Here is a 56,429-nt window from a genome sequence, read left to right as displayed (position 1 = left end):
ATTGCGACGGCGTCGTCGCGTGCACCGAGCCCGTGGCTCTTGTACAGCGCATGGGCCTTTTCGATGGCGCCGCGGTCAACCTCGACACCGAGCCCGGGTTGCTCGGGCACGGCGATCCTGCCGCCCTTGATCTGCAGCGGCGCCTTGGTCAGCGCCTGGCCGTCCTGCCAGATCCAGTGGGTGTCGATGGCGGTGACCTTGCCCGGCGCAGCGGCGGCCACGTGGGTGAACATCGCCAGCGAAATGTCGAAATGGTTGTTGGAGTGCGAACCCCAGGTCAGACCATTGTCGCGGCAGGTCTGGGCGACGCGCACCGAGCCCTGCATGGTCCAGAAATGGGGGTCGGCCAAGGGAATGTCGACCGCCCCGAGCCGCAGCGCATGGCTGAGCTGCCGCCAGTCGGTGGCGATCATGTTGGTCGCGGTCGGCAGGCCAGTGGCGCGGCGGAACTCGGCCATGATCTCGCGGCCGGAGAAGCCGGCCTCGGCGCCGCAGGGGTCCTCGGCATAGGCCAGGATGCCGTGCATGTCCTTGCACAGCCGGATCGCTTCATCGAGCGACCAGGCGCCGTTGGGGTCGAGCGTAACGCGCGCCTGCGGGAAGCGTTTTGCGATGGCGGTCACCGCCTCGATCTCGGCTTCGCCGCGGAGCACGCCGCCCTTCAACTTGAAGTCGGCGAAGCCATAGGCGTCGTGCGTCGCCTCGGCGAGCCGCACCACAGCTTCGGGCGTCATCGCCTCCTGATGTCGCAGCGTATACCAGCCGTCCTTCTCGCGCTCGCCGGTGGCGTAGGGCAGGTCGGTCTTCTTGCGGTCGCCGATGAAGAACAGATAGCCGAGCGCCTCGACGGAGGCGCGCTGCTGGCCTTCGCCGAGCAGGGCCGCCACCGGCAGGCCGAGATGCTGGCCGAGCAGGTCGAGCAGCGCGGATTCGACTGCGGTCACCGCATGGATCATGACGCGCAGATCGAAGGTCTGCTTGCCGCGGCCGCCGGCGTCACGATCGGCGAAGGCGGTACGCATCGTGGCGAGGATGGTGTTACAGGCGCCGATGCTCCTGCCCACGATCAGGCTCTTCGCATCCTCCAGCGTCTGCCGGATCTTCTCTCCGCCGGGCACCTCGCCGACGCCAGTGTGGCCGGCATTGTCGGTGAGGATGACGAGGTTGCGGGTGAAGAACGGCCCATGCGCGCCGCTGAGATTGAGCAGCATGCTGTCACGGCCGGCCACCGGAATGACCTCCATGCCGGTGACGATCGGCGCGCCGGAGATTCCGGTGCTGGTGGCTGCGTGACTCATGTGCTCCTCCCGGTCTTCTTCCTATCTCCGTCATTCCGGGGCAGCCCGTCAGGGCTGAACCCGGAATCCAGAGATTGGCTTGCGTCTCTTCTTATCCATCAACTCGGAGATTCCGGGTTCAAGGCCTTGCGGCCTTGCCCCGGAATGACAGCAAGATCACTCCGCCGCCTGCTGTGCCGAGACGGCGCCCGGCAGCGCCTTCACCAGCGCCGTCAGCTCCGCCATCTCCTCCGCGGTCAGATCGGTCAGCGGCAGGCGGACAGGGCCGGAATCGCGGCCGATCACCTTCATGCCGGCCTTGATGATCGAGACCGCGTAGCCCTTCTTGCGGTTGCGTATCGCGATCAGCGGCAAAATGAAATCCTTCAATCCGGCCTGGATGGTGGCGTGGTCGCGCTTGCGCACTGCGGCATAGAAGTTCGTCGCGAACTCCGGCACGAAGTTGAACACGGCCGAGGAGTAGGTCGTCACGCCCATGTCGAGATAGGGCAGGGCGAAGGTCTCGGCGGTCGGCAGGCCGCCGATATAGGTCAGGCGGTCGCCCATCCTGGTGTAGACACGGGTCATCAGCTCGATGTCGCCGATGCCGTCCTTGTAGCCGACCAGGTTCGGGCAGCGCTCGCACAGCCGTGCCAGGGTGTCCGGCTGCAGGATGGCGTTGTCGCGGTTGTAGACGATGACGCCGATCTTGACCGATTTGCAGACCGCCTCGACATGGGCGGCGAGGCCGTCCTGCTCGGCATGCATCAGATAGGGCGGCAGCAGCAGGAGGCCGTCGGCGCCGGCCTTCTCGGCGCCAATCGCGATCTCGCGCGCGATCGCGGTGCCGTAGCCGGTGCCAGCGAGCACGGGCACGCGGCCCTTGGTCTCGTCGACCGCGACCTTGACCACCTCCGGCACCTCGGCGGCGGTCAGCGAGAAGAACTCGCCGGTGCCGCCGGCAGCGAACAGGCCCGCGACGTCATAGCCGCACAGCCAGTCCATGTTGGCGCGATAGGTGGCCTCGTCGAACGAATAGTCGGCCTTGAACGGCGTCACGGGGAAGGAGAGCAGGCCGCTGCCGATCTTCGCAGCCATTTCCGTCGGGGTCATCTTGCTCATCGCGCGGGTCCTTCACGAATGTCCTTGGGAACGGGCGCGGCCGGCGCCGGCGCGCATTCCCCCGGGCGATGTCGTAGGACCAAGTTCGATGCCGGTCCAAGCCAATGATGGTATCGATTGATGCAGATCAGATATCAATCTTCCGCGTGCTGCACGGCGAGATTGCCGGCCAGCTCGACCAGTGCCGGCAGCAGCGGATTGTCGTGATCGCGCCGCCAGACCAGGAACAGCTCGGCCGGCGTCGGGTTGCGCAGCTTCAGCGGCCGCAGCCGGACATCGGCGATCTTCAGGCTGGAGGCAGCTTCGGGCACGATCGCAAGCCCGAGGCCGGCGCGCACCATCGCCAGGATCGAGTGGATCTGGCTCAGGTGCTGCACGTAGCGGGGCAACACCTCTGCACGCATGAACTGCGACACCAGGAGATCGTGGAAATAGCGCGCCTCGGTCTGCGAATACATGATGAAGTTCTGGCCGTCGAAATCACGGATCGACACGGCCTCGGCGGAGGCGAGACGATGGCGGCGCGGCAGCGCGGCGCAGAGCGGCTCGGCGACGACGCGGCGGGTGGCGAATTCGGGGCGCGCGATCGGCGGCCGCAGCAGGCCGGCGTCGATCTGGCCGGAGGCCAGCGCCTCGATCTGGTCGCCGGAGACCATTTCCTTCAGCGACAGATCGGCTTCTGGAAGCTCGCTGCGGCAGGCGGCGACCAGATCGGGCAGGAAGCTGTAAGCCGCGGCCGCGGTGAAGCCGATCTTGAGCGAGCCGCTCTTGCCGCTGGCAATGCGCTGCGCCACCTGGGCGGCGCTCTCGGCCATCTTCAGGATGCGCCGTGCCTCGGGCAAAAAGCTGCGCCCGGCCGGCGTCAGCTTGACCGAGCGGCTGGTGCGCTCCAGCAGCACCGCATCGATGATGTGCTCCAGCACCTGGATCTGCCGCGACAGCGGCGGCTGCGTCATGTTGAGCCGGATCGCGGCGCGGCCGAAATGCAGCTCCTCGGCCACGGTGACGAAGCAGCGCAGCTGGTTGAGGTCGAACATCGATGCGTCCTCGGCATGGATACGGCGGATTGTGCGGGCTTGGTAGCATCGATTGGGTGCCGTGGGAATGTTGGCGGGATCATCGGCCGCGGCTTGGCAGACGCGCCCAGCTCGGCGGTTCGCATCAGGCGGGGCCACTGCCTGCCGCGGCCGTCATGCGCGGAGCGAAGCGATGATGCAATCCCGAGTCGCCGGCCGCCGTGGTGCCCGCGCACATGTTGACATCTGCAATGCAATACGCCCGCGGCGTGCGCCGCGCATCGCCGGCCATGCCGCGGCCGACGACCCCGGCTGCCACCTCGCCAATGCCGAGATCGGCCTGACCGTGCCGGCCAACCGCATCACGACCTCACTCTATCCTATCGCGGAAGTGAATCAGGAAGCTCCGCTGTCCCAAACGTCCGGAACGAGATCTCCTTCTCCGTTGTGGCCAGCTACTGAGCCGCACGTTGCGGGCGCGGCGCTGCGGCTGTCCATGGCGAGCGTCAGGTGCCTGCTCACTTGGCGGATGCAGCAGCGCGGGCATCCGCAATGGCCTGCTTGAAAGCCTGTGCATTGGGGACGCCGGGGATGCGGAAATGGCCGATGATGAAGGCCGGCGTGCCGCGGAAGCCGAGGCCCGTGGCCTGCTCGTGATTGCGCGCGAGCACGGCGTCGATGTCGGCGTGCTTGGCCGCGAGGTCGGCCTTGGCGCGGGCGAGGTCGATTCCGGCGCCGCTGAGCGCCGCATCGACCTTGGCCTCGGACAGCTTCTCATTGAGCGAGATCAGCGCCTCATGGGCCTCGGCGAACTTGTCCTGATATCTCGCCGCCAGGGTGAGGCGTGCCGCGTAGATCGAGGCGCCGCCGAAGATCGGCCAATCCTTGAAGACGAGACGGACGTGACCGTCGTCGCGAACCACCTTGGCGAGCTCCGGGCTGATCTTGCGGCAATACGGGCATTGATAGTCGAAATACTCGACGATCGTGATGTCGCCCTCGGCGTTTCCGACGGCAGGGATGGCGGGATCGTGCAGGATGCGCGCTTCGCTCAGAATGTCGGTGTCGTCGTCCTCGGCGCGGGCCTGGATCGGCAGGATGGCCGCAGTCAACAGCAGCAGCATGGCGATCGATGCGGCAAAGGTCTTCGTGGTCATGACTTGTCGTTCTCCTGATGAGGGATGGTCGATGCGGTGTCGATGGCGTCCAGCACGGTCTGCGGCGTCAGCAGTTCGGGGAGCAGGATGCCGTTGGGAGCTCCGGGGCCGAACACGACGTTGAACGGCAGGCCGTAGCGGCCAAAGGATCGGAGATAGGTCGCGATCGCGTCGCTGGGTGAGGTCCAGTCCGCCTTGACGGCAACGACACCCGACGCGAGTCGGCTGCGCACGGCCGCGCTGTCGAGCACGAGCTTCTCGTTGACCTTGCAGGTGACGCACCAGCTGGCGCCGATGTCGACGAAGACCGTGTGACCGGCCCGCACCTGCGCCGTGATCTCGGCGGGCACCAGCGGCTGCCAGGCGATTCCGGCCGGCCGGCTTGCGCCGTCCGGCTGCTTGACGGAGGTGGCGGCGATCAGCGCCAGTCCGATCGTGCCGGCGAGGCCGGCTCCGGCGATCGTTCGCCGCAACGGGAAACGGAGCGACGCCATGATCAGAGCGGGGACGAGCAGCGCAGCGGCGAGGACGGCCGCAGTCGAGGGGCCACTGATGTCGGCGAGCACGATCAGCAGCCATAGCGCGGTCGCCGCCATCGCGAGCGCTGCAAGCACGCGCAGCTTCAGCATCCAGCGGCCGGGCCGCGGGAAGAGTGCGGCAAGGCGTGGCGCCGCGGCCAGAGACAGATATGGCGCAGCCATGCCGAGCCCGAGCGTGGTGAACACCAGCAGGATTTGCGGTGCGGCCTGCGACAGCGCAAAAGCGACGGCGGTCCCGACGAACGGCGCGGAGCACGGCGTGGCCAGCAGCGTCATGACGAAGCCGTTGATGGCATGACCTGCCATCGTCCTGTGGCTCGCGGCGTTGCCAAGGCGGCCGGCGATCCACCACGGCAGGCTGATCTCGAACAGGCCGAGCAGGTTGGCACCGAATGCCGCGAGCACGATGATCATCGCGATGAGGAAAGCGGGCTGCTGAAACTGCAGGCCCCAGCCGACCTCGGCGCCCGCGGCCTTGAGTGCTGAGAGGACGGTGGCAAGTGTCACGAACGAGGCGACGATGCCGGCCGCCGTCGCCAGGAATGCCCGGCGCGGCGAGGGCGCGTGTGCGGGATCGTGATCGACCAGCGAAACGAGCTTCAGCGACAACACCGGAAACACGCAGGGCATGAAGTTGAGGATGAAGCCGCCGAGCAGGGCCGCGCCGAGCATGGCCCAGATCGATGCCGCCGAAGGACGCGGTGCCGGTGTGGCTGCTTTGGCCGCAGAAGCGCGAGCGGCTTGATCGGCATCCACCGGAAGCATGGCCTCGATCGATCGGTCGCCATCGACCAGGGTGACCCGCAGGCGTTGTCCCGGACCGGCCTGATCGAGGCCTTGCACCGGCACGGTGATCCGTACGCCGCCGTCCGACATCGGGCTCACCCGGGGACGGCCGCCGGACACGGCATCGTTCCCATCAAGGAAGACGTCGGGCGCGTGCAGTGGCGGCGTCGCATGCGCCTCGAGCTGCAGATGCGGTTGTGGTTGCCGATCGATGCGCAACGCCGTGATGGAGAGCCCGGGCGAACTCGCGCGGGGGACGCTCTGCCGCCATTCGTCGATCAGCGCCTGATCGTTCGGCCGGTGCGAGACGGCGGGGATGTCGGCCTCGAGATGGGCCTCCTGCTGGGTGCAGATGACCGAGCAGACGAACAGCACCGTTTTCAGCGTGAGATGTGCGGGCGCCGCTCCATCCTCGAGCCGCACGCGCAACGGAAACAGCACGTGCTCGGCGTAGCCGAACGTGTCGATATCCTGCTCGCTGAAGCGGCTCGGCGCCGGCCATTCGACGGTGACATCGGCGACGTTGCGTGAGCCGGTCCAGTCGAATTCGGGTGGCGCGCCGGCATCGCCGGGCGAGCGCCAATAGGTGTGCCAGCCTGCATCCAGCCTGACATCCAGTCCGGCCCATGCCGCGGCCGGGCCTCCGTCTGCTCGCGTGACGTCGCCGACCAGCAGGCGCGTGTCGACGTTCGCCTGCGGGCGCAACTCGCCCGCGACAGCGGTCGTCGCCGCAAGATGGAGCAGGCCGAGCAGCCATGCGAGCCGGCCAAGATGACGGATGGACATGATGATCTCCCGCGCGCTGATCGTGCATTGCGTGGCAGTTGCGCTGCGCGACCCGGCGCAAGGCGCGCCTGGCAATGGGCACCTTAAGCCGACCTGCACGACGCACGATCGATGGTGGATATTCGTCCGCTCAAGTCACGACGTTACGCGGCCCGTAAGCCGATGACGACGGAAGGATCAGGCGTGGCGACAGGGGGGACGGTAGGGCGAGGACGCGTCGCATTGCGTTGTCAGCGCCTCGTCATAGGGGCGCCAGGACAGCGTCCGGGAGGCGGCAACCGGCTGTGCCGCCGCACTGTCGCTCGCCGGGACGGCGGTCAGACCAGCCGCGGCAAACGGACACGTGTTGATCATGCCCGGGATGACGGCCTTCCTGCAGGGCTTGGGCGCGCTCGTGGTCGTTCGGGACCATTGGTGCGCACCGGCACCGGCGCCGGCGTCTGCCGTTGCAACCTCGAACGTTCCGAGCAGAGGCGCCAGACTCAAGACGAGCGCGATCAGCGCCGCTATCAGGCGGCGTGTCATCGCTGGCATCTCGAAATCAGCACGCCTCATCTTGGATCAACTTCTCCAGCTTGGACTGGTCGCGCAGACCGGCCGCTCCTGGCAACTGACATCTTCGTGACACCGCGAGCTCGCGGCCAAGCCGGCATCGCGTGAGCAAAGCGAGTGGTTCTCAAAGTACGTTGATCGGTACCTTCAGGAATGTCTTTCCCGTCGCGTCCGCGGGAGGCAGATGTCCGGCGCGGATGTTGACCTGAAGTGATGGAATGATCAGGCGCGGCATGCCGAGCGTCTTGTCGCGGGCCTCGCGGAGCGCGACGAACTCGTTCTCGGTCATCCCGTCTCGCGCGTGGATGTTGTGGAGCCGCTCCTCGCCGACGGTCGTTTCCCAGCGCACCGCGCGGCCGTCGGGGGCATAGTCATGACACATGAACAGCCGGGTCTCGCGCGGCAGCGTCTCAAGGATCTTCCGGATCGAGCGGTACAGCGTGCGCGCATCGCCGCCTGGAAAGTCGGCCCGCGCCGTTCCCCCGTCCGGCATGAACAGGGTGTCGCCGACGAAAGCAGCATCGCCCATCACATGTGTGGCACAGGCCGGCGTATGGCCCGGCGTGTGCATCACGAAGGCCGTCATCTGTCCCACCTGATAGGTGTCGCCATCCTTGAACAGCCGGTCGAACTGGCTGCCGTCGCGGCGAAATTCCGTGCCCTCGTTGAAGACCTTGCCGAAGGTCTCCTGCACGGTCAGGATATGCTCGCCGATGCCGATCTTGCCGCCGAGCTTGTCCTGGATGTAGGGCGCAGCGGAGAGATGGTCGGCATGGGCATGCGTTTCGATCAGCCACTCCGGCCTGAGGCCGTTGATCTTCACGTAGTCGATCAGCATGTCGGCGGAGCGGGTGCTGATGCGGCCGGCTGCGTAGTCGATGTCGAGGACGGGATCGACGATCGCGCAGGACGGCGATGACGGGTCCTTCACCACGTAGCTGATCGTGCTGGTGTCAGGATCGAAGAATCCGGCCACCTTCGGCTGCACGCCGAGATCGATTGGATAGGACATGGCTGCTGCTCCACGATTTGGCTCCGGGGCGGCATCGCCGCCCACGCCCCGTTTTGTCGTCCAGAACGGTCTAAGACGTCGGATTGGACTTCGTTCCGCAGGTATTGATGCCGAGCATCGCGTAGGGCGGGCACCAGCCGATCAGTGCGGTGCCCAGCGGGATCAGGCCCAGAAGGCCCCACAAGGTCTGCGGCCCTACGACCGTGAGACTGAGGATGGCGAGTCCGACGATGATCCTGAGCAGCCGGTCAATCTTGCCAATGTTCTGTGTCATGTCGCGCTCCCCGTTGGCTTGCGATGATGCGGACGATAGAGCGGGACATTGCGCGGGTATGTAACTAAGTCACCAAGAGACGCCGGTTCCTAGCCATGCTGGGCCAGCTGGACGAGCGCCGGTCTGTCGGTGATCTCGACGATTCCGCGAGCCATTCGCAACCAGCCGCGCCGCGCGAATTCATTGAGCTGCCGGCTGATGACCTCGCGCGCGCTGCCGAGCTCGTTGGCGAGCTCCTGATGCGTCGCAGCGATCTGCTGCTTCGCCCCGGCGAGATCCAGAAGCTTCTGCGCGAGCCGCACATCGATCCGCTCGAACGCGACTTCCTCGATGATGCGGAAGAGATTGGTGACACGGCGGCTGAATGCGGTGAAGACGAACTGGCGGAATTCGCGCGAGCTGGCGATCAGCCGGTCGAACAGCGCGCGCGGGATCGCCACGGCACGGATCCGGGTTTCCGCGATGCCCTCGGCCTGGTATTCCTCGTAACCCATCAGGCAGGCCGTGGTCAGCGCGCAGCTCTCGCCTGCCTGGACGCGGTAGAGCACGATCTCGCGGCCGGACTCGGACGTCTGCTGCACGCGGATGGTCCCGTCCAGCAGCAGCAGGAAGGAGTCCGGCGCCTGGCCGGGGCCGAAGATCCGGCTGCCTTCCGGAAGCTCGACAATGAGGCTGGCCTCGCGCAACTGCGCGGAGATCTCCTCCGGCAATTGCCGCAACGGCGGGAAAGCGAGCGTCCAGTCCTGCTTCGACGGCATTACGACATCCGGCTGCGCCACATCGGCGTCGTCCAGACTTGCCATAGGATCGCGCGTGGGTCGAGGGACGGGATCTGCCCCCGTCCCCAATCTTCGGACGAGAGAGCTCGCATGGACTCCGGCAGCGCGTTGCCTTGCCACCGATCGGCGTCTCACGCATGCGCGGCCGTTGCAGGTGGGCCAGACCAAAAGGTTGCCGCACCTGCCGGCAGAGCAAGGCCCGCATACTCTCGGACCGCGCCTTTCCTCGCTCTTTGCTCTTAGCTCTTGGTGCTTGCCGTCTTGTCGAGCGCCGCCCGCAAACCCTTGGCGAGCTTGATCGCATCATCGTTCGCCCAGAAGTGCATGAAGAAGAGGCGGGGGTGTTCGTCCAGCATGTGACTATGCAGCGCCGTGACCTCGATGCCGTGGGCACGGAGCGTCCGGATCACGGGGTTCACCTCCTCCCCGCTCAGCACGAAGTCACCGGTGACGGCGGCCTTGCCTGCGCCGGTCGGCTGGAAGTTGATGCCCGTCGCGACGCCCATCGCCGCGACGGGAGACAAGGATAGTCCACCCTCGACGATGGGATCGCGTCGCGGCACGCTGAACTGATAGACTCCGCCATTGGCCTGTCCTTTGACCGCCAGGATCTGATCGAGCTGTGCCGTGTCGAGATCGATGGCCGGTGGCGGCGTGGTCGGCGACGCCGCAACCGTCAACGGTGTCTTGCTGTCGGCGAGGGCGTCGCGGATGGCGGACGCGAGTTTGACCGGATCTCCGTGACCGACGACATGCATGTAGGACGTTGCTGGGCTCGCGCGGAGCAGATGGTTGTGCACGGCGCTGATTTCGAGCCCGCCGGCGATCATCTTCGCCATCACCGGGTTGATCTCTGATTCCAGCAGGACGAGATCGCCCATGATCATGGTGGCGCCATGCGCCGGCTTGAACGCGACCCAGCCGCCGAGCGCGAGCGCCGGCCTGATGGTTACGCCGTCCAGGGTCACCGCGAGATCGGTGCGCGGGAAGCCGTACCGGCGGACGTCTCCCGCCACGGACGGCTTCCGGCCCAATGTCTCGTCGACCTTCTGCCAATCAATGTCCTGTGCGCGCGCCGTCGAGACGATCGGTCCGGCGCCGTGTGCGAGGAGGCAGGCGCCGAGGCCCAACAGACTCCAGATCGTGCTTCTCATCGTTCGCTCCTTTTGGTCTGGCACTGCCCCATGTTCCGTCGCAGCGTGCTCTCAGATGACGCCTGCAACGCGCATCAGCATGCCCGCGATGCACGAGGCGGCGAGCACGACGAGCATTCCCAGGTTGAAGCGGAAAATGGCCGTGGCGGCCGCAACCGACAGGACAACGGCCGGCAGGTCGATGCTCATCGGCCGGGGCGCGTCGAATGACAGTCCGAATCCCTGGATCGGAAAGGTCTCGCGGAAGAGGGTGTGCAGCGCGAACCAGATCGAGAGATTGAGAATCACGCCGACGACGGCGGCGGTGATGGCCGAGAGCGCGCCGCCGAGCGCCTTGTTTCCCCGCAACGCCTCGATGTAGGGCGCGCCGACGAAGATCCAGAGAAAGCAGGGCGCGAACGTCACCCACGTCGCCAGCAGTCCGCCCAGCGTGCCTGCGAGCATGGGAGACAGCCCGCTCGCCCCGCGGAACGCGGCCATGAAGCCCACGAACTGGACGACCATGATCAGGGGACCGGGAGTCGTCTCCGCCATGCCGAGGCCGTCGAGCATCTCGCGCGGAGCAACCCAGTGATAGTACTCCGCGGCCTGTTGCGCGACGTAGGCGAGCACGGCGTAGGCGCCGCCGAACGTCACCATCGCCATCTTGCTGAAGAAGATAGCGATCTGACCGAAGACGTCGTTCGGCCCGAGCAGGATCAGCAGTGCGAAGACGGGGGCGAGCCAGATCGCGAGCCAGACGGCCGCCACGCGCAGCGCGCGCGAAGCGTTCGGACGGACGTGATCCGGCACGGCTTCGCCGAGCATGCTGTCGATCGCACCGGCGTTCTTGCCGCCGTGTTCGAGGGCTGCGAATTCCGGCCGGCCGAGGCGGGCAGCGACGAAGCCGATGACTCCGGCAGCAATGATGATGATCGGAAACGGCGCGCGGAAGAAGAAGATCGCGACGAAGGCTGCGGCCGCCAGTCCGATCATGATCCGATTGCGTAGCGCGCGCTTGCCGACGCGGACGACGGCCTGGATCACGATCGCCAGCACGGCCGCCTTGAGGCCGAAGAACAAGGCTTCGACGACGCCGACATTGCCATAGGCCGCATAGATGTAGCTGAGGCCCATGATGGCGAAAATGCCGGGCAGAATGAAAAGTGTGCCCGCAACGATGCCGCCGGTGGTCCGGTGCAGCAGCCAGCCGATATAGGTCGCAAGCTGCTGCGCCTCGGGTCCCGGCAGCAGCATGCAGTAGTTCAGGGCGTGCAGGAAGCGGCTCTCCGAGATCCAGTTCTTCTCCTCGACGAGGATGCGATGCATGACCGCGATCTGGCCGGCGGGGCCGCCGAAACTCAGACAGGCCACCCGGATCCACACGAGAAGCGCGTCGTTGAAGGAGATGCCATGGGCGTGCTCGGCCGCAACCGGCTTCCGCGATGCTACGAGGTCCGTCATGACTTCACCTTGCTGGACGGCCAGTTGTGCGCCTCCTTCGTGGCGTCGCGGCACCAGCGGTAGAAGGCATCATAGAGCAGCAGCCCCGCGCTCAACTGCTCCAGATCGTCGTCGTACATTCGCGACAGCCCGAGTGAAGCGGCAAGGAGGCCGGGAGCCTCGGGCGAGAGATCAAGTCGCGCCGTATCCGCGGCCCGCACCAGCGTGGCGAGTCGTTCCAATGGTGGTGTCCGCAGACCGAGCTCCTCGACCATGACGTCGAAGGTGCAAAGCTCGCCGCGGTGGCTCCAGAAGACATTCTCGATGTCGAAGGGAGTGGCTTGGAAACGCTCGGCGACGGCTTCGACTTCGGCCGGCGTCACGAACAGGAAGACCGCTGCAGGGTCGACGAAGCGACGGATCAGCCATGGACAGGCGATGCGGTCGATCTTGGGACGTGATCGCGTGACCCAGACGGTGCGGCCGCGGTCGTCCCTGCTCGGAATTCTGTCGGCCGGCACGGTCGGGAGTTGGGACTCCGTCCAGCCGACGTGGCCGCCCTCGAGGACCTCGGCTGCGACGTTGCTGCACCGGAGCCAGGCCGCGGTGCCTTCGCTCAGCTTCTTGCCTTTCTGGCAGATCACGACAACCGATTGGCCGGTGAAGCTCGGTGCCCATTGCTGCACGTCGAGATGGGAGCGCCTGACGGCGCCGGGGATGAGGCGTGGGTCGGCGGCGAAATCCTCGTCGACACGCACGTCGACGAGCCGTGGCGAGGTCGCCGTGCCGATCAGTCGAGACAATTTTTCGGGTGAGATCGAGGTGTATGATGATGACATGCTGCGCCCTTGGTGACCAGGACGCGATTCTTGGGCATGTCGCCTCGCGGGGAGATCGCACATCCCCGTGCGGCAGAATAAAGCGCTCGATTGTTCGGCTGTCAACCCATCCCTGTGCTGGAACGATCGGGGGACCGCCGCGGTCGCCATTGGGGTCGACCCGCCTCAGATCAGCAGGGGCAGCTGGGCTTCCACCGCGATGTCTTGCTGCTGCAAGGATGACAGCGAGACGCCGAGGAGCCGCACCGGCTTGGCCAGGGGCATCTCGCTCTGAAGCAGCGCGACGGACAAGCGTGCCAGATCCTCCCGGCTCGCGACCAGGTTGGCGACGGACCTGCTGCGTGTGATGATTTCGAAGTCCGCGAACTTGACCTTCAGCGTGACCGTCCGGCCCCTGTTGCCGCTGGCTTCGCAATGCTGCCAGACCTTGTCGATCAGCGGCTGCAGCTCCGCCAGCATCGGCTCGAAGTCGGTCAGGTCGGTCGAGAAGGTGTTTTCGGCGCCGACTGATTTGCGGATGCGATTGGCTCGGACCGGACGATTGTCGATGCCGCGCGAGATCCAATAGTAGTGGTGGCCGGCCTTGCCGAAGTGCTGCTGGAGGAAGGGCAGGGTCTGGTTGCGGATGTCGAGCCCGGTATGAATTCCGAGCGCGTTGAATTTCGCTGCGGTCGCCGGGCCGATGCCGTGAAACCTGCCGACCGGCAGCCCCTCCACAAAGGCCGGACCCATCTCCGGCGAAATGACGTATTGCCCATTGGGCTTGCGATGGTCCGAGGCCAGCTTGGCGAGGAACTTGTTGTAGGAGACTCCCGCGGAGGCATTGAGCCCGGTCTCGGCCTTGATCTTGGCCCGGATCTGCAAGGCGATGTCGCGTGCCAGCGGGATGCCTTGCAGGTTTTCGGTGACGTCCAGATAGGCCTCGTCCAGCGACAGAGGTTCGATGATCGGCGTGTGCTCGGCGAAGATGGCGCGGATCTGCTGGCTGATGGCCTTGTAGACCTCGAAGCGCGGCTTGACGAAGATCAGGTGCGGGCACTGGCGCTTTGCCGTCACCGACGGCATGGCCGAGCGCACGCCGAACGCCCGAGCCTCGTAGCTTGCGGCTGCCACCACGCCGCGCTCGCGCGATCCCCCGACGGCCACGGGCTTGCCGCGCAGCTCGGGATTGTCCCGCTGCTCGACCGACGCGTAGAATGCATCCATGTCGATGTGGATGATCTTGCGAATGGCCGTCGGCGCGCCATCCTGTTCCGGGCCGGAGCTTGGCATGGCCAAGCTCTATCAGAGCGCGGCGATGAAGTCTGCACAGCCAAGTGCTGGCTGCCAACAACGTCCCTTACAATGACGTTGCGACGTCTGTCTCTCCCTCAGCCTTCAATCGGCGACGACGGAAACACGCTCATGAGAAAAGGGATCGCCGACCGTGATCGAGACGAAGCAACGCAGTCGGGACCTGTCGTCAAAGCCGCTCACGACGTTGCGACCATGGGCCTGAAGCAGCTGTGATGTTCGATCTCACTTTCCTGGGGACCTCGGCGAGCGTTCCGTCGGCGGACCGCAATCATCCCGGCCTTCTCGTTCGAGCAGGCCGGCATCGCATTCTCGTCGATTGCGGCGAGGGGACCCAGCGTCAGCTGCTCCGCAGTAGGGCAGGCTTTCGCCGGCTCGATCGGATCCTGCTCACCCACGGCCATTTCGACCATGTCCTCGGCATTCCCGGGCTGTTTTCCACCCTGCGGCTGCGCAGGAGCGCTGACATCATGCGCGTCCACGGCGGCCCCGAGACGCTCGATGTGGTGGTCCGAATGCTCGCAGGGCTGTGGGGCGAGGGCCGCGCGCCGATCTCGCTTGAGCTCGTTCCGCTCAGGCGCGGGGAGGTTCTCGACGCCGGCGAGTTTATGATCAACTGCTTTCCCGTCCGGCACCGCGACACCGACAGCTTCGGCTTCGCATTTGTGAGTCGAGCGCGCCGCCATCTGAAGCCAGATCGTCTGGCAGCGCTCGCGGTGCCTGATGGGCGCGTGCGGAAGGCATTGGCGGAGGGCCGGCCGGTCACGCTGGAGGACGGCCGAACCATCGATCCCGAGGATGTTCTGGGGCCTCCGCAGGGGGCGAAGAAGCTCGTCATCGCCGGCGATGCGGAAACGACCGAGGGACTGCACGAGCACGTCCGCGACGCGGACATGCTCGTGATCGAGGCGACCTTCCTCCGGCGAGATTCGGCCATGGCTCGCGACTACGGCCACCTGACGGCCGCGGAGGCCGCCGGGCTGGCGGCGTCCAGCAACGTCAGGCAGCTCGTCCTGAACCACATTTCCGGCCGCTATCCCGACGAGGAGATCCTCGCCGAGGCGCGGGAGATCTTTCCTGACAGCCGTGTCGCGATCGATTTCGACCGGCTGGTGGTCTAGCGGCTCGCTCGGGCACGTCTGCTACGTCGCCCCCGAGCCGCTCTGCAAACGGCTCTGGGCGAACGTGATGTACCAGTCGAGGCAACCGGGATTGGCCATCGCATCGCGGTTGATGACCTTGTCGAGCGGCTGCCCGAGCAGGAGCTTCTTGATCGGGAGCTCCTGCTTCTTGCCGGACAGCGTGCGCGGAATCTCGGCAACCGCGAAGATGTCGTCAGGCACGAAGCGTCGCGACAGGCTGGCTTCCACTGCCATGTTGATCTTCCGCTTCATCGCCGCATCGAGCGCGACGCCGTCGCGCAGCACCACGAACAGCGGCATGTAGCTGTCTCGGCCGAGATATTCGAGATCGACGACCAGCGAATCCAGGATCTCCGGCAGCGCTTCGATGGCCGAGTACAATTCGCTCGTCCCCATGCGCAGCCCGTGGCGATTGATGGTCGCGTCGCTGCGGCCATAGATCACGCAGGAGCCGTCCGGATCGACCTTGAGCCAGTCGCCGTGCCGCCAGACCGGCCCGCCCTCGCGCGTCTCGAAGGCGTCGAAATAGCTCGCGAGATAGCGGACATTCCCCGCGTCGTTCCAGAACCGCAGCGGCATCGACGGCATCGGCGCGGTGCAGACGAGCTCTCCGACCTCGCCGATGACAGGCTTGCCCTGGTCGTTGAAGGCCTCGACCGCTGCTCCGAGCACGCGGCACTGCATCGTTCCGGGCACCTGCGGCAATTCGCGGTTGCCGCCGATGAAGGCGCCGGCGAAATCGGTGCCGCCCGAGATGTTGGCCCACCACATTTGCGCCTGCGCCCGGCTGCCATTGACCTGCGACAGCGCCGCGAACCGCTGATCGAACCAGGCCTGCGTGTCGGCGCTGAGCGGCGAGCCGGTGGACCCGAGGCAACGCAGACGGGATAGATCGCCCGCGTCGGTCAGGTTGATCTCCGCCTTGACGCAGTTCGCGAAGAACGCCGCGCCCGCACCGAAGAAGGTGGATTTCGAATTCGCCACGAATCGCCACAGCGTGGTCCAGTCCGGACGATCCTTCGGCCCGGCGGGGCTGCCGTCGAAGACGCAGCACGTGGTCCCGTTCAGGAGCGCGCCGACCTGGTTGTTCCACATGATCCAGCCGGTCGAGCTGTACCAGTGATAGCGCTCGCCGAACGAATTGGGCTGATAGGAGCAGCCGATGTCGTTGTGCAGCCCGAGCAGGGCCAGCGTGACGATGATGATGCCGCCGTGACCATGCACGATCGGCTTCGGCAGCCCGGTGGTGCCGCTCGAGTAGACGATCCAGAGCGGATGATCGAACGGAAGCCATTCCGGCTCGAAGGCATCGACGCCAGGGCTCGTTCTTGCCAGAACGTCCGAGAGACGAACCCCGCCGCTCACCGGCGCGCCGGCATCGTCACTGTGCAGGATGACGTGGCCGAGTGTCGGCAACGACCGGCGCAGCTCCTCGATGACACCGCGGCGATCGTGCCGGCGGCCGGCATAGGTGACCGCATCGCAGGCGATCAGCACCTTGGGTTCGATCTGCTTGAACCGGTCGATCACGGCGGGCGCGGCCATGTCGGGGGCGCAAACGCTCCAGATCGCGCCAATGCTCGCCGAAGCGAGAAACGCGATGATGGCTTCGGGTATATTGGGCAGATAGGCGGCGACCCGGTCGCCGGGCGCTATGCCTTGCTCGCGCAGATGCAGCGCCAGGGCGGCTGCCTTTCGCCGGAGCTCGGGCCAGGTCGTCTCCGTGAGCCTGCCGTCCTCGTGACTGCTGATGATCGCAGGCAGGGCCGCAGCATCGGCGGCTTCGACGTGACGAAAGACTTGCTGGGCGTAGTTGACCGAAGCGCCCGGAAACCAGACCGCTCCCGGCATCGTGCGCTTGCCCAGGACGGTCGAAAACGCGGTCGGCGACTGCAGGTCATAATAGTCCCAGATGCTGCGCCAGAATCCGTCGAGGTCGCGGATGGACCATTGCCGCATCTCCTCGAAGTTCTCGAAGTGGAGGCCGCGATTGTCCCTCAGCCATTGCCGATAGAGAGCCATTTGCGGGACGTAGGGAGCTATCATCATTCGTTCCGGCTTGTTTGCATGGTACGGCCAGGAGACGCCAAGAGGCGCTCATTTCGACTTCTGCTTCCGCCGCTTGTAGAGCGCGTTGAAGCCCCCGGCCATGAAGGTCACGAACCGCTCGCGGACGGCGGCGAAATCGTCGGACTTGCACAGGCCGCCGGACAGGCGGTCGATCCGGCCGGTCCGTGACAGGATCAGCGAGTAGGCGCCGGAGGTGAACTGGAAGCTCCAGAACAGGTCCTCAGGCGTGGCGTCGGGCAACGCCTTCTGCAGCAGCCCGATGAGACGCAGCACCATGGGATCGAGATAGGTGTCCATCATCTCCACGCCATAGCCCGGCGCGTTGGCGACCTGCGCGAAGATGCGGCCGAAGTGTCGCCAGTTGTCCTCTTCGTTGACGTAGACGTCGAACGCGCCGTCATAATAGGCACGCAGCGCGCCTTCAACGGTCGGACGATCTCCGACCTTGGCCTCGTAGGCATCCAGCCCGGCCGTGCGCACCGTGACAGCGTATTCCATGCGGCGCTCGAACACGGCATCGAACAACGCCCTCTTGCCCTCGAAGTAGTAATGGATCAGCGCGGGATGGATGCCCATCCTGTCGGCCACATCCTTGATCGTCACGCCGAAATAGCCGAGCTGCGCGAACAGCTCCTCGCTGGTGTCGAGGATCAGCTTCACCGTCGTCGCGCGCTGTTCCGCGCGCGTGCGGCGTCCCTCGGATTTCGGCTGTGCTGGCATGCTCTCCGTGGTCCCTGATCGGCGCAGACAGGAACGGCGCCGTTGGTGTTTGACGATGAGGGGGTGGGCGCGCCCGGTCAAGCAGGACTTCGGGCTTCCAACATTTTCATTTAGCGCTAAATGAATGAACTTGACCGGTGGCCGGCCGGACGGTAGGTCTCGGAGACCTGATGGAGAACGGTCGACGATCGGGCGGCGGGCAACGCGCTGCCAGTCTCGTCGTGCGCGGACATCATCAAAGACAATCGGCTGGCCATGGATCAGCCGCTCACGGGAGGACACATGACACGGATCAAGTCGACGGGGGCTGCCCTGCTGATGCTCGGCGTGGCCCTTTCCGCCCCGGCGTTCGCGCAGAAGAAATACGACGTCGGCGCCACCGACACCGAGATCAAGATCGGCCAGACCAACCCGCTCAGCGGGCCGGCTTCCGCTTTCGGAGCCATCGGCAAGGCGGAAGCGGCCTATATCCGCATGATCAACGAGCAGGGCGGCGTCAACGGGCGCAAGATCAACCTTATCCAGTATGACGACGCCTACAGCCCGCCGAAGACCGTCGAGCAGGTGCGCAAGCTGGTCGAAAGCGACGAGGTGCTGACCACGTTCCAGATCATCGGCACGCCGCCGAACGCCGCGGTCCAGAAATATCTGAACGGCAAGGGCGTTCCGCAGCTTCTAGCGGGAAGCGGAGCGTCCCGCTTCACCGATCCCAAGAACTTTCCGTGGACGATCTCCGCCAACCCGAACTACCAGTCGGAAGCGCACATCTACGCCAGATACATTCTGGAGAACCACCCGAACGCGAAGATCGGCATCCTGTATCAGAACGACGACCTCGGCAAAGACTACGTCAAGGGGCTGAAGGACGGGCTCGGCGCCAAGGCCGGCATGATCGTGAAAGAGATGTCCTACGAGCTGTCCGATCCGACGATCGATTCCCAGCTGGTGACGCTCAAGGCCTCAGGTGCCGATCTGTTCTACAACATGTCGACGCCGAAATTCGCGGCGCAATCGATCAGGAAGGCCGCCGAGCTTGGCTGGAAGCCCGTCCACATCCTGGAGGTCAACGCGACGGCGGTCGGTCAGGTGCTCGTGCCCGCAGGGCTCGAGAATGCCAAGGACATCATCTCGGTCGCCTACGGCAAGGACCCGCTCGATCCGCAATGGGCCGATGACGAGGGCATGAAGCGCTACAAGGCGTTCATGGCGAAATACGCGCCCGGCGAGGACGCCAACAGCGGCTTTGCGACCTATGGCTACTCGACGGCGGCCCTGCTCGTCCACATTCTCAGGCAATGCGGCGACGAGCTGACGCGCGCCAACATCATGAAGCAGGCGACCAACATCAAGGGCTTCGTTCCCGACCTCGGGCTGCCGGGAATGTCGGTGACGACAACCCCCGATGACTACCGCATCAGCAAGCAATTCCAGATGATGAAATTCGACGGTCAGCGCTGGATCATATCGGGTCCGATTCTGACCGACGACGTCAAGGCGGACTAATCCTCTCATCGGCCATGGCCTGACCGAGCGCCGCTTGCGCGCCAGGATACCCCGCTGTCTCTCCGTCACCCGCGCCGGCCGGCGCCGAAAACTGAACTCTGTCCGTCGGAGCGCCGCTCATGACCAGTGAAGCCGTCCGCCGCCGTCGGGGCTTCGATCCTGCGGCGCTTGCAGCGATCGGCCCGGCACTCGCCGAATTCGTCGATCGCGGCGAGCTCGCAGGCATCGTGTCTCTCACCTCGCGCGGCGGCGAGATCGTTCATGCCGAGACGATCGGCTGGCGCGACGTCGAAACCAACAGCCCCATGCGCCCGGATACGTTGTTCCGGATCGCGTCGATGACCAAGCCGATCGCCTCGGTGGCGGCGATGATGCTGGTCGAGGAAGGCAGGATCGCCTTGGCGGACCCGATTTCCCGCTGGATTCCAGAGCTCGCCGATCTGCGGGTCCTGCGTGACGCCGCCGGCCCGCTTGACGAGACCGTGCCCGCCCGGCGCGCGATCACCATCGAGGATCTGCTCACGCACCGCTCGGGCATCGCCTACGCGTTCTTCTCGGAAGGCCCGTTGAAGGTCGCCTATGAGCGCACGCTCGGTGATCCCGCGATGAACCGGTCGACGCCCGACGAATGGCTCGCGGCGCTCGGCACGCTGCCGCTGGCGTATCAGCCCGGCGACTGCTTCCACTACGGTCATTCGACCGACGTGCTCGGCTTCCTGATCGGCCGGGTCGCAGGCAGGCCGCTTCGGCAGGTGCTACAGGAGCGCATCTTCGCGCCGCTCGGCATGGTCGACAGCGATTTCTGGTTGCCGCACGCCAAGCGAGATCGTCTGGCGAGCCTGTACGGACATGACGAGACGGCGGGGCGGCTCGCGAAGGTCGAGCCGGTCATGTATGACGAGCCGCCGTCCTATACGCCGGGCGGCGGCGGGCTGATCTCGTCCGCGCCCGATTATCATCGGTTCGCGCGCATGCTGCTCGGAGGCGGCGAGCTGGACGGCGTCAGGCTGTTGCGGCCCGAAACCGTCAACCTGATGCGCACCAACCGGCTGATTGACGCGCAGCGCCAGATTCCCTTCGCCGGCATGCCGCTGTGGCAGACCTGCGGATTTGGGCTAGGGCTTGCGATCGTCGAGGATGCCGCCGGCAATCCCTATGCCTGTGGCGCACCGGGCACGATCACCTGGCCGGGCATCTTCGGCACCTGGTGGCAGGCCGATCCCGTCAATGACCTGATCATGATCTATCTGATTCAGCATCACGTGCCGGTCTCGGCGGGAACAGGGGCCACGATTGCCACTGGGCGCGGTGCTGCCGGCCGCCGTGCTCTTCCTGTCTATCAGCGTGGAACCTACGCCGCGCTGTCCCAGCTTGCGGAACAAGCGACATGAACGGGGCAGCGCTTGTCACCCCCCGGGTGCCCGGCGGGTTCGTCCAATATGTGGACGCCAACATTCCGCCGAATGAAACGTCCGATCGGCGGCGGGCGGCCTGTCCTCCACATTGCCGGAGCTGCAACTGGCGTTCACGTCATGCCGAGCTTGTCATCCGGCCGTTATTCTGCTCAGTGCTTCTTCAAATTGCGCGATCATGCGTATCGATCGACTGAAGTCGACAGCCAGCGAGGAAACAAGACTATGCGCAAGTTAACTTTAGCCATTGCCCTGATCGTCCCGATGCTCGGTCATGCCGCGCAGGCCGAAGACACCGTCAAGATCGGCTATATCGATCCGCTGTCCGGCGGCGGCGCCAGCATCGGCGAGGGTGGCCTGAAGACGTTCCAATACCTGGCCGACGAGCTCAACGCCAAGGGCGGCATTCTCGGCCACAAGGTCGAGATCGTGCCGTTCGACAATAAGACCAATCCGCAAGAGAGCCTGATCCAGGCCCAGAAGGCGATCGACGCCGGCGTCCGCTACATCACGCAAGGCAACGGATCATCCGTCGGGCTCGCGCTGGAGGATTTCGTCAACAAGCACAACACGCGCAACCCCGGCAAGGAAGTGCTGTACTTCAACTATGCCGCCGTCGATCCGAGCATGACCAACGAGAAATGCAGCTACTGGCATTTCCGCTGGGACGCCAGCTCGGACATCAAGATGGAGGCGCTCACCAACTACATGAAGGACATCCCTTCCATCAAGAAGGTGTATCTGATCAATCAGGACTATTCGTTCGGCCAGTCGGTCCGCAGCGATGCGCGCAAGATGCTGGCGGCGAAGCGACCCGACGTCCAGATCGTCGGCGACGAGCTGCATCCGCTGCTGAAGATCACGGACTTCTCGCCCTACATTGCGAAGATCAAGGCGTCCGGCGCCGACAGCGTCATCACCGGCAATTGGGGCCAGGACATCGCGCTGCTGCTCAAGGCCGCCGCGGATGCCGGCCTGAAGGTCAACTGGTACACCTACTATGCGGGCGGCGCCGGCGGCCCGACCGCCATCAAGCAGACGGGCCTGGATCATCAGGTCTTCCAGCTCACCGAAGGCTTCGCCAATTCGGGCCATCAGGCTGCGATGGACTACGAGAAGGCGTTCCGCGCCAAGGTCAACATGTCGCTGTGGTATCCGCGGGCGGTCAACGAGATGCGCATGTTCAAGGCGGCGGCCGAGAAGGCCAACTCCATCGATCCGGTGAAGGTCGCGGCCGCGCTCGAGGACCTCAAGCTCGAGGTGCTGGATGGCGGCACCGGCTTCATGCGCAAGGATGATCACCAGTTCTTGCAGCCGATCTACGTCTCGTCCTTCGGCAAGCTCGCGGCGAACGAGCCGTTCGACGAGGAGAACACCGGCTGGGGATGGCACCTGGTCTCCAGGGTCGATACGCCCCAGGCCATGGTGTCGACGACGTGCAAGATGGCGCGGCCGTAACCGATCCGCGCTGGCTTCCCGCACGTCCTCACCGTGCGGGAAGCGGCGTCGGCCCTGCGTCGATCTGTTAGGGAATGAGCGGCGGGGCATCGAAGCCCCGGACATTCGCGGGTGCACCGTGCTTGAACTCATCGTCATCTCCACCCTCAACGGCGTGCTGTTCGGCATGCTGCTGTTCCTGCTGTCGAGCGGGCTGACCGTCATCTTCAGCATGATGGGGGTGCTCAATTTTGCTCACGCCAGCTTCTACATGCTCGGCGCCTTTTTCGGCTTCCAGCTCACGAAATGGGTCGGCTTCTGGCCGGCCCTGCTGCTGGCGCCGCTCCTCGTCGGGGCCATCGGCATGGCCGTCGAGCGCTACGGGCTCCGCAACACGCACAAGCATGGCCACGTCGCCGAGCTGCTGCTGACCTTCGGCCTTGCATTCGCGATCGAGGAAGTCGTCTCGATGATCTGGGGCAAGACGCCGCTCGACTATCGCGTCCCGACGCTGCTGGACTTTCCCGCGTTCACGATCTTCTCGACCAACTATCCGGCCTACAAGCTGTTCATGCTGGCGGTGTCGGTGACGATCTTCGTGGCGCTGCTGATCGTGCTCAAGCGCACCAGGGTCGGCCTGATCGTTCAGGCGGCGCTGACCCATCCCCACATGGTGGGCCATCTCGGCCACAATGTCGGACGCGTGTTCATGGTGGTGTTCGGGGTCGGCAGCGCGCTGGCCGGTCTCGCCGGCGTCATCGCCGGTCCCGCTCTGGTGACGCAATCCGACATGGCCGCGGCGCTCGGGCCGATCCTGTTCGTGGTGATCGTGTTCGGCGGCCTGGGCTCGCTGCCGGGCGCCTTCATCGCTTCGCTGGTGATCGGCCTGGTGCAGACCTTCGCCGTCGCGCTGAACGGCTCGCTGGCAAGCGCCTTCGGCCCGCTCGATCCATCCGCCGGGCCATCGGTGCTCACCGACATCTGGAACGTGACGATCGCGCAGGTCGCACCGATCGTTCCCTACCTGCTGCTGGTGCTCGTCCTGATCGTGCGCCCCGTGGGCCTGATGGGGACTCGCGAATCATGACCGCAGCAGTGACCTCCGCGTCTCATCTCGCGGCAAAGCCCGCCGGATCCCGTCTCCGCTTCTATGCCGTCTGGGTGATCGGCGTGGTGGCGCTGATCGTGCTGCCGCTGCTCTTCAATTCGGGCGGATCGCTGACCTCGTTCAGCCTCATCGGGATCGCGATCGTCTTCGCGCTCTCCTACAACATCCTCCTCGGTCAGACCGGATTGCTGTCGTTCGGTCACGCGGTTCACTACGGCCTGGGCGGCTTCGCGGCCTGTCACATGATGAATGCGGTGGTGGCGCATGGCTGGCCGATTCCGCTGCCCTTCATTCCGCTGTTCGGCGGGCTGGGCGGCCTCGCGTTCGCGATCATCCTCGGCTGGGTCATGACCAAGCGCGCCGGCACGGTGTTTGCGATGATCTCGCTCGGCATCGGCGAACTCGTGGCGTCGTCGTCGCTGATCCTGCGCTCGGTGTTTGGCGGCGAAGCCGGCATCACCACGGACCGCACCGCTCTGCCGCGCATGTTTGGCTGGACCTTCGGGCCGCAGCTGCAGGTCTATTACCTGATCGCGTTCTGGCTGGTGCTGTCGGCAATCGCGATGTATGCGCTGACCCGGACGCCCCTGGGGCGGATCAGCAATGCGGTGCGCGACAATCCCGAACGGGTCCAGTTCATCGGCTACGACCCGCACGTCGTCCGCTATCTCGCCTATTGTTTTGCCGGATTCTTCGCCGGGGTCGCGGGCGGCCTCGCGGCGATCAGCTTCGAGATCGCGAATTCCGCCTATCTCGGTGCAATCCAGTCGGGCCTGGTGCTGTTCGCGACCTTCATCGGCGGGACGGCCTACTTCTTCGGTCCGATCCTCGGCGCGATCCTGGTGACCTATCTCCAGCTCGGGCTGACGAGCCTCACCAGCGTATGGCAGCTCTACTTTGGCATCATCTTCATCGGCATCGTCATGTTCTCACCCGGTGGCATTGCCGGTCTGCTGATGATGCACCGGCCGCTGGTCCGTGCCGGAACGCTCGGAATGGTGATCCCGTCCTATCTCGTTGCGGTCGTGCCGACCGCGGCGCTCGCCTACGGCGTCATCCTGACCATCGAGACGGTCGCGCGCTATTCGGGTGGTGACGCCATCAACCTGTTCGGCGTGGCCTTCAATCCGCAATCGCCGGCGACATGGGGCGTCGCCGCGATTCTGGTGGTCGCCGGCTTCTTTGTCGCGCGGTCGACGTGGCAGCGGATCGCCGGAGCCTGGGACAGGGCCGCCACCGTGGCGCGTGATCGGGGGTATCTGGCATGACCGCAGCGATCGAAGTTCGCGCCGTCGAAAAGCGCTTCGGCAATGTCGGCGTCATCCGCGACCTCAATCTCAGCGTCACCAAGGGCGAGCGCCACGCCATCATCGGCCCGAACGGCGCCGGCAAGTCCACGACGTTCAACCTGATCAGCGGACACATCAGGCCGACCTCCGGCGAGGTGAGGCTGAACGGCACGCTCATCTCCGGCCTGCGGCCGTTCGAGATCAATCGGCGCGGCCTGTCGCGCTCGTTCCAGGTCACCAACGTGTTCGCTCGCATGACCGTGTGGGAGAACGTCCGATGCGCCGTGCTGTGGGCGACCGGACATCGCTACGCGTTCTGGAAGAACGTCGACAGCCTGCCGGAGGTGCGCGAGCGAACCGCCCAGATCCTCGATGACATCCATCTCACGCATCGGCGTGACATTCCCGCGGGGTTGTTGACCTATGCCGAGCAGCGCGAGCTGGAGATCGGCGTCACCATCGCGAGCGGCGCGACGGTCGTCATGCTCGACGAGCCGACCGCCGGGATGAGCCACGCGGAGACCGAGCGCGCGGTCTCGTTGATCCGGCGGCTCACCGAGGGGCGGACGCTGGTGATCGTCGAGCACGACATGAGCGTGGTATTCGGTCTCGCCGATCGCATCTCGGTGCTGGTCTATGGCCACATCATCGCGTCGGGCACGCCGGAGGAGATCCGTCGCGACCCGAAGGTGAAGGAAGCCTATCTCGGTGAGGAGGCCCACTGATGCTCGAGGTCAGGAACCTCCACGCTTACTACGGCAAGAGCCATATTCTGCAGGGCGTCGACCTCGACGTCGCCGCCGGCGAAGTCGTGAGCCTGCTCGGCCGCAACGGTGTCGGCCGCTCGACCACTGTGAAGGCGATCATGGGCGAGGTCAGTCCGCAGGGGACGATCCGCTTCAAGGGCCGGGACATTGCCGGCTTGCCCAGCTACAAGATCGCGCGCCTTGGGCTCGGCTATGTGCCCGAACACCGTGACATCTTCCCGAGCCTCACCGTTCGGCAAAACCTCGTGCTCGGCATCAAGGACACGCGGCGGCCGGGGAAGTGGCGCCTTCAGGACATGCTCGACATGTTTCCCAACCTCGCCGCGCGCGCCGATACGCCTGCGGGTGTGCTGTCGGGCGGCGAGAAGCAGATGCTGACCACCTGCCGCACGCTGATGGGCGACCCTGACCTGATCATGATCGACGAGCCCACCGAAGGTCTGGCGCCGCTGATCGTGCAGCAGGTCGGCGATCTGATTGCCCGGATCGCAGCGGCGGGCGTCGCGATCCTGCTCGTCGAGCAGAAGCTCTCGATCGCGATGCGCATTTCGAAACGCGTCTATGTCATGGGCCACGGCCGCGTCGTGTTCGAAGGGACACCGGATCAGCTCAAGGCCAACACCGCGGTCCGGCAGGAGTGGCTCGAAGTATGAGAGGAGCCGCCGGCACTTTTTCGCCGATGCAGCTCCGGCGGATGTGCCACAGACACCCGCCTTGTCCAAATCCTTCAGGTCTGAGGCAATGGATGTCGCAGCATGCGGCGCGGAAACGTGGCGTGGCGTTCGCGTAGCCTCAGGGCAACACGGCGCGCGATGCAGATCGACGCCGTCGCGATCGCGATGCCGGCGATCATGTCGACGAGGAAATGTCCGCCGCCGATTGGGGTCGAGAGCAGCATCGCGCCGTGGATCAGGACATTGAACGGTCGCAACCAGCGCAATGACCACAATGCCCAGCCGTCGAGGACCGCGGCTGCCGCGTGAAAGCTCGGAAAGGTCACGATCCCCGCGAGATGGCTGGTATCCAACAGGCGCAGCGTCCCATCGCGAACCAGGGGCACCTCGCGCGCCGTGTCGAAATAGGCCTGCGGGATGAGGTTTGCGTAGGCGGACGGCGGCAGCTCCAACGCGTGATACACGCCGAGTGCAGGGACAAACAAGGTGATGATGCAGGTCAGCGCCAGCGTCAGGCTGATCGCGAGGTTGAACTCCGCGAACCGGCGATAGTGGCCCAGCAAGGGAAGGGCCACGACGATGATGCAGATCGTCCAGGAAATGGATCGATAGCCGAACGCGAGGCTCAGGACGGCCCAGGGGCGGTCATTGACGAACGACAAGTAGTCGCGAAAGTCGAAGCCAAGGGCGCGATCGAGGGCGAGCAGGTTGGCGTCCTGAAGCGGCAGGTTGGCGGCCGTCGCAATGTAGGACAGTGATGCCAGCACGGTGGATGCCAGTGTGGTCTGGGCCATTCCCGTCAGGAATGAGAACATCCAGGGTTTGGCACGCCGCGCCGACCGTGCGTTGGCGTAGCCGATGACACCATAGATGGCCGATGTCGATAGCACGATGATGTAGCCGACGGGTTCGATGCGAAAATCCGTGAAGATCAGGCACAGTCCGAACAGCACCCAAAGAGCTGTCATGACAGCCCAGTTGAACCGGAACACGGCCCAGGCCGTCGCGGCATCCTCGCTGTCATGCGCCCGTTGCAAGACGCTCTTTGTCCGGGGGAGCCAGCGGCGGCTGAGATCAGGCAATAGACCACCGGCTGCGGTGTCCGACATTGTCGTCCGCTCTCACATTTCAAATGGATTTCGATTTGTTTCCCGTCGGTGTCTTGTTACGGCCGGTCGGGCCAATAAATCAACCTCGGCGGGTAAAATACGCAGATACCGTGCAACGATGCTTAATCAAGCGTAGCCTGGAACCCTGTTTCGGTTGTGCCGGACAGGAAAGCACATTCGGCGATGAGGCCGCCTTCGCGCCCATAGAAAGCGGGTGAATCGGTGAGAAGAGACCGAGAGCGAATCGGAGGCAGCTTTGGTTTGAAGGGCTTCGCCAGTCGTTGCGGGCGAGCTACTTGTGGTGGTGCTGTGGGGTCAGCGGCCGATCGCTCGCGGGCTTGCGCGAGAGGTGGTCGCCGTCAGCAAAGTCCGTCGCGACGTCGCATGCATCACAGCTTCTGGCGGCCGTAGATCAGGAGCATCAGGATGATCACCGCGCCGTAGATCAGTTGGCGACCGGCCTCGCTGATCTGCATCACCGACAGAATGGATTGCAGCAGGGTGATCAGCACGACGCCGGCGACGGTGCCGAGATAGCTGCCGCGGCCGCCGAGGATGTGCGTGCCGCCGAGCACGACGGCCGCGATCGAGGGCAGCAGATAAGCGTCGCCCATCGACTGCGCCGCCTTCGAGGCGTAGCCCGCGAGCAGAACGCCGCCGCAGGCGGAGAGGGCGCCGGACAGCGCGAACGCCAGCATGGTGATGCGGCGTGTATCGATCCCTGAGAGATAGGCCGCGCGCTCGCGATTGCCGATGGCATAGATGGCGCGGCCAAACGTGGTCCGCCACAGCAGCCAGATCGCGGCGCCGCCGATGATCGCCCACACCAGCACCGCGTTGGGAAGGCCGGGCACGATATTGCCGGTGGCGAGATAGCGCATCGCCTTGGAGGCGGAATCCTGCGGCGCGAAGCCTCCGGTGTAGGCGACCATCAGCCCTTGCGCGACCGCGTTGGTCGCCAGGGTGATGATCATCGAGGGAATGCGCAGATAGGCGACGCCGATGCCGTTCAGGAGACCGATGGCGGCTCCGCAGAGAATGCCGCAGGGAATCGCGATGATGGCGCCGGTCGTGCCATGGGCGGCCGCCGCGCAGGCCATCATCGCGCCCGTCGTGACAACCCAGGGCACCGAGAGATCGATCTGGCCGAGCAGGATCACCAGCATCATGCCGGTGGCGATCACGCCCAGGAAGCTCGCGACCTTCAACTGCTGCAGCAGATAATCCGGCGACAGGAAGCTGCGCGAATAGAGGCTGCCCACCAGCAGCAGCAGCAGGATGCAGCCGAACGAGGCCGCCACCGCCGGATCGATCCGACGCAGCATGGCGATCCCGCGATGGGTCGGTCGTGGTGCCGTTGCGTCGCTCATCCGAACCACTCCAGCCGATTGCGCACCCGCACCAGACCGAACGCGCCGATCGAGACCGCGAGCATCAGCACGAGACCCTGGAACAGCGGCTGCCACAGCGGATCGAAATCGAACACGAACAGCAGATCGCCGATGGTGCGGAAGGCGAGCGCGCCGAAGATCGCCCCGATCGCGCTGCCGCGTCCGCCCATCAGCGATACGCCGCCGAGCACCACGGCCGCGATCGAGAACAGCGTGTAGGCATTGCCGCTCGCATAGGCGGCTTCGCCCGTGTAGGAGAAGAACGTCAGGAACAGGCCGCCGATCGCCGACAATAGGCCAGCCAAGGTGTAGGCGACAAACTTGGCCGCGCGGATCGGCGCGCCGGACATGTAGGCTGCGACCTCGGAGGAGCCGGTCGCGAACGCGGCGCGGCCGATGACCGAGCGGCTATAGGGTACCCAGATCAGCAGCGCCGCCGCAGCCAGTGCCACGAGGCTCGTGGGCAGCACGCCGAACAATCTTCCCGTCAAGGCATCCGCCAGCGTCTCGTTGACGGATCCGCCGGGATTGGGCCGCAGGAACAGCGCGATGCCGTAGTACATCGCCCCGGTGGCGATCGTCGTCACGATCGGCTGCAGGCGCCCGAAGATCACGATCGCGCCGTTGATCATGCCGCAGACGATGCCGGTGCCGAGCACGCCGGCCACGCCGAGCGCGGTCTCGGTGGCGGTGCCGACCACGATCCAGGATGCGAGGCAGTTGGTCAGGGTCAGGATCATGCCGACGGACAGATCGATGCCGGCGGTGATCACCACGATCGCCTGCGCCATCGCGACAAAGGCCAGCAGCGTCGCCTTGTTGGCCGCGGTCTGCACCATGTTGGCGCTGAAGCCGGCCGGATGATTGGTCGCATAGAGCAGGAACATCGCGACGAAGATCCCGATCGCGAGCAGGGTGCCGCGCTGTTCGGAGAGCCAGTACCGCCACTCGGTCATGCCAGACTCGCTTCCGCTCGCTCGCCTTCGTCGACATTGAGCGCACTGCTGACCAGCGCGCGCTCGGTGATCTCGGCGCCCGCGAGCTCGCGCCTGATCGCGCCATCGTACATCACCAGCACGCGGTCGCAGCAGCCGATCAGCTCGTCATAGTCGGTCGAATAGAGCAGGATCGCGGCGCCCTCGTCGGCAAGCCGGCGCAGCAGCCGGTAGATCTCCTGCTTGGTGCCGACATCGATGCCGCGCGTCGGATCATTGAGCAGGATGATGCGCGGCTTGTTCATCAGCCATTTCGCGATCACGACCTTCTGCTGGTTGCCGCCGGAGAGCGCGCTGACGGCGAGATCGGGGGAGGCGGTCTTGATCTCGATCAGGCGGATCATCTCCTCGATCAGCATCGATTGCCGCTGCCGGTCGATGATGCCGAATGTCGCGAACCGGTCGAAGGCGGCGGCCGAGAGATTGTCGCGCACCGACATCGGCAGCATCAGTCCTTCGGTCTTGCGGTCCTCCGGAATGAGCGCGAGGCCGATGCGCTCCGACTTGGCGGTGACGGGGCTGTCGATCGTCACCTTGTTGCCGTCGATCAGAATGTCGCCGCGACAGTCGCGCAGCACGCCGAACAGCGCCAGCAGCAGCTCGCGCTGGCCCTGGCCGTCGAGCCCGCCGAGACCGATGATCTCGCCGGCCTGCAGCGAGAACGAGATGTCCTTCAGCCGGTCGCCCCAACTGATGCTCCTGCATTGCAGCGCGGGCGGCCGCCCATCGGTCTTGCGCGGCGGCTTTTCCGGGAAGGCATGCTTGTACTCGCGGCCGATCATCAGCTCGATCACTTCGGCATCCGTCTTGGTGCCGGCCGGGAAGGTCGAGATGCGGCGGCCGTTGCGGAACACGCTGCAATCGTCGGCGAGCTCCGCGATCTCGTGCATGCGATGGGAGATGTAGAGCAGCGCCAGCCCCTCGCTGCGCAGGCGCTTCAGCACCTTGAACACCTTGGTCACGTCGGATGCGGTCAGCGCCGAGGTTGCCTCGTCGAGGATCAGGATCTTCGGCTGCCGCGACAGCGCTTTCGCGATCTCGACCATCTGGCGGCGCGACAGCGGCAGGTCCTTCACCAGCGCGCGCGGATGAATGTCGCTGGCGCCGGCGCGGTGCAGCGCCTCCTCGGCAAGTCGGCGCTGGGCGCGCCGGTCGATCATGCCGAACCGCGTCGGCGGATGCGAGATCATGATGTTGTCGGCGACCGACAGGTCGGGGATCAGCGACAGCTCCTGGAAGATGCAGACGACGCCGGCATCGTTCGCGGCGGAGGGACCGCTGAAGGCGACCGCGCGTCCTTCAAGCGTCATCCGGCCTTCGTCCGGCGCGACCACGCCGACCATCAGCTTGATCAGCGTCGACTTGCCGGCGCCGTTCTCGCCGAGAATGGCGTGGATGCGGCCGGGATGGACCTCCAGGTCCGCACCGTCGAGAGCGATCACGCCGCCGTAGCGCTTGGACAGTCCTTCGGCGCGAAACAGCGGCTCGGCCGCGATCATGCTTGCTCCCTCAGTCGTTTGGTCAATAGGGACGGGCTGGCCGCGAGAGAACTCGCGGACCAGCGATCACACCGGCCTATTGATTTTCCTTCGACTGACCCATGATCTCCTGCGCCGTGAAGTTGATGCCGCAGGTCGGGAAGGAGTTGCCGACGAAGAAGTTGTCGGACTGGGCCGGGAAGTAGTCCTGATCCTTCTTGAAGTTCGGATCTTCGACGACGGCGAGCGGCAGCTTGACCGATTGCGGCACCACCTTGCCTTCCAACGCGGCGAGCGCGACCTTGATCGCGACCGCGACCTGCGCAGGTCCGGTACCGGCGGAAGAGCATTTCAGGCCTTCGGACGCCTTGGCGGCGCAGAACTTGCGGAAGCCGTTTTCGGTCTCGCCGCCGAAGGGCACCATCTTGTGCTTGGCGTCGAGCATGGCCTGCACGATGCCGGTGTCGCCGCCCTGGCCGGAAATCGCATCGAACGGGCCATTGGTCGCGATCGCATCCGCCGTGGCCTTCTGGGCGACGCCGTCGTCCCATTTGCCGACGACCTCGGTGACCTGCCACTTCTTGCCGGAGGCATCGAGAACGGAGTGGAAGCCGTTGTGCCGATCGGTGTCGACCGAGGTGCCGGCGACGCCGCGCACCTCGAGCACCTTGCCGCCGCCGGGCACGTTCTTGACCAGCCACTTCGCCCAGAGTTCGCCGAGACCCTTCTGGTCGACATTGACGTTGATCGCATCTTCCGTCGCGAGGATGTTGTCGAAGGCGACGAGGATCACGCCGGCCTGCTTGGCGCGCTTGATCACCGGCCCGAACGCGGTCGGGTTCTGCGCGTTGACGACAATGGCGTCATAGCCGGAATCGATGAAGTTGTTGATTGCCGATATCTGGGCCGGTACGTCCTCGCCGGTCGAGACGACCTTGAATTCCTTCAGCTTGGCCTTGACCTCCGGCTGCGCCGCATAGGCCTTCGCGGTCTGGATCATCTGGATGCGCCAGGTATTGGCGATGTAGCCGTTCGCCAGTGCGATGCGGTACGGGCCCTTCTTGGCCGGAAACTTGAAGAACTTGGTGTCCGTGGTCCACGGCACCATGCATTCAGGCTCGGTCGCCGGTCCCTTGACCATCTCCGGCTCCGCCAGCGCCTTGCCGGCAAACGCCGTGACCAACACCAGCGATGCACAAGTGGCAAGGCATCGCGCCCTCATCGACTTGGACGACATTCGTGACCTCCCCTGTTGTTGTGGCGCCAAATCAATGACGCATGTGCGAGACGCCTCTTTGTTTCCGGAGGTTGTGCGAGCATTGCTCGTCGTCTCGACCCGCCAAGCGTTACTGATCAATGACAGCGCTGTCAATTACCGTCGCGCGGCTTTTGCCAAGCGGCCGGCCGCATGTCATGAATATGGTTCGGACAAATCCGCGTGAATCAATGTTGCAAGGATCATGTCTCAGAAGCGTCGCACCACGCTGGAGGACGTCGCGCGCATCGCCCATGTCAGCGCTGTCACTGTGTCGCGGGCGCTGCGGCGGCCCGATATGGTGTCGCCGGAGTTGCGCAAGCGGATCGATGCCGCGGTCGACAGGCTGGCCTATGTGCCGAACTTCGCGGCGAGCCGGCTCGCCTCGACCCGCACGCATTCGATCGGCATCGTCGTGTCGTCGCTCTCCAACGGCATCTTCGCGGACTACCTGCAGGCGATCTACGACACCCTGCTGCCGCTCGGCTTTCGCCCCGTCGTCGTCAGCAGCCGCTACTCGGCGGAGGAGGAAGAGGGCGCGATCAGGACCTTGCTGGGCCAGAACATCGAGGCGCTGATCCTGGTCGGAGTGAACCAGACGCGGGCCGCGCGGCGCGTTCTCGAACGTTCGCGGATTCCGGTGGTGCAGACGTTCGAGCTGACCGACGATCCGATCGATCTGAATGTCGGACTTTCGCAGCGCCAGGGCGGCTACGCCGCGACCCGCTTCCTGATCGAGCTGGGACATCGGCGGATTGCCTATCTCTCGGGACAGCGCGACGACCGGGCCCGCGCCCGGCTCGAGGGGTATCGCGCGGCGCTGGCCGAAGCGGGGCTGGACGGCACGTCGCTGGTGGCCTGGCTGCCGGCGCAGGCGACGATCTCGCTGGGGCGGAAGCTGACCGAGGAGATGCTCGCGAGCGAAGTTCCCGATGCGATCTTCTGCTGCGATGACAACATCGCGCTTGGTGCGCTATTCGCCTGCCAGCAGGCGGGGCTGGAGGTCCCGCGCCGGATGTCGCTGATCGGCTTCAACGACCTGGAATTCGCGGCGGCCTCCAATCCGCCGCTGTCGACCGTGCTGACGCCGCGCGCCGACATGGGGCGCGTGGCGTCCGAACTGGTGCTTCAGGTGATCGCCACCGGCAAGCGGCCGAGAACGCGGCGGATCGACCTCGGCTTCGAGATCGTCGCACGCGGCAGCACCGGACCGCACCTCGTGGCTTCGTGATGATGGTCGAGCCTCAGGCCCAGCCGCCGTCGACGATGTAGTTCTGGTTGGTGCAGGCGCCGCTGTCGTCGGCGGCGAAGAACAGCACCACGCGGGCGATGTCGTCCGGCACGAGCTTGCGCTTGAGGCATTGGCGGCGCATGAGCTCGGCCTCGCCCTCGGGCGTCAGCCAGAGTCTCTGCTGCCGCTCGGTCATGATCCAGCCCGGAAGAATGGAATTGACCCGCACGTTATTGGGTCCGAGATCGCGGGCGAGGGCGCGGGTCAGTCCCTGGATCGCCGACTTCGCCGTGGTGTAGCAGGGCATGTTGCCCTGGCCGAGCACCCAGCTCACCGAACCGAGATTGACGATCGCGCCGCCTCCGGCCTGGATCATGTCCGGCGCGACCGCCTGGGCCGCGAAGAACTGATGTTTGAGGTTCACGGCGATGCGCTCGTCCCAATAGTCCGGCGTGACGTCCTCGATCGCGTGGCGGTCATCACGCGCGGCGTTGTTCACCAGAATGGTGATCGGCCCCAGCGCCGCACGGGCGCCGTCGACCGCGGCCCTCAGCGCACCGATGTCGCGAAGGTCGGCATGCTCGAAGTGCACCTTGGCCTCCGCAGGCAGGCTCGCCAGCAGCTGCTGCGACGCCTCCAGATCGATGTCGATGAATCCGACACGCGCGCCTTGGCCGAGGAAATTGCGCACGATCGCTTCCCCGATGCCGGAGCCGCCGCCGGTCACGAGGACGGCCCGATCCTTGAGGCTTGGAAAGATGGTGCCCTGCATTGGCTTCCTCTCAGTTGCGCCTGGAGAGCAGCAGCGCCCGACGGCGACACTGGCAGGATCTCGAACGTCGTCCGTGCCGTGCGATGCACAGCCGGTGCGCGTTCGCCTGGACCCCTTCGTGTGCGCCTGCGAGCAACTCGCGCCCGATGTCGATGCTGACGGATCCGGGCACTCCCCCTGCGATGTCCTTGTTTGGCTTTCCGGCATTCTGCGTCAGGACCGGCAGGGACGCCAGCACTGATGCGCCCGCCCGGATGCGACCATCGGGCGATTTCGGGCGCAGCTGGAGCGGACGTCGCGGATCGAGCGCCTCAGAGGATTTCGGCGATCGACTGGCCCTGCAGCTCGATACTGAGTCCCTGCATGCCGAGATCGGTGATCTCGCCGCCCATCGCCTTCAGGCTTTCCTCGCGGATCAGCGACATCAGCCCGCGCCGCAGCGCCAGGAACTCCGACGACATCATCATCGCTTGCTGGCGGGGCCGCTCGAGCGGGATCTGGATTTCGGCCTTGATCGAGCCCGGGCGCGCGGTCATGCAGTAGACGCGGTCGGACAGGAAGATCGCCTCGTCGATGTCGTGGGTGACGAACAGCACCGAGATCTTCAGCCGCTGCCACATGTTGGTGAGGATCTGCTGCATGATGATGCGGGTCTGCGCGTCGAGCGCGCCGAACGGCTCGTCGAGCAGCAGCACCTTGGGACCGGTGGCGAGCGCGCGCACGATGCCGACGCGCTGCTTCATGCCGCCGGAGAGGCGCTCGGGATAATGGTTCTCGAACGCCTCGAGGCCGGCGAGCCCGAGCAGAGTGCGCGCCGCGCGTGCGCGCTCGAACTTCGGCATGCCGCGCATCTTCAGCCCGAACTCGACGTTCTCGCGCACCGTCTTCCAGGGAAACAGCGAATATTGCTGGAACACCATGCCGCGCTCGGCGCTCGGACCCGTCACGGCATGGCCGTCGACCGTGACGACGCCGCTGGTGGGTTTGAGGAAACCCGCGACGGCGTTGAGCAGTGTCGACTTGCCGCAACCCGACGGTCCGACGATCGAGACGAACTCACCAGGCTCGACGTGGATCTGCGTGTCGGTGACGGCCTCGACGGCGCCGTCGATGGTCTCGTAGCTCAGGGCGAAGTTGCAGACCTCGATATGGCCCTGTCTCGTATCCGCTGCGGCTTGGCTCATCGCGACCTCCAGGGCATCACCAACTGTCCGGCTGCGCGGATCACGAGGCTCGAGCCGAGCCCGAGCACGCCGATCGCGATCATCCCGAGCGCGATGTCGGCATACTGGACCAGCGAATAGGCTTCCCAGGTGAAGTAGCCGATGCCGAACTGTCCCGAGATCATCTCGGCCGCGATCAGCGACACCCATGCGACGCCCATGCCGACGGTGAGGCCGGTGAAGATGTGCGGCAGCGACGCCGGGAAATAGACCTCGCGAAAGATCGCGGTCTCCCGCGCGCCGAGGCACTTGGCGGCCCGCACCAGCACGGGGTCGACCAGCGTCATGCCGTGCAGCGTGTTGACCAGGATCGGAAAGAACGAGCCGAGAAAGGTGATGAAGACGATGCTCTGCTCGTTGGTCGGCCACAGCATGATCGCCATCGGCACCCAGGCAATCGCCGGGATCGGACGCAGCACCTCGGCGACCGGGAAGACGATCTCGTGCACCAGCTTGAACCGGCCCATGATCAGGCCGAGCGGCACGCCGACCAGTGCGGCCAGCGAGAACCCGATGAAGATCCGGCGGCAACTGAGCAGGATGTGCATCAGGAATTTCGGATCGTGGATCGCCTTGGTGAAGCTCGCATAGACGGCCAGCGGCGCCGGCACGTTGGTGAACTTCACGAAGAAGACGACGCGGTAGGTCGTCAGCAGGTGCCAGGCGATCAGGAACAGGATCAGCGACGCGGTGCCGATCAGCACCGACTGCAGCCTGTCCTGGTTCAGCCGGAACCAGCGTGCCGCGCGGGCGGAGACGTCTGGACGGCTCGGCGGGATCGCGGTGCCAGGCGCGGCGGTCGCCGCAGCCTGGTCGGGGGATGTCATCAAAGCGGGGCTGCTCAAGTCTTGCCTCCCGCCATCGCCAGCTTCACGGCGTCATCAAGTCCCATCACCTTGCCGCCGATCTTGGCGGCATAGGCTTCGGCATCCTTCTTCAGCAGGAACGGCGCGATCTCGCCATTGGCCGCCGCGAAGAACGCCTGGTCGGCGAACAGCTTGATGCCGCGCGCGGTGTCGAAGACGTAGGCGACGTTGATCTTCTTGCCCTTGGCCTTGTAGTCGGCATAGGCGCCGAGCGTGCAGGTCGCGCTGCTGAAGGCTATGATGCCCTCGCCGTCGACCCAGACCTCGCCGGCCTTGCGCGGCTCGGTGATCGGCCTGCTGCAGAACTTGTCCTCGCCGGAGATTTCGTAGTTCGCGGTGCTGGCGAGATCCTTGTCGTAGTCCAGCTTCAGCTCGGCATAGGCCTTGCGGATGTAGCTGTCGTCGACCCATGTCTTCGGATCGAACTCTTTCATGCGGCCGAGGCTCTGCAGCACCTTGACGTCAGTCGCGGCGGCATCCACCAGCGCCGGCTTGATCGTCGGATCCGTGGTCATGTTGCCGCCGGGGCCGAGGAAGATGTAGACGACCTCCTTGTTGATCCCGGTCCATTCCTGGATCTTTTCGGCCGCCGCTTTCGGATCCTGGCGCAGCCACTGGTTGGCGGCGATCACCGCCTTGACATAGGCGACGACGACCTCGGGATATTTTTCCGCGAAGTCGGTGCGGACGACGACGCCATGGAATGTCGGCAGGTTGGTCTGGACGCCGTCGAAGATCTTGCGCGCAAAGCCGCGGAACGGCAGCAGCTCCGCGAACGGCACGAAATCGGCGTGCGCGTCGATCTTCTTTTCCTGCAGGTTGGTCGAGCCGACCTCCGGCGTCTGGCTCACCAGCTGGAAGAAATCCGCCGGATAGCCGCCGTCCTGAAGCGCCTTCAGCACCATGCCGTGTGCGGCCGAGCCGAACGGCACGCTGACCAGCTTGCCCTTGAGGTCGGAGAGTTCGTAGTAGGGCGAGTCCTTGTGAACGACGATGCCGTTGCCGGAGCCGGCGAGGCTGTAGGCGGCGACGGCGATCAGCCGGCTCTTGCTCTCGGGATTGTTCTCGAAGGTGAAGCCGTTCACGATCAGCGGGTAGTCGCCCATCATGCCGAACTGCAGCTTGTTCGCCATCATCCCGTTGGTGACGGGCGGACCGGAGGTGAAGTTCTGCCACTCGATCTCGAACTTGATGTTGGCGTATTTGCCGTCCTTGGGCAGATACTTCTCCAGCAGGTGAAGCTGCCGCACGATGGTGCCGGCCGTCACCGTGTTGGTCGTGGTGTCCTGGGTGCCTATGCCGATCGTGACTGTCTCTGCTGCGACGGGCTGCGCCGCGATCAGGGACAGACAGGTGACGGATAGCAAGAGCGCGTGACGGCAGCGGACCATTCTCATCCCCGTTCGGTTGGATGGCTGATGGCGCCATGATGAAGGCCGCGTCCACGAGCGCAAATCCGGAGTTCGGCAGCGGGTGGATTAGTTGCCGTCAAAATCCGGTTGCGTACTCCTTGGGCAATTTCGCTCATGACAGCCGCTTGCATGAGCAGGCCGGCTAATCCGCGGCCTGGCCGCGCATCTCGTCCAGGACGTCGGGCCGGCAGACCACGATCTGCGAACGCCTGGTGCGGACGATATTCTTTTCCTGCATCCGCTTGAGGCTGATCGTCACCCACTGCCGCGTCGCCCCGACCATGTGGGCGATGTCGGCATGGGTGAAGGCCGCGGCAATGACCTTGCCGTCGGGATCATCCACGCCATAGAGGTCGACGAGATGCAGCAGCAGATGAGCGAGCCGCTCGGTGATCGAACGCGTCCCCAGCATTTGGGCCAGGGCGGAGTAGCATTTTCCCTTGAAGCTCAACCCTTCGATCAGTCCGATCGCGAGATTGGGGATCTCCGCCACCAGCGTTCGCAGCTCCTTGCCGGGAAGCTGGATCACGCTGGCATTGCTGGCGGCGATGCCGGACCATTGATGCACGCCGGTGTCGAACACCTCGGGACCGCCGACGAAATTGCCGACATGCCAATAGGCCAGCGTGATCTCGCGCCCCTGCGGCGACGTATAGAACACGCGGATGCGGCCGCTCTCGACCAGGAAGATGCCGTCGTGCCTGGCGCCCTGGCTGAACAGCGTCTGGCCGCGGTTCAGCACCTTGCGGCGGCCCTGCTTGAGCACCTGCTCACGCTCGCGCAGGCTGAGCCTTTCGATCAGCGACGGCGGGCCGCCGATGGATTGCTGGCTTTCGGTGAGCAGGAGCGACGAACTGGTCACCGCGCGCGCTGACGTCATGGGAGAGGGCACGGCGTCCGCAGCTGATTTGGCTGCCTGCAGCAACATGTCTTGCCTCCGCATTGATCATACTGATCAGAAGCGGAGCAATGTTCGTGCCATCTGTCACCGCGCGACGCACCTCAGGCGGCAACGAGTTCCCAAAGGTATGATTTCGGATAGATGCCGCGATTGTGGCCGTCGGAAAACGCGATGTTCAAGCCGTAACCGAGATCTCCGACCCCGACGATGCCGATCCCGGGAAACTGCGCCGGGAAGCGGCCGTCGAGGCGGGCCCGCCTGCAATGCGCGCACATGCAGGACAGCCGCAGCCGTTCGGCGGACAGCTCCGCGGGAGCGCCGCCGGCATTCCGCAGCCGTAACGACGCCAGGTCGGGACTGACTTCGCTGTTGAGGGTATCGGCTGGAATCATGGCGCCTCCTGGTTGTGCCGAAGCCGGCGTCGTCACGCTAGGGGAGACGGACCGGGGCCCCCAGCAACTAATTGCCTTGTTCGACGGAATGTGGAGCGCGAGGTGCTTCGTTGCCGCGCGCTCGCCTTCCCGCGGAACAATCTTTGCAACTAATCCACCGCCGCGGCGCGTTCGAAATTGCCGAACCGCGCCGTTTCCGCGACATCGTCGTCAGCAACCGCCACACGGCGCGCCCCGCGCCTCAGGAGACGACGATGAGCGCTTTTCAGACCGAGACGGTGTTGTCGGTCCGGCACTGGACCGATTCGCTGTTCAGCTTCACCGCCACGCGGGATCCCGGCTTCCGCTTCCAGAACGGGCAGTTCGCGATGATCGGGCTCGAGGTCGACGGCCGGCCGCTGATGCGCGCCTACAGCATGGCGAGCGCCAATCACGAGGAGGAGCTGGAATTCTTCAGCATCAAGGTGGCGGACGGGCCGCTGACCTCCCGGCTGCAGAAGATCAAAGAGGGCGATCGCATCCTGGTGGGGCGCAAGGCGACGGGAACGCTGATCGCGGGCAACCTGATTCCGGGCAGGCGTCTGCTGCTGCTGTCGACCGGCACCGGGCTGGCGCCGTTCGCCAGCCTGGTCAAGGATCCCGACATCTACGAGACCTACGAGACCATCGTGCTGGCCCATGGCTGCCGCCAGGTCTCGGAGCTCGCCTATGGCGAGCAGCTCGTCGATGGCCTGCGCGGCCACGAATTCTTTGGACCGCTGGTCCGGAACCGGCTGCTTCATTACCCCACGGTGACCCGCGAGCCGTTCCGCAACCGCGGCCGCATCACCGAACTGATCGCATCGGGGCAGATGTTCGCCGACATCGGCGGGCCCGACCTCGATGTCGAGACCGACCGCATCATGCTCTGCGGCAGCCCGGCGATGTTGGCCGAGCTCCAGGCCATGCTGGAGGGGCGCGGCTTCGTCGAAGGCAACCACAGCACGCCCGGCCATTTCGTGGTCGAGAAGGCGTTCGTCGAGCGCTGACTGGCCGGCGCGAAGAAATGCGCTCAGGCGACAACTAATTGCTATCGCCGGGTGCCCCGCTGAACAAGTCTGATCCGGACCGGTGTGACCCCGGCCAAGCAGGAGCTTAGAATGGCAATGGATGAGATCGTCGACGGCCTCTCGGAGGTGTCCTGCGACGTGCTGGTGATCGGCGGCGGCACCGCCGGTCCGATGGCTGCCCTGAAGGCCAAGTTGAAGAATCCCAAGGCGAACGTCGTTCTGCTGGAGAAGGCGAACGTCAAGCGCTCCGGCGCGATCTCGATGGGCATGGACGGCCTGAACAACGCCGTCATCCCCGGCTATGCAACGCCGGAGCAATACACCAAGGAGATCACGATCGCCAATGACGGCATCGTCGATCAGAAGGCGGTCTACAAATACGCCCAGAGCTGCTACGGGATCATCGAGGAGCTCGACAGCTTCGGCATCCGCTTCCTCAAGAACGAGAACGGCGACTATGCCGTCAAGAAGGTGCACCACATCGGCACCTACGTGCTGCCGATGCCGAACGGCGAGACCGTCAAGAAGGCGCTATATCGGCAACTGCGCCGCGCACGCATCCTGATCTCCAACCGCTACATGGCGACGCGGCTCTTGAAGTCGAGCGATGGCCGCATCGCCGGCGCCGTCAGCGTCAACACCCGCACCGCCGAGATGCTGGTGATCAAGGCCAAGGCCGTAATCCTGTGCATGGGCGCGGCGGGACGGCTCGGCCTGCCGACCTCTGGATACATGTTCGGCACCTATGAGAACGCCGCCAATTCCGGCGACGGCTATGCGATGGCCTATCACGCGGGCGCGGCGCTCGCCAATCTCGAATGCTTCCAGATCAATCCGCTGATCAAGGACTACAACGGTCCGGCCTGCGCCTATGTCGCCGGTCCCTTCGGTGCCTATACCGCCAACAACGAGGATCGCCGCTTCATCGAATGCGACTATTGGTCCGGCCAGATGATGCTGGAGTTCTACAACGAGCTGCTGTCGGGCAAGGGGCCGGTCTTCCTGCAGCTCAAGCACCTGCACGACAAGACCATCGAGGAGATCGAGCACACCCTGCACAAGGTCGAGCGCCCCACGCGCGGACTGTTCCAGGAGGGCCGCGGCGTCGACTACCGCAAGGAGTCGATCGAGATGCACATCTCCGAGATCGGCTTCTGCTCGGGCCACAGCGCGTCGGGCGTGTTCGTCGACGACAATGCCCGCACGACCGTCCCCGGGCTCTATGCGGCCGGCGACATGGCCAGCGTTCCGCACAACTACATGCTGGGCGCATTCACCAACGGTTCGTTCGCCGGGCTTGATGCGATGGAGTTCGCCGACAATCATGATTTCGGCGACATCGATGCCGCCGAGATCGCGCTGGAGCGCGAGCGCGTGCTGGCGCCGACGAAGCGCGAGGACGGCATTCCGCCGAACCAGATCGAGTACAAGACGCGGCGCCTGGTCAACGACTATCTGCAGCCGCCGAAGGTGACGCGGAAGTACGAGCTCGGGATGCGCCGGCTCGCCGAGGTCCGCGAGGACATGCAGGAGCGCATGATCGCGCGCAACGCGCATGAACTGCTGCGCGCACTGGAGGTGCAGTCGATCATGGATTGCGCGGACATGGCCGCCCATGCCTCGCTGTTCCGCGAGGAGAGCCGCTGGGGACTCTATCACTGGCGCACCGATTTTCCGGAGAAGGACAACGAGAACTGGTTCTGCCACACGCTGCTGAGCAAGCAGGACGGCCGCATGACCAGCGAGAAGCGGGCGGTGCAGCCCTATGTCGTGCCCATCGCGGACGACGAGAAGGACCTCTACGACAAGCAGCGCATCCGCGCCAGCGCCTGACGATCAGAAGGAGAACGAGACATGCCTCTTGCAACCTATCAGACGTCGGTCCCGGTCGTCGTTGACGACGCCAAATGCATCGCCGACAAGGGCTGCACGGTCTGCGTCGACGTCTGCCCGCTCGACGTGCTCAGGATCAGCGACATGACCGGCAAGGCGTTCATGGCCTATGACGAATGCTGGTACTGCATGCCCTGCGAGGCGGATTGCCCGACCGGCGCCGTCACCGTCAACATTCCCTATCTGTTGAGGTGATCATGTCGAGCCCGTTCGAATCCTACGACGATCTCGACGACGCCGACGAACGGCTCGGTGCCGCCGATCCGGCGGAGCGGCGGGTCGCCATCATCGCGTTGGGACATTCCGGCGATCCCGCCGCGGTCGCGCATCTGGCGAAGATGGTGGCCGATCCCGACGCCGGCGTGCGCCAGCAGGTCGCCATGGCGCTCGGCGAGTTCGATGGACCGGAGGCGGCGGAGGCGCTGGTCCAATTGCTCGTCGATCCCGAGCGGATCGTCGCATCGGCAGCCGCCGACAGTCTCGCCGAGTTCAAGGATCCCGCTTCGGCCGACGCCATCCTGACGCTGGTGAAGCATGCCCATGCCTTCGTCCGGATGGGCGCGCTGCGCGCGCTGAAGGAGCTGCGGCGCAAGGATACGCTCAAGCCGGCGCTGGAGGCGCTGCAGGATCCGGATGCCGCGGTCCGCGTGCAGGCGATCGGCGTCATCGGCTTCCTCAAGCTCGAGGAGTCGATTCCGGCGCTGACGGCGCTGATCAGTGATCCCGATGCGCATGTCCGGCGCGCGGCGGTCAGCGCGCTCGCCTTCTCGCACATGAAGATCGCCGCGGAGACCATCACACGCGCGCTCAAGGATTCCGACTGGATGGTGCGGGAGATGGCGGCCGAGACGCTCGGGCTCAACGTCAATGGTGCCGTCGCCGCAGATCCGTTGATCGCCTGCCTGGCGGATGAGTTCTGGCAGGTGCGCCTGAAGGCGATCCGCAGCCTCGGACGCATGAAGGTGCCGCATGCGGTGCGGCCGATCGGCCAATGCATCACCCACGAGCAGGCCAATCTGCGCAAGGAGGCGGCGGCTGCGCTCGGCGAGATCGCTGCGCCCGACGGCGAGCCGTACCTCGCGCTGGTCGCCGACGATCTCGATCCCGACGTGCGCAAGAATGCGAGATGGGCGCTGCACCAGATCGCGGCGAGCAAGGCGAGAACCGGCGCGTAATCGCGCGCCGGCCACGAGCGTTCCCGACCGCATGGCGGACCGGGCGGTCAGCCAGATGACGAGCCTTGCGACGATCATGTCGCGGCCGATCGCGCGCGAGCCCCGCAGGGCCGCGCGCCGCACGTTCTCGTGCGCCCCACGTCCCGTTCTGGACGGCTCCCGGATTGTCTGACAGAAACGTCGGACGCATCCATCGGGCATCATGACCGCTGCAGCGCAAACGGAGAGAGGGGCCGGTCAGTCCGGCCCTGGTGACACGCCTCCATTGCCGACCGGCTGTCGCGCGGCCGCGAGGGGATGCGCCGTGCCGAGGTCTGATATGACCCGCGGACGAGCTGCAAAGAGAAGCCGGAGAGCTGCCATGAACGCCAATGTCAAACTGCCTGCCGCCAAGGGCGTCTTCATCGACAACAAGTGGCAGCCCGCGCAGTCGGGCCGCAGCATTGCGATGCTGGCGCCGGCGACCGGACAGGTGATCGCCTCGATTGCCGCCGGTGACGCGGCCGACATCGATCTTGCCGTGGCGGCGGCGCGCCGCGCGCTGGAAGGCCCGTGGGGCCGGCTCGCCGCGGTGGACCGCGGGCGCCTGTTGTCGAAGCTCGGCCGCCTCGTCGAGGACAATGCCGAGGAGCTGGCGAAGCTCGAAGCGGCCGATACCGGCAAGCCGATGAAGCAGGCCAAGGCGGACGTCGTCGCCGTCGCGCGCTATTTCGAATATTACGGCGGCGCCGCCGACAAGGTGCATGGCGACACCATCCCGTTCCTCGACGGCTTCTTCGTCACCACGGTGTACGAGCCGCTCGGCGTCACCGGCCACATCATTCCCTGGAACTATCCGGGCCAGATGTTCGGTCGCACCGTCGCGCCGGCGCTGGCGATGGGCAACGCGACCGTGATCAAGCCGGCCGAGGAGGCCTGTCTGGTGCCGCTGCGTCTTGCCGAGCTCGCGGCGGAAGCCGGCTTCCCGGCCGGTGCGATCAATGTCGTGCCGGGTCTTGGCGAGGAGGCGGGTGCGGCGCTGTCGGCGCATGACGGCATCGATTTCATCTCCTTCACCGGCAGCCCGGAGGTCGGCACGCTGGTGCAGACGGCGGCCGCGAGGAACCACATCGGCTGCACGCTCGAACTCGGCGGCAAGTCGCCGCAGATCGTGTTCGCCGACGCCGATCTCGATGCCGCGCTGACCTCGGTGGCCGCGGCGATCGTGCAGAACGCCGGCCAGACCTGCTCGGCCGGCTCGCGCGTGCTGGTGGAGCGCTCGATCTGGGACCGCTTCCTGGCCGACCTCACGCTCCGCTTCGAGAAGATCACGGCCGGCACGCCGGAGATGGATCTCGATCTTGGTCCGGTCATCAGCGCGGTCCAGAAGACGCGGATCGAAAACATGCTGGCGCGTGCCGAAAGCGGCGGCGCCAGGCGCGTGGCGACCGGCAGGATCGCCGAGGGCGTGCCGAGCGAGGGCTTCTATGTGGCGCCGGCGCTGTATCAGCACGTCGCGCGCGACTCCGAGCTGGCGCGCGAGGAGGTGTTCGGTCCGGTGCTGGCGGCGATGCCGTTCGACGACGAGGCCGACGCCGTCAGGCTCGCCAACGCCACCGATTTCGGCCTGGTCGCCGGCGTCTGGTCGGGCGACGGCTCGCGAGCGATGCGCGTCGCGCGCAAGGTCAAGGTCGGCCAGATGTTCGTCAATGGCTACGGCGCCGGCGGCGGCATCGAGCTGCCGTTCGGCGGCATGAAGAAATCGGGACACGGCCGCGAGAAGGGTTTCGAGGCGCTGTACGAGCTTGCCGCGATGAAGACCCTGATCGTCAAGCACGGCTAGCGGATTCGCATCTCCGATCAATTCCGCCGTGCGGACGTCACTGACAATGCCGCCCGGCGTTGTTGTTGTCAGTCCGCGCGGCGAGGCGCCAGAGCATGATCCGGAAAAGTGGAAGCCGGTTTTCCCTCGCGACAAACGCCGAAGGCGTTTGCGCGGAGATCATGCTCAAACAACGAGATGACATCAGGGTTTGCAGAAGGAGACGAGTGGATGAGCGACGAAAAAGAACTGTTCGAGAAGGGCCTGAAGGTGCGCCGCGAGGTGCTCGGCGCGGCCTATGTCGATGGCAGCCTCGCCAAGGCCGACGACTTCATGATGGCCTTCCAGCACATCACCACCGAAATGTGCTGGGGCTATGCCTGGACCCGGCCAGGACTGGATCGCCGCACCCGCAGCATCATCAATCTCGCGATGCTGACCGCGCTCAGCAAGCCGAGCGAGCTGAAGCTGCACGTCAAGGGCGCGCTCACCAACGGCGTCACGGTCGACGAGATCAAGGAGATCCTGCTGCACGCGACCGTCTATTGCGGCATTCCCGCGGGCCTCGAGGCGTTCAAGGCCGCGCATGAGGTGCTGGTCGCGGAAGGTGCCATCGCCAAGAAGGACGGCGCATGAGCGCGCCGCAAAAGGTCCTGTTCGTCGGCATCGGCAACATGGGCTGGCCGATGGCCGCGCGCCTGCTCGGCGCCGGCTTTGCGGTCGCCGTCAATGACGCCGTGCCCGGGCGGGCTGCTGAGTTCGTCGCCAAGGTCGGCGGTGTCGAGGCCGGCGACCTCGCGGCCGCGGCGGGGCAGGCGGATGTCATCATCACGATGCTGCCGACTAGCAAACATGTCGCGGACGCCGTCGGCGCGCTGCGCGCCGGCCTGACGCGCGATCACATCGTCATCGACATGAGCTCCGGCGCGCCGGCGGCGACGCAGGCGATCGCCGCCGATCTCGCCCCGCTCGGCGTCACCATGCTCGATGCGCCGGTCAGTGGCGGCGTGCCGCGCGCCGTGACCGGCGAGCTCGCGATCATGGCCGGCGGCGAGCCGGGCGCGCTCGACCGCGTCGAGCCGCTGTTGCGCGCCATGGGCACCACGATCCACCGCATCGGCGGCCTCGGCTCGGGCCAGGCGATGAAGGCGCTCAACAACCTCGTCTCGGCCGGTGGCTTCCTGATCGGCGTCGAGGCGCTGCTGATCGGCCAGCAGTTCGGCATCGACCCCGGCCTGATGACCGACGTGCTCAACGCCTCGACCGGCATGAACAACTCGACGCAGAAGAAGTTCAAGCAGTTCGTGCTGTCGCGCCAATTCAACAGCGGCTTCGGGCTCGACCTGATGGTGAAGGACCTGTCGATCGCGCTCGAGGTCGCGCGTGCCGCCGGCGTCGCCGCGCCGTTCTCCAACCTCTGCCGCGAGCTCAGCGCCAGCGCGCAGGGGATGCTCGGACCCGGGCAGGATCACACGGCGCTGGCGAAGCTGAGCGAGGCGCTGGCCGGCGTCGAGCTGAAGGGGTGACTGGTACTACTGCGTCGCAACCACCGTCATTCCGGGGCAAGGCCGCGGGCCTTGAACCCGGAATCTCGAGATTGTTTTGCGTCCACACCTGACAATTTCCAGATTCCGGGTGACGGCGGAAACTGCAACTGCTGAGATCCGCGTGACGCAGTCGGATTAACCCTGGCGCCGCAGGAACCCGGTGATCGTCACCTTCTCCCAGATCCCGGCCGCGGCAAACGGGTCGGCGCGGTTGAACGCTTCGACCTCGGCGCGGCCGGGAGCCTCGACCAGGAACAGGCTGCCGATCATCGTCGAACCATCGTCGGAGACGAGCGGGCCGGACATCACGATGGTGACGGGCAGGCGGGCGCTGTCACCGAGATAGGCCTTGTGCGCGTCGTAGTTGGCAAGCCGGACCGGCAGCGCGTCCCGCTTGTCGAGCGCGTGAATCGCAAACAGCATGAATTCTCTCCGCAAGTTGAAGCAGGACGGCTGCGTGCCGTCCTGCTTCCGGACTGATGGCTGATCCTATTTCGCGCTGAGCTTGCCTGCATCCTCGAAGCTCGGGCAGGTGCGCTGCTCCAGCGACACGTCGAACGGCTGATAATTGTCCTTGGTGATGACGGTCGGTTTCAGCACGATCTCGTTGATGACGGGCTGGCCGCGCAATGCGCGGACGGCCATCATGGTGCCGAGGCAGCCCTGGGCGAAGCCGTTGTAGTCGCCGCTGGCGAGCAGCTTGCCGGACTTGATGGCGTCGATCGCCTCCTTGGTGCCGTTGATGCCGATCACCTGCGCCTTGCGGCCGGCGCCGTCCAGCGCCTCGATCGCGCCGACCGCCATGGCGTCGTTGGCGGCGAGCACGCCGTCGATCTGCGCATTGGACTGCATCAGGTTCTCCATCACCTGCAGGGCCTGCAGGCGCTGATAGTTGCCGGGCTGCGACGCCAGCAGCTTGGCGCCGGGGTTCTCCTTGAGCGCGTCGTTGAAGCCGCGGACGCGGTCGACATTGGTCAGCGAGCCCTTGACGCCTTCGATGATGACGATGTTGCCCTTGCCGCCGAGCGTCTTGAGCAGGAAACGTCCGGTCTCAAGGCCCAGGCTGTAGTCGTCGGCGCCGACGAAGGCGACGAACTTGCCGCCGGCGGAGCGGTCGGTGATGTTGACGACGGGGATCTTGGCGTCGTTGATCTTCTCGACCCCGGGCACCATCGCCTTGTAGTCGACCGGCGTGAACACGATCGCGCTCGGCTTCTTCACCACGACGTCCTCGATCTGGCTGAGCTGCTCGGGGATCGAGTCCGGCTTGGTCGGGATGTAGTGCAGGATCTTGGCGTTGAGGACCTTCGCCATGTTGTCGGCGCCGACGCGCACCGTCTGGAAGAACGGATTGGTCTGGTTCTTGGTGAAGACGGCGATGGTCTCGCCGTCGGCGCGGGCCTGCGTCACGCCAGCGGCGATCAGAAGTGACAGAGCGAGACAGCGCGTGATCCGTTGTTGCATATCGTTTCCTTCCCTCGTTTTTTGGTTGTCTTCCAGGTTCATTGCGCCCGGCGCCGGGTCTTCATGTCGAGCCAGACGGCGACGATCACGATGATTCCGGTGACGAGCGGCTGCCAGTTGGCGCTGATCGCGAGCAGGTTCATGCCGTTCAGCACCAGCGTCAGGATCAGGGCGCCGATGAAGGTGCCGAACACCGTGCCGACGCCGCCGAACAGCGAGGTGCCGCCGATCAGCACCGCGGCAATGGCCGGCAAGGTCAGGCTCTCGCCGATGTCGGCTTCGGCCGAGTTGAGCCGCGACAGGAAGATGATGGAGGCGAGCCCGGCCATGGTGCCGGAGACGGTGTAGACGAGCAGCAGCCGGCGCGCGACCGGAATGCCGGACAGCCGGGCCGCGACCGGATTGGCGCCGATGGCGTAGATCTCCTGGCCCCAGATCGTGCGTTGCGCGAAGAACGATCCGATCGCGAGAAACACCAGCAGCAGATAGACCGGGATCGGCAGCCCGAGCAGGTAGCCGCTGCCGATCTGGCGGAAGCCCGCGGGAAAGCCGTGGATCGTCTCGCCCGCCATGTACCAGTAGGTGACGCCGTTCAGCACCCAGAGCATGCCGTAGGTGGCGATGAAGGAGGGGATGCGCAGCGCCGTGACCATGAAGCCATTGAGGAAGCCGACGCTGCCGCCGGCGAGCAGCCCGGTCAGGATCCCGAGTGCGGGCGAGCCGGTCTGATGGATCACGGTGCCGGCGAGACACGCCGACAAGGCAACGTTGGCGCCGACCGACAGATCGAGGCCGGCGGTCAGCACCACCAGGGTGAGGCCGGAGGCGATGAAGAAGGTCAGGCTCGCCTGCCTGAGCACGTTGAGGATGTTGCCGAGGCTGAGGAAGGAGTCGCTCAGCACGGTCAGCGCCGCGCAGATCAGCAGCGCGGCGAGCATCCGATAGAACACCTGCGCGGCGTTCTGCGACAGGAGCGAGCGCGGCGGCGGCAGCGTGTCCTTGGCGATGTCGGTCATGACCGGCTCCGCAGGCCGTCGAGGAACATCGCGATGATGACCAGCGCGCCGACGCTTGCGACCTGCACCGAGGACGGCAGCGACACCAGGTTGAGACCGTTGCGCAGCACGCCGACGGCGACGACGCCGAGCACGGTGCCGAGCAGCCAGCCATTGCCGCGCTCGAACGAGGTGCCGCCGACCGCGACCGCCGCGATGGCGTCGAACTCCATCCCGAGCCCTGCGGTCGGATGTCCCGAATTCATCCGCGCGGTCATCAGCAGACCGGCGATGCCCGCCATCGTGCCGCCGATCGCGTAGACCGCGATCAGGAGTCGTGTCGGCGACAGGCCGGCATAGCGCAGCGCTTCGCGATTGCCGCCGAGCGCGAAGATGTAGGTGCCGAACCTGGTGTGATAGAGCAGGCCGTGAAACGCAGCGTAGGTCAAAAGCCCCATCACGATCGGCACGGGGATGCCGAGCAGCGTCGCCGAATAGATGTCGCGCACGCCGTGGGGAATGCCGACCACGCTCTGGCCGTCGCTCACGATCAGCGACAGGCCCTGCGCCATGCCGAGCGTGGCGAGCGTCGCCACGAACGGCGGAATCCCGACGATCGTGACCAGCCAGCCATTGACGGTGCCGAACGCCGCGCCGACCAGCACCGCGGCGCCGAGGCCCAGCAGCACGGACTTGGTCGCGAGCGAGACGATGGCGACGCAGAGCGATGTCAGCGTCAGCACCGCGCCCATCGAGAGGTCGAGCCCTTCGGTCATGATGATCAGGGTCATCGGCAGCGCGAGCATGGTCAGGATCGTCGACTGCACCAGCACGTTGGACAGGTTCGCGGCCGACAGGAAGCCCGGCGCGATCGCGCCGAACAGCGCGATCAACAGCACCAGCACGATCGCCACGCCCGGGATGCGCTGTAAGGTCCGGAGCGGCGAGACGATGGTGGCGTCACTCATCATGCATCCCCAGTCGCACGATATTCTCCTCGGTCAGCTCGCTGCGCGCCAGGTGCCCGGCGATGCGGCCTTCGCGCATGACATAGGCGCGGTCGCAGACGTGGCAGATCTCGATCTGCTCGGACGAGATCATCAGCGCGGCCGCGCCATCGGCGACCAGCCGGTCGATCAGCGCGAAGATCTCGGACTTGGCGCCGACGTCGATGCCGCGCGTCGGCTCGTCGAAGATGAACAGCCTGGCGCCTGCCGCCAGCCACTTGCCGATCACGACCTTCTGCTGGTTGCCGCCGGAGAGCAGGCCGACCGTCTGCCGCGCATTCGGTGTTGCGATGCGCAATTGCCGGATCAGCCCGTCCGCCGTGCGCTGTGCGCCGCGGGGATCGTAGAGCCCGCTGGGAAACAGCTTCTTCAGCGCCGAGACCACGAGGTTGTCGCCGACCGAGCGCAGCAGCGCCAGGCCCTCGCTCTTGCGGCTCTCGGGGATCAGCGCGATGCCGCGGCGGGCCGCGACGTCGGGCTCGCCCGCGATCGGCTTGCCGTCGAAGATGATCTCGCCTTCGCTGACCGGATCGGCGCCGAAGATCGCGCGCGCCACCTCGGTGCGGCCGGAGCCGACGAGGCCGCACAGGCCGACGATCTCGCCCCGCCGCACCTCGATGTTGATGTCGGCAATGCCGGTCGGCGCGCTCAGTCCCCTGACCTCGAGCACGAGCTCGCCGGGCGTTTCCGCGAAATGGCGCGGATAGCTCATGTCGATATTGCGCCCGACCATCATGCGCACGAGCTGGTCGGGGGTGACGTCGGCGGGCCTGATATCGTCGATGCGGCGGCCGTCGCGCAGCACGGTGATGCGGTCGCCGAGCGCGAACACCTCGGCCATGCGGTGCGAGATGTAGACGATGGCGACGCCGTCCGCCTTCAGCCGCCTGATCAGTGCGAACAGCAGCTCCGCCTCGCGGTCGGACAGCGCCGCCGTCGGTTCGTCCATCACCAGGATCCGCGCATTCTGGCTGATCGCTTTCGCAATCTCGACCATCTGCTGCTGCGCGACGCCGAGCGTGTCGACGATGACAGAGGGATCGATGTCGAAACCGATGCTGTCGAGCACGCGCTTGGCGTCGGCCAGGATCTTGCGGCGATCGATGGTGCCGGGGAGCCGGCCTCTGGGTTCGCGGCCGAGATAGATGTTCTGCGCGATGTCGAGGAACGGCACCAGCGAGAATTCCTGGAAGATGACGGCGATGCCGAGCTTCTGCGCGTCGGCCGTCGATGATATCTCGACCTTCTCGCCCTTGGAGGTGATCTCGCCCGCATCGGCGCTGTAGGCGCCGCACAGCACCTTCATCAGGCTGGACTTGCCGGCGCCGTTCTCGCCGAGCAGCATGTGGACCTCGCCCGGGTAGATGGCGAACGAGACGTCGTCCAGCGCCTTGACGCCGGGAAACGACTTGCTGATGCCGCGCAGCTCCAGCAGCGGCGCGGGCGATGGAGCTGCAATGGCGGCTGCGGCGGTCATGCGTACGCTCCGCCGGCAAAGATCTTGCCCGGATTCATCAGGCCGCCGGGATCGAGCGCGGCCTTGATGGCGCGCATTACCGCGACGGCTTCGCCGAGCTCGTCCCGGAGATAGTCGACCTTGCCGAGGCCGATGCCGTGCTCGCCGGTGCAGGTGCCGTCCATCGCGATCGCGCGCGCCACCATGCGCGCCTGCAGCGCCTTGGCGCCGGCGAGCTCGTTCTCATCGTTGGGATCGACCAGGATCAGCATGTGGAAGTTGCCGTCGCCGACATGGCCGACGATCGGCGCAAGGAAACCGTTGGCGTCGGCGTCCCGGCGCGTCTCGATCAGGCATTCGGCCAGCCGCGAGATCGGCACGCAGACATCGGTGATGACGGCGCGCGCGCCGGGCCGCAGGCCGAGGCCGGCGTACAGCGTATTGTCGCGCGCGTGCCACAGCCGGCTGCGGTCCTCGGCCGCCTTCGCCCAGGCGAAGCCGCGGCCGTCATGCTCGGTCGCGATCGCTTCGGCGGTCTGCGCCTGCTCGGCGACGGCGGCCTCGGAGCCGTGGAATTCCAGGAACAGGGTCGGCGTCTCCCGGTAGCCGAGCTTGGAATAGGCGTTGATGCCGCGCATCATGACGTCGTCGACGAGCTCGATGCGGGCGGCGGGGACGGCCGACTGGATCAGCGCGATCGCGGTGTCGACCGCGTCATGCAGGGTGGGGAAGCTGCAGGTCGCGGCCGAGATCGCCTGCGGCACGGGATGCAGCTTCAGCGTGATCTCGGTGATCACCCCGAGCGTCCCCTCCGCGCCGACGAACAGCCGGGTGAGATCGTAGCCGGCGGCGGATTTGCGCGCACGCTTCGCGGTGCGGATCACCCGGCCATCGGCCAGAACCACCTCCAATGCGAGGACGTTGTCCTTCATGGTGCCGTAGCGCACCGCCATGGTGCCGGAGGCGCGGGTCGAACTCATGCCGCCGATCGAGGCGTCCGCGCCGGGATCGATCGGAAAGAACAGGCCGGTCGTGCGCAGCTCCGCATTGAGCTGCTTGCGCGTGATGCCGGGCTGCACCACGACGTCCATGTCGGCGTCGTGCACGGCCAGCACCTTGTTCATGCGGGCGAAGTCGAAACAGACCCCACCCGCGACAGCCGCAGCGTTGCCTTCGAGCGACGTGCCGGCGCCGAACGGCACGATCGGCATGCCGGCCTCGGCGCACAGCCTGACGATGTCGGCGACCTCCTGCGTCGTCTCGGGAAACACGACGATGTCGGGCGGCATCGCCGGATAGTACGACTCGCTCCGGCCGTGCTGATCCAGCACGCCGCGCGCAAGACTCGCGCGTGGCCCGATCAGGCTCGAAAGCCGCTCGGCCAATGCACCGGTGCCGACCCGCAACTCCATCATTCCTCCCGTCCGCTTCCTCGACGATACCGGACTCTTGACGGTCCTTGTCGTCCGCTCAGCTCAAACCCGATTGGCGCGCTCCGCAAGCCGTTTCAGGCCGAAATCATAGTTGAGATGGAAATATCCCTGCGCGACCATGCGGCCATCTGGCGCACGACCCGGCGGGCAGCGCGCGAAGTCGCGGATCAGGCTGTCCTTGACGCCGAACACGACGTCGGAATCGAGATACTGATCACCGGCGACGAACACATGCGTCACCAGCCGTTCGAAGCCCGGCGCCGAGATCATGAAATGCACATGTGCCGGCCGCCACGGATGCCGTCCCTGCGCTGCCAGCATGTCGCCGACCGGCCCGTCATTGGGGATCGGATAGGCGGCGGGCTTGATCGACCAGAAATGGAAGCGGCCGTCGCCGTCGGTGTGGAAGCGCGCGCGCATGGCGAGATCGCCGATCTGCTCGAGCCGTTGCACGTCGTAATAGCCGTCGTCGTCGGAGTGCCAGACGTCGACCACGGCGCCTGCGAGCGGCGCGCCGTCCGCGCTCGACACCGAGCCGGTCACCAGCAGCGGATCGCCCTTCATCGGGCCCGAGATGTCGTCGCCGTTGGCGCGTTCCGGCGCCGCCTGGACGAAGAAGGGGCCGAGCACCGTGGTCTCGGTGGCGCCTTCCGGCACCGGATGATTGATGGCGTCGACCAGCATCGAAACGCCGAGCGTGTCCGACAACAGGATGAACTCCTGGCGCTTGTCGTCGCACATCCGGCCGGTGCGGGTCAGGAAGTCGATCCCGTATTCCCATTCCTGCTGGGTCGGACGGACCTCGCGCACGAAGGCATGGAGATGGCGCACCAGCGCCGCGCTGACCTGTTTGATCCGCGCATCACGCGCGCCCGCCAGGCGTTCGAGCACGGCATCTGTGATCGTGGTCTCGTTGAAGTTGCGCAAGAGGCGGCTCCTTTCAGAGGGGCTCGCCGAGCCCGGACAGCCGTTCGACATGCCGGACGGTGGCGAGGAAGTCGGTTGCGGCATCGCCCTGTGCGATCAGCGCGGCATAGGTCTCGCGCACCTGCGCCGCGAGCTGCAGCGGCACGCCGACGGCGTGGCCGGCGCCGAGAATGAGATCGAGATCCTTGGCCATCTGCGCGCAGGAGAACGTGGCGGCAAAGTCGCGTGCCAGCAGCGGCGCGGTCTTGTACTTCACCATCGGCGAGGCGACCGCGCTGTCGTGCAGCACCTGCAAGATGTCCGGCCAGGCGATGCCGCCCTTACGTGCCAATGCGAGGCTCTCGGCCATCATCGCCGCGGTCGTCGCGATCATCAGGTTGACGGCGAGCTTGGCGTAGCGTGCCTCTTCCGCCGCACCCAGATAGGTCTGCGCGCGTGTGAAGCTTGCCAGCAGCGGCGTGATCCGCGCGAAGGCCGCTTTCGGTCCGGATACGAAGCAGGTCAGCTCGCCGGTGTGGGCGATGCTGGCATTGCCGGAGATCGGCGTGCGCAGATAAGCGACGTCGCGGGCGGCCGTGGCGGCATCGACCTCGCTCGACGCATCGACGCCCACGGTGCTGGTCTCGATCAGGATCGCGCCGGTCGCCATGGCTGCGATCAGTCCGTTGCTGCCGAGCATCGCCGCGCGCAGTGCGGCGTCGTCGGGCAGCGACGAGATGACCACGGCATGGTCGCGCACCGCATCCGTCGCGGACGACGCGGCGGCCATGCCGAGCGCACGTGCCTCATCGAGCCGGGCGGCGTTGGGATCGAACGCGGTGACGTCATAGCCGGCCTTGACGAGCCGCGCCGCGATCGGCAGGCCGATCTTGCCGATGCCGATGAAGGCGAGGCGCTTATCAGGAAATGACATCGATGCCGTCCGTTGCTTGCTTCACGTGCCGGGCCCGCGGCCGGGCAGGCCGTCGAAGGTGAACGCCTCCGTCACGCGCGGGGCGCTGCAGCGATGGGATAATCGACCTGGAAGCGGCCGATCCTGAGGTCGCCGAGCTCCTCGCGCACGCGCAGGTGCTCGGGATGCGAGGCATAGGCCCGCAGCGCGGCGCTGCTGGCAAATTCGGAGAACAGGACGACGTCGCAGGCATAGTCGACGTCGCTGACATCGAGACCGACCTCGATGTGGGTCAGGCCGTCGATGCGGCCCTTGAGGCCCTCGAACAGGGTTTTGACCTTGAGCCGGGCCGCCGCGCGCTCGGCGGCCGTCTCGGCGCGCAGCCGCCACATCACGATGTGCCTGATCGGCCCCGTCATTCCAGCGTCCTCACCTGAGCTTTGTTCTTGGGCTTTGTTCTTGTCTGACGATTTTGCCTTGCAGGAAATGGAAATAAAGGACAAAAATTGTAACTCTGTTTTCCGTTTAGCGTAACAATGGACCGTCTGCTCCAACTCGAGGTGTTTTCCAAGACGGCCGAGCTGGGCAGCCTGTCCAAGGCCGCCGAGTCCTTACGGATGTCCAACGCCGCGGCGAGCCGGCATCTCAGCGCGCTGGAGGAACGGCTCGCGGTGCGCCTGATCGAGCGCAACACGCGCCGGCTCTGGCTGACCGAAGCCGGGCAGGAGCTGCTGCAGCGCTGCGGCCCGCTGCTCAACGAGCTGGCCGAGGCCGAGGACGCCGTCAGCGACCGCGCGCTGTCGCCGCAGGGCATGCTGCGCGTCACCAGCTCGCTGTCGTTCGCGACGATCTATCTCGCGCCGATGCTGCCGGCGTTTCGCGCGATGTATCCAAAGCTGAGCCTGCAGATCATCGCCGCCAACCGCTACCCGGATTTCATCGAGGCGGGCATCGACGTGGCGATCCGCACCCGCGAGCATGAGCCGGACTCGGGCATCGTCGTTCGCCGCATCGGGCAGATGCGGCGCGTGCTGGCGGCCGCGCCGTCCTATCTCGCGAGCCGTGGCTGTCCCGTCGTTCCCGGCGATCTGGTGCGCCACGACATGCTGATCTACAATCTTGCCAATGATCCGTATTCCCTGTCCCTGCGCAACGGCACGACAGCCCAGAGCATTCGGATCGCGCCGACGCTCGACAGCAATGACGGCCAGGTGATCAAGGGCGCCGCGCTTGCCGGGCTCGGCATCCTGATCCAGCCGCTCTACATCGTGCAGAGCGACATTCTGGCCGGCCGGCTGGTGCCGGTCCTGCTCGACTGGGAGCTGCCGCTCTTGACGATGAACATCGCCTACCAGAACCGCGTCAGGCTGCCGGCCAAGATCAGGGTGTTCGCCGATTTCCTCGTCGATCACATCCGGACCCATTCCGACCCGGGGATCTGGATCGAGCCGCCCAAGCCGGATTGAGCCGATGCCCGCGTGCGGGGGGAGGGTGGATCATGTTCTGAGAAAAATAATTACCTTGCTATTTTTCGGAAATCATGGTCTCTTGCGTGCAACCCGCCTCGAGCAGAGGGACGTACGCGTCGTCACGAACGTGGAGGTGGGCTGCGATGGACGTGACGGCTGTGCCAGA

Annotated in this window: 51 protein-coding genes and 1 pseudogene (1 of these 52 running past the window's edge); 17 read left to right on the top strand and 35 right to left on the bottom strand. The window is 65.7% G+C overall.

Translation table 11 applies throughout. The annotated features are described in order from the left end of the window. From gudD to dinB, 13 genes are all read right to left on the bottom strand, one after another. Positions 1 to 1,298: the 5' portion of a glucarate dehydratase gene (gene gudD, locus QW887_RS28950; RefSeq protein WP_316184096.1), read on the bottom strand. It extends 58 nt beyond the left edge of the window; 1,298 of the gene's 1,356 nt are visible here — the first part of the coding sequence; it begins with the start codon at positions 1,296 to 1,298; the stop codon falls past the left edge of the window. A gap of 156 nt (positions 1,299 to 1,454) precedes the next feature. Further along, a complete protein-coding gene (gene kdgD, locus QW887_RS28945; RefSeq protein ID WP_315825338.1) occupies positions 1,455 to 2,399 on the bottom strand; it encodes a 5-dehydro-4-deoxyglucarate dehydratase in 945 nt (314 codons plus the stop codon). Between the two features lie 134 nt (positions 2,400 to 2,533). Next, positions 2,534 to 3,436 carry a LysR substrate-binding domain-containing protein gene (locus tag QW887_RS28940; RefSeq protein WP_315713553.1) on the bottom strand — a complete coding sequence of 301 codons (903 nt, stop codon included), beginning with the start codon at positions 3,434 to 3,436 and terminating at the stop codon, positions 2,534 to 2,536. A 497-nt stretch (positions 3,437 to 3,933) separates the two neighbouring features. Beyond that, positions 3,934 to 4,572: a DsbA family protein gene (locus QW887_RS28935; protein ID WP_316174316.1), complete on the bottom strand. Its 639-nt coding sequence runs from the start codon at positions 4,570 to 4,572 to the stop codon at positions 3,934 to 3,936. After that, positions 4,569 to 6,683, bottom strand: coding sequence for a protein-disulfide reductase DsbD family protein (locus tag QW887_RS28930; protein WP_316184093.1), 2,115 nt, complete (start codon positions 6,681 to 6,683; stop codon positions 4,569 to 4,571). Before QW887_RS28930 ends, QW887_RS28935 begins: the two co-directional genes overlap by 4 nt. A 177-nt stretch (positions 6,684 to 6,860) precedes the next feature. Beyond that, positions 6,861 to 7,208, bottom strand: a complete 348-nt coding sequence (locus tag QW887_RS28925) for a hypothetical protein (RefSeq protein ID WP_315752335.1) — start codon at positions 7,206 to 7,208, stop codon at positions 6,861 to 6,863. Between the two features lie 151 nt (positions 7,209 to 7,359). Further along, positions 7,360 to 8,247 carry an MBL fold metallo-hydrolase gene (locus QW887_RS28920; RefSeq protein WP_316184090.1) on the bottom strand — a complete coding sequence of 296 codons (888 nt, stop codon included), beginning with the start codon at positions 8,245 to 8,247 and terminating at the stop codon, positions 7,360 to 7,362. Between the two features lie 70 nt (positions 8,248 to 8,317). After that, positions 8,318 to 8,521 carry a DUF2892 domain-containing protein gene (locus tag QW887_RS28915; RefSeq protein ID WP_315713548.1) on the bottom strand — a complete coding sequence of 68 codons (204 nt, stop codon included), beginning with the start codon at positions 8,519 to 8,521 and terminating at the stop codon, positions 8,318 to 8,320. A gap of 89 nt (positions 8,522 to 8,610) precedes the next feature. Then, positions 8,611 to 9,279: a Crp/Fnr family transcriptional regulator gene (locus tag QW887_RS28910; protein WP_316174377.1), complete on the bottom strand. Its 669-nt coding sequence runs from the start codon at positions 9,277 to 9,279 to the stop codon at positions 8,611 to 8,613. A 260-nt stretch (positions 9,280 to 9,539) separates the two neighbouring features. After that, positions 9,540 to 10,454, bottom strand: a complete 915-nt coding sequence (locus QW887_RS28905) for a DUF1259 domain-containing protein (RefSeq protein ID WP_316174313.1) — start codon at positions 10,452 to 10,454, stop codon at positions 9,540 to 9,542. A gap of 51 nt (positions 10,455 to 10,505) precedes the next feature. Then, positions 10,506 to 11,897: a chromate efflux transporter gene (gene chrA, locus QW887_RS28900; protein ID WP_316174312.1), complete on the bottom strand. Its 1,392-nt coding sequence runs from the start codon at positions 11,895 to 11,897 to the stop codon at positions 10,506 to 10,508. After that, complete coding sequence (locus QW887_RS28895; RefSeq protein WP_315825333.1) at positions 11,894 to 12,715, bottom strand: sulfurtransferase/chromate resistance protein; 822 nt, start codon at positions 12,713 to 12,715, stop codon at positions 11,894 to 11,896. The genes chrA and QW887_RS28895 overlap by 4 nt, the downstream gene beginning before the upstream one ends. 165 nt (positions 12,716 to 12,880) lie before the next feature. Continuing rightward, positions 12,881 to 13,987, bottom strand: a complete 1,107-nt coding sequence (dinB, locus tag QW887_RS28890) for a DNA polymerase IV (protein WP_316184086.1) — start codon at positions 13,985 to 13,987, stop codon at positions 12,881 to 12,883. Positions 13,988 to 14,223: 236 nt separating this feature from the next. Here dinB and QW887_RS28885 point away from each other — a divergent pair, with 236 nt between their 5' ends. Beyond that, positions 14,224 to 15,129: a ribonuclease Z gene (locus QW887_RS28885; RefSeq protein ID WP_316184084.1), complete on the top strand. Its 906-nt coding sequence runs from the start codon at positions 14,224 to 14,226 to the stop codon at positions 15,127 to 15,129. A 21-nt stretch (positions 15,130 to 15,150) separates the two neighbouring features. Here QW887_RS28885 and QW887_RS28880 read toward each other — a convergent pair whose 3' ends face one another. Beyond that, a complete protein-coding gene (locus tag QW887_RS28880) occupies positions 15,151 to 17,196 on the bottom strand; it encodes an acetoacetate--CoA ligase (RefSeq protein WP_316184310.1) in 2,046 nt (681 codons plus the stop codon). A 51-nt stretch (positions 17,197 to 17,247) separates the two neighbouring features. Continuing rightward, on the bottom strand, positions 17,248 to 17,940 hold the full coding sequence (locus QW887_RS28875) for a TetR/AcrR family transcriptional regulator (protein WP_315713541.1): 693 nt from the start codon (positions 17,938 to 17,940) through the stop codon (positions 17,248 to 17,250). Positions 17,941 to 18,222: 282 nt separating this feature from the next. Here QW887_RS28875 and QW887_RS28870 point away from each other — a divergent pair, with 282 nt between their 5' ends. The 7 genes from QW887_RS28870 (at position 18,223) to QW887_RS28840 (ending at position 26,109) form a co-directional block, all read left to right on the top strand. Continuing rightward, positions 18,223 to 19,443: an ABC transporter substrate-binding protein gene (locus QW887_RS28870; protein WP_316184081.1), complete on the top strand. Its 1,221-nt coding sequence runs from the start codon at positions 18,223 to 18,225 to the stop codon at positions 19,441 to 19,443. A 119-nt stretch (positions 19,444 to 19,562) separates the two neighbouring features. Further along, positions 19,563 to 20,834 carry a serine hydrolase domain-containing protein gene (locus QW887_RS28865; protein WP_316174305.1) on the top strand — a complete coding sequence of 424 codons (1,272 nt, stop codon included), beginning with the start codon at positions 19,563 to 19,565 and terminating at the stop codon, positions 20,832 to 20,834. 246 nt (positions 20,835 to 21,080) lie between these two features. Further along, positions 21,081 to 22,313, top strand: coding sequence for a branched-chain amino acid ABC transporter substrate-binding protein (locus QW887_RS28860; RefSeq protein ID WP_316169855.1), 1,233 nt, complete (start codon positions 21,081 to 21,083; stop codon positions 22,311 to 22,313). 118 nt (positions 22,314 to 22,431) lie between these two features. Continuing rightward, positions 22,432 to 23,379: a branched-chain amino acid ABC transporter permease gene (locus QW887_RS28855; RefSeq protein ID WP_316165890.1), complete on the top strand. Its 948-nt coding sequence runs from the start codon at positions 22,432 to 22,434 to the stop codon at positions 23,377 to 23,379. Then, positions 23,376 to 24,668 (top strand): branched-chain amino acid ABC transporter permease, encoded by a 1,293-nt coding sequence (locus QW887_RS28850; RefSeq protein ID WP_316165892.1) that lies wholly within the window; start codon positions 23,376 to 23,378, stop codon positions 24,666 to 24,668. Before QW887_RS28855 ends, QW887_RS28850 begins: the two co-directional genes overlap by 4 nt. Then, complete coding sequence (locus QW887_RS28845) at positions 24,665 to 25,414, top strand: ABC transporter ATP-binding protein (RefSeq protein ID WP_316165893.1); 750 nt, start codon at positions 24,665 to 24,667, stop codon at positions 25,412 to 25,414. The genes QW887_RS28850 and QW887_RS28845 overlap by 4 nt, the downstream gene beginning before the upstream one ends. Beyond that, positions 25,414 to 26,109, top strand: a complete 696-nt coding sequence (locus tag QW887_RS28840; protein ID WP_315713534.1) for an ABC transporter ATP-binding protein — start codon at positions 25,414 to 25,416, stop codon at positions 26,107 to 26,109. The genes QW887_RS28845 and QW887_RS28840 overlap by 1 nt, the downstream gene beginning before the upstream one ends. A gap of 74 nt (positions 26,110 to 26,183) precedes the next feature. Here the strand turns inward: QW887_RS28840 and QW887_RS28835 are convergent, their stop codons facing one another. The 5 genes from QW887_RS28835 to QW887_RS28815 all read right to left on the bottom strand — a co-directional run bounded on the left by QW887_RS28835 (position 26,184) and on the right by QW887_RS28815 (position 32,340). Next, positions 26,184 to 27,167 carry a phosphatase PAP2 family protein gene (locus QW887_RS28835; RefSeq protein ID WP_315752345.1) on the bottom strand — a complete coding sequence of 328 codons (984 nt, stop codon included), beginning with the start codon at positions 27,165 to 27,167 and terminating at the stop codon, positions 26,184 to 26,186. Positions 27,168 to 27,628: 461 nt separating this feature from the next. Then, positions 27,629 to 28,609, bottom strand: coding sequence for an ABC transporter permease (locus tag QW887_RS28830; protein WP_316174303.1), 981 nt, complete (start codon positions 28,607 to 28,609; stop codon positions 27,629 to 27,631). Next, positions 28,606 to 29,586 (bottom strand): ABC transporter permease, encoded by a 981-nt coding sequence (locus tag QW887_RS28825; RefSeq protein ID WP_315713531.1) that lies wholly within the window; start codon positions 29,584 to 29,586, stop codon positions 28,606 to 28,608. The genes QW887_RS28830 and QW887_RS28825 overlap by 4 nt, the downstream gene beginning before the upstream one ends. After that, positions 29,583 to 31,124, bottom strand: coding sequence for a sugar ABC transporter ATP-binding protein (locus QW887_RS28820; protein WP_315713530.1), 1,542 nt, complete (start codon positions 31,122 to 31,124; stop codon positions 29,583 to 29,585). Before QW887_RS28820 ends, QW887_RS28825 begins: the two co-directional genes overlap by 4 nt. 76 nt (positions 31,125 to 31,200) lie before the next feature. Next, positions 31,201 to 32,340, bottom strand: a complete 1,140-nt coding sequence (locus tag QW887_RS28815; RefSeq protein WP_315825326.1) for a sugar ABC transporter substrate-binding protein — start codon at positions 32,338 to 32,340, stop codon at positions 31,201 to 31,203. Between the two features lie 223 nt (positions 32,341 to 32,563). Here QW887_RS28815 and QW887_RS28810 point away from each other — a divergent pair, with 223 nt between their 5' ends. Continuing rightward, positions 32,564 to 33,589, top strand: a complete 1,026-nt coding sequence (locus tag QW887_RS28810) for a LacI family DNA-binding transcriptional regulator (protein ID WP_316184077.1) — start codon at positions 32,564 to 32,566, stop codon at positions 33,587 to 33,589. Between the two features lie 13 nt (positions 33,590 to 33,602). On the opposite strand, the gene QW887_RS28805 is transcribed toward QW887_RS28810, so the two are convergent. The 6 genes from QW887_RS28805 to QW887_RS28780 all read right to left on the bottom strand — a co-directional run bounded on the left by QW887_RS28805 (position 33,603) and on the right by QW887_RS28780 (position 39,155). Next, positions 33,603 to 34,361 carry an SDR family oxidoreductase gene (locus QW887_RS28805; protein WP_315769572.1) on the bottom strand — a complete coding sequence of 253 codons (759 nt, stop codon included), beginning with the start codon at positions 34,359 to 34,361 and terminating at the stop codon, positions 33,603 to 33,605. Positions 34,362 to 34,672: 311 nt separating this feature from the next. Then, the gene (locus tag QW887_RS28800; protein ID WP_315769575.1) at positions 34,673 to 35,545 is read right to left on the bottom strand and encodes an ABC transporter ATP-binding protein; all 873 of its coding nucleotides are present in this window, start codon (positions 35,543 to 35,545) and stop codon (positions 34,673 to 34,675) included. After that, positions 35,542 to 36,429, bottom strand: a complete 888-nt coding sequence (locus tag QW887_RS28795; RefSeq protein ID WP_315769577.1) for an ABC transporter permease — start codon at positions 36,427 to 36,429, stop codon at positions 35,542 to 35,544. Before QW887_RS28795 ends, QW887_RS28800 begins: the two co-directional genes overlap by 4 nt. Further along, positions 36,426 to 37,841: an ABC transporter substrate-binding protein gene (locus tag QW887_RS28790; protein ID WP_316195594.1), complete on the bottom strand. Its 1,416-nt coding sequence runs from the start codon at positions 37,839 to 37,841 to the stop codon at positions 36,426 to 36,428. Before QW887_RS28790 ends, QW887_RS28795 begins: the two co-directional genes overlap by 4 nt. A gap of 163 nt (positions 37,842 to 38,004) precedes the next feature. Then, on the bottom strand, positions 38,005 to 38,790 hold the full coding sequence (locus tag QW887_RS28785) for a Crp/Fnr family transcriptional regulator (RefSeq protein ID WP_315752353.1): 786 nt from the start codon (positions 38,788 to 38,790) through the stop codon (positions 38,005 to 38,007). 74 nt (positions 38,791 to 38,864) lie between these two features. Continuing rightward, positions 38,865 to 39,155 (bottom strand): gamma-butyrobetaine hydroxylase-like domain-containing protein, encoded by a 291-nt coding sequence (locus tag QW887_RS28780; protein ID WP_315713523.1) that lies wholly within the window; start codon positions 39,153 to 39,155, stop codon positions 38,865 to 38,867. 254 nt (positions 39,156 to 39,409) lie between these two features. Between QW887_RS28780 and QW887_RS28775 the strand changes: the two genes are divergently transcribed. The 7 genes from QW887_RS28775 to QW887_RS28745 all read left to right on the top strand — a co-directional run bounded on the left by QW887_RS28775 (position 39,410) and on the right by QW887_RS28745 (position 46,599). After that, positions 39,410 to 40,183 carry a ferredoxin--NADP reductase gene (locus QW887_RS28775; RefSeq protein ID WP_316195592.1) on the top strand — a complete coding sequence of 258 codons (774 nt, stop codon included), beginning with the start codon at positions 39,410 to 39,412 and terminating at the stop codon, positions 40,181 to 40,183. Between the two features lie 111 nt (positions 40,184 to 40,294). Then, positions 40,295 to 42,037, top strand: a complete 1,743-nt coding sequence (locus QW887_RS28770) for a fumarate reductase/succinate dehydrogenase flavoprotein subunit (protein WP_316195590.1) — start codon at positions 40,295 to 40,297, stop codon at positions 42,035 to 42,037. 21 nt (positions 42,038 to 42,058) lie between these two features. Continuing rightward, positions 42,059 to 42,292, top strand: a complete 234-nt coding sequence (locus QW887_RS28765; RefSeq protein WP_006609939.1) for a ferredoxin family protein — start codon at positions 42,059 to 42,061, stop codon at positions 42,290 to 42,292. 2 nt (positions 42,293 to 42,294) lie between these two features. Next, positions 42,295 to 43,272 carry a HEAT repeat domain-containing protein gene (locus QW887_RS28760; RefSeq protein WP_316195588.1) on the top strand — a complete coding sequence of 326 codons (978 nt, stop codon included), beginning with the start codon at positions 42,295 to 42,297 and terminating at the stop codon, positions 43,270 to 43,272. Positions 43,273 to 43,633: 361 nt separating this feature from the next. Next, positions 43,634 to 45,094: an aldehyde dehydrogenase family protein gene (locus QW887_RS28755; RefSeq protein ID WP_316184072.1), complete on the top strand. Its 1,461-nt coding sequence runs from the start codon at positions 43,634 to 43,636 to the stop codon at positions 45,092 to 45,094. Positions 45,095 to 45,304: 210 nt separating this feature from the next. After that, positions 45,305 to 45,709, top strand: a complete 405-nt coding sequence (locus tag QW887_RS28750) for a carboxymuconolactone decarboxylase family protein (RefSeq protein WP_315713518.1) — start codon at positions 45,305 to 45,307, stop codon at positions 45,707 to 45,709. Then, a complete protein-coding gene (locus tag QW887_RS28745; RefSeq protein WP_315752358.1) occupies positions 45,706 to 46,599 on the top strand; it encodes an NAD(P)-dependent oxidoreductase in 894 nt (297 codons plus the stop codon). The genes QW887_RS28750 and QW887_RS28745 overlap by 4 nt, the downstream gene beginning before the upstream one ends. 156 nt (positions 46,600 to 46,755) lie before the next feature. Here QW887_RS28745 and QW887_RS28740 read toward each other — a convergent pair whose 3' ends face one another. The 9 genes and pseudogenes from QW887_RS28740 to QW887_RS28700 form a co-directional block, all read right to left on the bottom strand. Beyond that, positions 46,756 to 47,043, bottom strand: a complete 288-nt coding sequence (locus tag QW887_RS28740; RefSeq protein WP_315752359.1) for a YciI family protein — start codon at positions 47,041 to 47,043, stop codon at positions 46,756 to 46,758. Between the two features lie 66 nt (positions 47,044 to 47,109). Then, complete coding sequence (locus QW887_RS28735) at positions 47,110 to 48,084, bottom strand: sugar ABC transporter substrate-binding protein (protein WP_316184069.1); 975 nt, start codon at positions 48,082 to 48,084, stop codon at positions 47,110 to 47,112. A gap of 38 nt (positions 48,085 to 48,122) precedes the next feature. After that, a complete protein-coding gene (locus QW887_RS28730; protein WP_316169848.1) occupies positions 48,123 to 49,100 on the bottom strand; it encodes an ABC transporter permease in 978 nt (325 codons plus the stop codon). Then, the gene (locus QW887_RS28725) at positions 49,097 to 50,047 is read right to left on the bottom strand and encodes an ABC transporter permease (RefSeq protein WP_316184067.1); all 951 of its coding nucleotides are present in this window, start codon (positions 50,045 to 50,047) and stop codon (positions 49,097 to 49,099) included. Before QW887_RS28725 ends, QW887_RS28730 begins: the two co-directional genes overlap by 4 nt. After that, entirely contained in the window at positions 50,040 to 51,563 is a 1,524-nt protein-coding gene (locus QW887_RS28720) for a sugar ABC transporter ATP-binding protein (RefSeq protein WP_316195586.1), read from the bottom strand. Before QW887_RS28720 ends, QW887_RS28725 begins: the two co-directional genes overlap by 8 nt. Next, positions 51,560 to 52,954, bottom strand: coding sequence for an FAD-linked oxidase C-terminal domain-containing protein (locus QW887_RS28715; RefSeq protein WP_315713656.1), 1,395 nt, complete (start codon positions 52,952 to 52,954; stop codon positions 51,560 to 51,562). Before QW887_RS28715 ends, QW887_RS28720 begins: the two co-directional genes overlap by 4 nt. A gap of 63 nt (positions 52,955 to 53,017) precedes the next feature. Continuing rightward, complete coding sequence (locus tag QW887_RS28710; RefSeq protein ID WP_315713511.1) at positions 53,018 to 53,902, bottom strand: intradiol ring-cleavage dioxygenase; 885 nt, start codon at positions 53,900 to 53,902, stop codon at positions 53,018 to 53,020. Positions 53,903 to 53,915: 13 nt separating this feature from the next. Further along, positions 53,916 to 54,818 (bottom strand): annotated as a pseudogene (locus QW887_RS28705) (NAD(P)-dependent oxidoreductase); the annotation flags it as partial. 68 nt (positions 54,819 to 54,886) lie between these two features. Further along, positions 54,887 to 55,213, bottom strand: coding sequence for a Dabb family protein (locus QW887_RS28700; RefSeq protein ID WP_315713510.1), 327 nt, complete (start codon positions 55,211 to 55,213; stop codon positions 54,887 to 54,889). A gap of 117 nt (positions 55,214 to 55,330) precedes the next feature. On the opposite strand from QW887_RS28700, the gene QW887_RS28695 reads away from it, so the two are divergent. Beyond that, positions 55,331 to 56,260, top strand: a complete 930-nt coding sequence (locus tag QW887_RS28695; protein ID WP_315736697.1) for a LysR family transcriptional regulator — start codon at positions 55,331 to 55,333, stop codon at positions 56,258 to 56,260. Positions 56,261 to 56,429 lie beyond the last annotated feature (169 nt).

Origin of the sequence: Bradyrhizobium sp. SZCCHNRI3052 (assembly GCF_032484895.1) — a bacterium.
Taxonomy (GTDB): Bacteria; Pseudomonadota; Alphaproteobacteria; order Rhizobiales; family Xanthobacteraceae; genus Bradyrhizobium.
Note: the sequence above shows the minus strand (reverse complement) of the source record. Positions and strands in the feature narration are given on the sequence as shown.

What these genes read in the sequence shown, in the direction of transcription:
- QW887_RS28820 (WP_315713530.1), bottom strand. Translation starts at nt 31,124, where the DNA reads ATGATCGCGGCCGAGCCGCTGTTTCGCGCCGAAGGACTGTCCAAGCGC.
- kdgD (WP_315825338.1), bottom strand. Translation starts at nt 2,399, where the DNA reads ATGAGCAAGATGACCCCGACGGAAATGGCTGCGAAGATCGGCAGCGGC.
- dinB (WP_316184086.1), bottom strand. Translation starts at nt 13,987, where the DNA reads ATGCCAAGCTCCGGCCCGGAACAGGATGGCGCGCCGACGGCCATTCGC.
- QW887_RS28865 (WP_316174305.1), top strand. Translation starts at nt 19,563, where the DNA reads ATGACCAGTGAAGCCGTCCGCCGCCGTCGGGGCTTCGATCCTGCGGCG.
- QW887_RS28885 (WP_316184084.1), top strand. Translation starts at nt 14,224, where the DNA reads ATGTTCGATCTCACTTTCCTGGGGACCTCGGCGAGCGTTCCGTCGGCG.
- QW887_RS28815 (WP_315825326.1), bottom strand. Translation starts at nt 32,340, where the DNA reads ATGTCGTCCAAGTCGATGAGGGCGCGATGCCTTGCCACTTGTGCATCG.
- QW887_RS28770 (WP_316195590.1), top strand. Translation starts at nt 40,295, where the DNA reads ATGGCAATGGATGAGATCGTCGACGGCCTCTCGGAGGTGTCCTGCGAC.
- QW887_RS28765 (WP_006609939.1), top strand. Translation starts at nt 42,059, where the DNA reads ATGCCTCTTGCAACCTATCAGACGTCGGTCCCGGTCGTCGTTGACGAC.
- QW887_RS28720 (WP_316195586.1), bottom strand. Translation starts at nt 51,563, where the DNA reads ATGACCGCCGCAGCCGCCATTGCAGCTCCATCGCCCGCGCCGCTGCTG.
- QW887_RS28780 (WP_315713523.1), bottom strand. Translation starts at nt 39,155, where the DNA reads ATGATTCCAGCCGATACCCTCAACAGCGAAGTCAGTCCCGACCTGGCG.
- QW887_RS28920 (WP_316184090.1), bottom strand. Translation starts at nt 8,247, where the DNA reads ATGTCCTATCCAATCGATCTCGGCGTGCAGCCGAAGGTGGCCGGATTC.
- QW887_RS28910 (WP_316174377.1), bottom strand. Translation starts at nt 9,279, where the DNA reads ATGCCGTCGAAGCAGGACTGGACGCTCGCTTTCCCGCCGTTGCGGCAA.
- QW887_RS28830 (WP_316174303.1), bottom strand. Translation starts at nt 28,609, where the DNA reads ATGAGCGACGCAACGGCACCACGACCGACCCATCGCGGGATCGCCATG.
- chrA (WP_316174312.1), bottom strand. Translation starts at nt 11,897, where the DNA reads ATGACGGACCTCGTAGCATCGCGGAAGCCGGTTGCGGCCGAGCACGCC.
- QW887_RS28930 (WP_316184093.1), bottom strand. Translation starts at nt 6,683, where the DNA reads ATGTCCATCCGTCATCTTGGCCGGCTCGCATGGCTGCTCGGCCTGCTC.
- QW887_RS28850 (WP_316165892.1), top strand. Translation starts at nt 23,376, where the DNA reads ATGACCGCAGCAGTGACCTCCGCGTCTCATCTCGCGGCAAAGCCCGCC.
- QW887_RS28785 (WP_315752353.1), bottom strand. Translation starts at nt 38,790, where the DNA reads ATGTTGCTGCAGGCAGCCAAATCAGCTGCGGACGCCGTGCCCTCTCCC.
- QW887_RS28845 (WP_316165893.1), top strand. Translation starts at nt 24,665, where the DNA reads ATGACCGCAGCGATCGAAGTTCGCGCCGTCGAAAAGCGCTTCGGCAAT.
- QW887_RS28745 (WP_315752358.1), top strand. Translation starts at nt 45,706, where the DNA reads ATGAGCGCGCCGCAAAAGGTCCTGTTCGTCGGCATCGGCAACATGGGC.
- QW887_RS28875 (WP_315713541.1), bottom strand. Translation starts at nt 17,940, where the DNA reads ATGCCAGCACAGCCGAAATCCGAGGGACGCCGCACGCGCGCGGAACAG.
- QW887_RS28810 (WP_316184077.1), top strand. Translation starts at nt 32,564, where the DNA reads ATGTCTCAGAAGCGTCGCACCACGCTGGAGGACGTCGCGCGCATCGCC.
- QW887_RS28905 (WP_316174313.1), bottom strand. Translation starts at nt 10,454, where the DNA reads ATGAGAAGCACGATCTGGAGTCTGTTGGGCCTCGGCGCCTGCCTCCTC.
- QW887_RS28730 (WP_316169848.1), bottom strand. Translation starts at nt 49,100, where the DNA reads ATGACCGACATCGCCAAGGACACGCTGCCGCCGCCGCGCTCGCTCCTG.
- QW887_RS28935 (WP_316174316.1), bottom strand. Translation starts at nt 4,572, where the DNA reads ATGACCACGAAGACCTTTGCCGCATCGATCGCCATGCTGCTGCTGTTG.
- QW887_RS28825 (WP_315713531.1), bottom strand. Translation starts at nt 29,586, where the DNA reads ATGACCGAGTGGCGGTACTGGCTCTCCGAACAGCGCGGCACCCTGCTC.
- QW887_RS28750 (WP_315713518.1), top strand. Translation starts at nt 45,305, where the DNA reads ATGAGCGACGAAAAAGAACTGTTCGAGAAGGGCCTGAAGGTGCGCCGC.
- QW887_RS28725 (WP_316184067.1), bottom strand. Translation starts at nt 50,047, where the DNA reads ATGAGTGACGCCACCATCGTCTCGCCGCTCCGGACCTTACAGCGCATC.
- QW887_RS28760 (WP_316195588.1), top strand. Translation starts at nt 42,295, where the DNA reads ATGTCGAGCCCGTTCGAATCCTACGACGATCTCGACGACGCCGACGAA.
- QW887_RS28700 (WP_315713510.1), bottom strand. Translation starts at nt 55,213, where the DNA reads ATGACGGGGCCGATCAGGCACATCGTGATGTGGCGGCTGCGCGCCGAG.
- QW887_RS28775 (WP_316195592.1), top strand. Translation starts at nt 39,410, where the DNA reads ATGAGCGCTTTTCAGACCGAGACGGTGTTGTCGGTCCGGCACTGGACC.
- QW887_RS28800 (WP_315769575.1), bottom strand. Translation starts at nt 35,545, where the DNA reads ATGAGCCAAGCCGCAGCGGATACGAGACAGGGCCATATCGAGGTCTGC.
- QW887_RS28695 (WP_315736697.1), top strand. Translation starts at nt 55,331, where the DNA reads ATGGACCGTCTGCTCCAACTCGAGGTGTTTTCCAAGACGGCCGAGCTG.
- QW887_RS28755 (WP_316184072.1), top strand. Translation starts at nt 43,634, where the DNA reads ATGAACGCCAATGTCAAACTGCCTGCCGCCAAGGGCGTCTTCATCGAC.
- QW887_RS28895 (WP_315825333.1), bottom strand. Translation starts at nt 12,715, where the DNA reads ATGTCATCATCATACACCTCGATCTCACCCGAAAAATTGTCTCGACTG.
- QW887_RS28915 (WP_315713548.1), bottom strand. Translation starts at nt 8,521, where the DNA reads ATGACACAGAACATTGGCAAGATTGACCGGCTGCTCAGGATCATCGTC.
- QW887_RS28940 (WP_315713553.1), bottom strand. Translation starts at nt 3,436, where the DNA reads ATGTTCGACCTCAACCAGCTGCGCTGCTTCGTCACCGTGGCCGAGGAG.
- QW887_RS28870 (WP_316184081.1), top strand. Translation starts at nt 18,223, where the DNA reads ATGACACGGATCAAGTCGACGGGGGCTGCCCTGCTGATGCTCGGCGTG.
- QW887_RS28715 (WP_315713656.1), bottom strand. Translation starts at nt 52,954, where the DNA reads ATGGAGTTGCGGGTCGGCACCGGTGCATTGGCCGAGCGGCTTTCGAGC.
- QW887_RS28880 (WP_316184310.1), bottom strand. Translation starts at nt 17,196, where the DNA reads ATGATAGCTCCCTACGTCCCGCAAATGGCTCTCTATCGGCAATGGCTG.
- QW887_RS28840 (WP_315713534.1), top strand. Translation starts at nt 25,414, where the DNA reads ATGCTCGAGGTCAGGAACCTCCACGCTTACTACGGCAAGAGCCATATT.
- QW887_RS28925 (WP_315752335.1), bottom strand. Translation starts at nt 7,208, where the DNA reads ATGACACGCCGCCTGATAGCGGCGCTGATCGCGCTCGTCTTGAGTCTG.
- QW887_RS28740 (WP_315752359.1), bottom strand. Translation starts at nt 47,043, where the DNA reads ATGCTGTTTGCGATTCACGCGCTCGACAAGCGGGACGCGCTGCCGGTC.
- QW887_RS28790 (WP_316195594.1), bottom strand. Translation starts at nt 37,841, where the DNA reads ATGGTCCGCTGCCGTCACGCGCTCTTGCTATCCGTCACCTGTCTGTCC.
- QW887_RS28860 (WP_316169855.1), top strand. Translation starts at nt 21,081, where the DNA reads ATGCGCAAGTTAACTTTAGCCATTGCCCTGATCGTCCCGATGCTCGGT.
- QW887_RS28735 (WP_316184069.1), bottom strand. Translation starts at nt 48,084, where the DNA reads ATGCAACAACGGATCACGCGCTGTCTCGCTCTGTCACTTCTGATCGCC.
- QW887_RS28805 (WP_315769572.1), bottom strand. Translation starts at nt 34,361, where the DNA reads ATGCAGGGCACCATCTTTCCAAGCCTCAAGGATCGGGCCGTCCTCGTG.